At 75.9% G+C, this 50,322-nt stretch carries 9 protein-coding genes and 1 pseudogene; 6 read left to right on the top strand and 4 right to left on the bottom strand.

The genetic code is table 11. From position 1 onward, the window contains the following. The 4 genes from ABD385_RS41475 to ABD385_RS35810 all read left to right on the top strand — a co-directional run. On the top strand, positions 1 to 16,153 hold a 16,153-nt coding region (locus tag ABD385_RS41475; protein ID WP_425585556.1), incomplete at its 5' end, for a type I polyketide synthase. An 8-nt stretch (positions 16,154 to 16,161) separates the two neighbouring features. After that, positions 16,162 to 32,457, top strand: a complete 16,296-nt coding sequence (locus tag ABD385_RS35820) for a type I polyketide synthase (RefSeq protein WP_425585555.1) — start codon at positions 16,162 to 16,164, stop codon at positions 32,455 to 32,457. A 55-nt stretch (positions 32,458 to 32,512) separates the two neighbouring features. Continuing rightward, a complete protein-coding gene (locus ABD385_RS35815) occupies positions 32,513 to 38,683 on the top strand; it encodes an SDR family NAD(P)-dependent oxidoreductase (RefSeq protein WP_344583780.1) in 6,171 nt (2,056 codons plus the stop codon). A 142-nt stretch (positions 38,684 to 38,825) separates the two neighbouring features. After that, positions 38,826 to 40,010: a cytochrome P450 gene (locus tag ABD385_RS35810; protein WP_344583778.1), complete on the top strand. Its 1,185-nt coding sequence runs from the start codon at positions 38,826 to 38,828 to the stop codon at positions 40,008 to 40,010. Positions 40,011 to 40,093: 83 nt separating this feature from the next. Here ABD385_RS35810 and ABD385_RS35805 read toward each other — a convergent pair whose 3' ends face one another. The 4 genes from ABD385_RS35805 to ABD385_RS35790 are packed head-to-tail and all read right to left on the bottom strand — an operon-like array spanning position 40,094 to position 43,996. Further along, entirely contained in the window at positions 40,094 to 40,285 is a 192-nt protein-coding gene (locus ABD385_RS35805; RefSeq protein WP_344583777.1) for a ferredoxin, read from the bottom strand. Positions 40,286 to 40,334: 49 nt separating this feature from the next. After that, positions 40,335 to 41,531, bottom strand: coding sequence for a cytochrome P450 (locus ABD385_RS35800; RefSeq protein WP_344583775.1), 1,197 nt, complete (start codon positions 41,529 to 41,531; stop codon positions 40,335 to 40,337). Continuing rightward, positions 41,528 to 42,586: a DegT/DnrJ/EryC1/StrS family aminotransferase gene (locus ABD385_RS35795; RefSeq protein WP_344583773.1), complete on the bottom strand. Its 1,059-nt coding sequence runs from the start codon at positions 42,584 to 42,586 to the stop codon at positions 41,528 to 41,530. Before ABD385_RS35795 ends, ABD385_RS35800 begins: the two co-directional genes overlap by 4 nt. An 18-nt stretch (positions 42,587 to 42,604) precedes the next feature. Beyond that, entirely contained in the window at positions 42,605 to 43,996 is a 1,392-nt protein-coding gene (locus ABD385_RS35790) for a glycosyltransferase (RefSeq protein WP_344583772.1), read from the bottom strand. Positions 43,997 to 44,366: 370 nt separating this feature from the next. Between ABD385_RS35790 and ABD385_RS35785 the strand changes: the two are divergent. Both ABD385_RS35785 and ABD385_RS35780 read left to right on the top strand, forming a co-directional pair. Continuing rightward, positions 44,367 to 48,455: pseudogene (locus ABD385_RS35785) on the top strand (type I polyketide synthase); the annotation flags it as partial. A gap of 45 nt (positions 48,456 to 48,500) precedes the next feature. After that, a partial coding sequence (locus ABD385_RS35780) for a type I polyketide synthase (protein ID WP_344583769.1) occupies positions 48,501 to 50,322 on the top strand: 1,822 nt, incomplete at its 3' end.

Here is a 50,322-nt window from a genome sequence, read left to right as displayed (position 1 = left end):
CACGGAGCTGGACGCCGGCTACTGGTTCCGCAACCTGCGCGGACGGGTCCGGTTCGCGGACGCGGTGCGGACGCTGCTGGCGGCGGAGCACCGGGCGTTCGTCGAGGTCAGCTCGCACCCGGTGCTGTCGATGGCGGTGCAGGAAGCGATCGACGAGGCCGGCGTGCCGGCCGTGGCCGCCGGCACGCTGCGCCGGGACCAGGGCGGCACGGACCGCTTCCTGCTGTCGGCCGCCGAGGTCTTCGTACGCGGTGTGGACGTCGACTGGGCAGGACTGTTCGAGGGGACCGGGGCGGCCCGGGTCGACCTGCCCACCTACGCCTTCCAGCGCGAACACCTCTGGGCCGTACCGCCCGTCCCGGCAGGCGACGCCGCCGCGGACCCGGACGACGCGGCCTTCTGGACCGCCGTCGAGGACGGTGACGTCACCGCACTGACCACCACCCTCGGCACCGACGAGGGCTCCGTCGCCGCCGTCCTGCCGGCCCTGTCCTCCTGGCGCCGGGCGCGCCGCGACCGCTCCACCGTGGACGCCTGGCGCTACCGCGTCGCCTGGCAGCCGCTCACCGGCACGCTGCGGCCCCCGGCCCTGACCGGCAGCTGGCTGCTGGTGAGCGTCGACGGTGTCGACGACGCCGACGTCGCCGGGGCGTTGGCGTCGCACGGTGCGCAGGTGTGCCGGCTGGTCCTGGACGAGGAGTGCACCGACCGGGCCGTCCTGCGGGAGCGGCTGGCCGGTGCGGTGGCGGCGGCCGGCGGCTGCACCGGCATCGTCTCCGTCCTCGCCGCGGCCGAGCGGACCGGCGCCGTCCCGGGCACCTCCCTGGCGCTCGGCACGGCCCTGACCGTGACCCTGATCCAGGCCCTCGGCGACGCCGAAATCGACGCCCCGCTCTGGGCGTTGACCCGCGGCGCGGTCTCCACCGGCCGGGCCGACGCACTGACCGCACCGGTCCAGGCACAGGTCCTCGGCGTCGGCTGGACCGCGGCGCTGGAGCACCCGCAGCGCTGGGGCGGCACCGTCGACCTGCCCGCCGCCCTCGACGACCGGACCGCCCGCCGACTCGCCGCCGCACTCTCCGGCGCCCTCGGCACCGAAGACCAACTCGCCGTCCGGCCCACGGGCATCTTCACCCGCCGCATCGTCCGCGCCGAGCCCGCCCCCGGACGCTCCGCCCGGACCTGGACGCCGCGCGGCACGACCCTGATCACCGGCGGGTCCGGCACCCTCGCCCCGCACCTCGCCCGGTGGCTCGCCGCACGCGGCGCGGAACACGTCGTGTTGGTCAGCCGGCGCGGCGCGGAAGCCCCCGGCGCCACCGAACTCGCCGCGGAACTCGCGGAGTCGGGCACCGAAACGACCCTGGCCGCCTGCGACGTCACCGACCGGGACGCGGTCGCAGCACTCCTCGCCGACCTCAAGGCCGACGGCCGCACCGTGCGCACCGTCGTCCACACCGCCGCCACCATCGAGCTGCACACTCTGGACGCCACCACGCTGGCCGACTTCGACCGGGTGCTGCACGCCAAGGTCACCGGCGCCCAGGTCCTCGCGGAACTCCTCGACGACGACACGCTCGACGACTTCGTCCTGTACTCCTCCACCGCCGGCATGTGGGGCAGCGGCGCGCACGCCGCCTACGTCGCCGGCAACGCCCACCTCGCGGCGCTCGCCGAGCACCGGCGGGCCCGCGGACTGCCCGCCCTGGCACTGTCCTGGGGCATCTGGGCCGACGACCTCGAACTGGGCCGGGTCGACCCGCAGACGATCCGCCGCAGCGGCCTGGAGTTCATGGACCCGCAGCTCGCCCTGAGCGGCCTGAAGCGGGCGCTGGACGACGACGAGCGGGTCCTCGCCGTCGCCGACGTGGACTGGGAGACCTACCACCCCGTCTACACCTCGGGCCGCCCCACCCCGCTCTTCGACGAGGTGCCGGACGTCCAGCGGCTCACCGCGGCCGCCGAGCGGGACGCCGGGGCCGGTGTCGAGGGCGAGTTCGCCGCCGCCCTGCACGCCCTGTCCGACGCCGAGCGGCGGCGCAAGCTCCTGGAGACCGTCCGCACCGAGGCCGCGGCCGTCCTCGGCCTGTCCTCCGCCGAGGACCTCACCGACCAGCGGGCCTTCCGCGACGTCGGCTTCGACTCGCTGACCGCGGTGGCGCTGCGCAACCGGCTGGCGTCCGTCACCGGCCTGACACTGCCGTCGACGATGGTCTTCGACCACCCCAACCCGGCCGCGCTGGCCGCCTTCCTGCACGGCGAACTGGCCGGCGCCCGGTCCGCCGGCGCCGAAGCCGTCCCGACGGGCCCGCCCGCCGCCGACGACCCGATCGCCGTCATCGGCATGAGCTGCCGCTACCCCGGCGGCGTCAGCTCCGCCGAGGACCTGTGGCGGATCGCCCTGGACGAGGTCGACGCGATCTCCGGCTTCCCCGCCGACCGCGGCTGGGACGCCGACGGGCTCTACGACCCCGACCCCGACCGGGCCGGCCGCACCTATTCCGTGCAGGGCGGGTTCCTGCGCGACGTCGCCGAGTTCGACCCGGGCTTCTTCGGGATCTCGCCGCGCGAGGCGCTCGCCATGGACCCGCAGCAGCGCCTGCTGCTGGAAACCGCCTGGGAGGCGTTCGAGCACGCCGGCCTCGACCCGGTCGCCCAGCGCGGCAGCCGCACCGGCACCTTCGTCGGCGCCAGCTACCAGGACTACGCCTCCGGCGTGCCCAGCGGCGAGGGCTCCGAAGGCCACATGATCACCGGCACGCTCTCCAGCGTGCTGTCCGGCCGGGTCTCCTACCTCTTCGGGTTCGAGGGCCCCGCCGTCACGCTCGACACCGCCTGCTCCTCCTCCCTGGTCGCCCTGCACCTGGCCTGCCAGTCGCTGCGCAACGGGGAGAGCTCCCTCGCCCTGGCCGGCGGCGTCAGCATCATGTCCACGCCGATGTCGTTCGTCGGCTTCAGCCGGCAGCGCGCCCTCGCCGAGGACGGCCGCTGCAAGGCGTACGCGGACGGCGCCGACGGCATGACCCTCGCCGAGGGCGTCGGCCTGGTCCTGCTGGAGCGGCTGTCCGTCGCCCGCGCCAACGGACACCAGGTGCTCGCCGTCATCCGCGGCTCCGCCGTCAACCAGGACGGCGCCTCCAACGGCCTGACCGCGCCCAACGGCCCGTCCCAACAACGCGTCATCCGCCAGGCGCTGGCCAACTCCGGTGTCGAGCCCGGCGACATCGACGTCCTGGAGGGCCACGGCACCGGCACCGCCCTCGGCGACCCCATCGAGGCCCAGGCGCTGCTGGCCACCTACGGCCCCGACCGGGACCCCGAACGGCCGCTGCTGCTCGGCTCGGTGAAGTCCAACATCGGCCACACCCAGATGGCGTCCGGCGTCGCCAGCGTCATCAAGCTCGTCCGCGCCCTCCAGGAAGGGGTGGCGCCCAAGTCCCTGCACATCGACCGGCCCTCCACCCACGTCGACTGGTCCTCCGGCGCCATCGGACTGCTCACCGCCCGCACGCCGTGGCCCGACACCGGCCGACCGCGCCGCGCCGCCGTCTCCTCCTTCGGCATCAGCGGCACCAACGTCCACACCATCCTCGAACAGGCCCCTGCCGACGACGGGGCCGCGCCCGCCGACCCGCCGCACGACGGCCTGGTGCCGGTGCTCGTCTCCGGCCGCGGCGAGGCCGCGCTGCGCGCCCAGGCCGCCCGCCTGCTCGCCTTCGTCGAGCAGCGCCCGGACGCCCACCTCACCGACCTCGCACACGCCCTCGCCACCTCGCGCGCCGCGTTGGAGCACCGGGCCGCGGTCCTCGCCACCGACCGCGCCGAACTGGTCCGCGGGCTGCACGCACTGCGCGACGGACTGCCCGACCCCGGCCTCGTCCAGGGCATCGCAGGGCGTGGCCGGACCGCCTTCCTCTTCACCGGCCAGGGCAGCCAGCGGGCCGGCACCGGACGCGAACTGCACGCCCGCCACCCGGTGTTCGCCGATGCGCTGGACGCCGTCCTGGCCCGGCTCGACGGCGTCCTGGAGCGGCCGCTGCGCGAGGTGCTGTTCGCCGAACCGGGCTCCGCCGAGGCCGCGCTGCTGGACCTGACCGGCTACGCCCAACCCGCCCTGTTCGCCGTCGAGGTCGCCCTGTTCCGCCTCCTGGAGTCCTGGGGCGTCACCCCCGACTACCTGGCCGGCCACTCCGTCGGCGAACTCGCCGCCGCGCACGTCGCCGGCGTGCTGTCGCTGGACGACGCCTGCACCCTGGTCGCCGCCCGCGGCCGCCTCATGCAGGCACTGCCCGAGGGCGGCGCCATGGTCGCCCTGGAGGCGGCCGAGGACGAGGTCCTCCCGCACCTCGCGGACCGCGCCGACCGGGTGTCGGTGGCCGCCGTCAACGGGCCCCGGTCGGTGGTCGTCGCCGGGAACGAGGAGGACGTGCTCGCCCTCGCCGCCGCCTTCGCCGCCGACGGACGGCGCACCAAGCGGCTGCGGGTGAGCCACGCCTTCCACTCGCCGCTGATGGACGCCATGCTCGACGACTTCGCCGCCGTCGCCCGCGGACTCACCTACCACCCGCCGACCATCCCCCTGGTGTCGAACGTCAGCGGCGGCCCGGCCACCGCCGACCAGATCGGCACGCCCGACTACTGGGTCCGGCACGTCCGCGCCGCCGTCCGCTTCGCCGACGGCATCGACTGGCTGGCCACCCAGGGCGACGTCCGCACCTTCCTGGAACTCGGCCCGGACGGCGTCCTCACCGCGATGGCCCGGGAGAGCCTCACCGACCCGTCCCGCACGGTACTGCTGCCGACCCTGCGCGCCGACCGGCCCGAGCAGCGCACCCTGCTCACCGCCGTCGCCGCGGCCCACGCCCACGGCACCGCCGTCGACTGGACCGGCCACTTCGCCGCACACGGCGCGCGCCGCCTGGCCCTGCCGACCTACGCGTTCCAACGCGAGCGCTACTGGCCCGACACCACCGCCGCCACACCGGCCGGCTCGGCCGGTTCCGCCCTCGACGCCGAGTTCTGGGCCGCCGTGGAGCGCGACGACGTCGCCGCCCTCACCGCCTCCCTGGACCTCGACGACGCGACCGTCACCGCCATGGTGCCCGCGCTCACCGCCTGGCGCCGCCGCCGCGGCGAGCAGACCGCACTGGACTCCTGGCGCTACCGCGTCACCTGGAAGCCGCGCGGCGCCACCGCACCCGCCGCCCCCACCGGCCGCTGGCTCGTCCTCGTCCCGCACGACCACCAGGACGAAGCCACCGCCGCCTGGGCCGCCGACGTCGAGGACGCCCTCGGCACCGCCACCGTCCGGCTCGCCGTCGCCACCGCCGACCGGGCCGCGCTGGCCGCCCGGATCACCGCAGCCGCCGACGACGAGGGCCCCTTCGGCGGCGTGCTGTCCCTGCTGCCCCTCGCCCCCGGCGACGCCGGCCACCCCGGCGCGCCCGCCGCCCTCACCCTCACCACCACCGCCGTACAGGCCCTCGGCGACGCGGGGATCGACGCGCCGCTGTGGAACGTCACCCGCGGCGCCGTCGCCGTCGGCCGCACCGAGCGGCTCACCGCCCCCGAACAGGCCGCCGTCTGGGGCCTCGGGCGCACCGTCGCCCTGGAACTGCCCGCCCGGTTCGGCGGCACCGTCGACCTGCCCGCCACCGTGGACGCAACGGCCGCCCGCCGGCTGCGCACGGTGCTCGCGGCGCACGACGGCGAGGACGCGGTGGCCGTCCGCCCGTCCGGCGTCTTCCTGCGCCGCCTCGCGCACGCCCCCGCCGGCCCCGAAGCGCCCCGCAGCGCCTTCGACCCGGCGGCCGGCACCGTCCTGATCACCGGCGGCACCGGCGGCATCGGCGGCCACCTCGCCCGCCGACTGGCCCGCGACGGCGCCGCCCACCTGCTGCTCACCAGCCGCCGCGGGCCCGACGCGCCCGGCGCGACGGAACTCCGCGCCGAACTGGAGGCACTGGGCGCCCGCGTCACCCTCGCCGCCTGCGACGCCGCCGACCGCGACGCGCTGGCCGCCCTCCTTGCCGAGGTGCCCGCCGACGCCCCGCTGTGCGCGGTGTTCCACACCGCCGGCGTCGTCGAGGACCACGTGGTGGACGCGCTCACCCCGGAGCACTTCGCGGCCGTGCTGCGCGCCAAGACCGTCGCCGCCCAGCACCTGGACGCGCTCACCGCCGACCTGGACCTCACCGCGTTCGTGCTGTTCTCCTCGACCGCCGGCGTGCTCGGCGCCGCCGGCCAGGGCAACTACGCCGCGGCCAACGCCCACTTGGACGCGCTCGCCGCGGACCGCCGCGCCCGCGGCCGGACCGCGCTGTCCGTGGCCTGGGGCCCGTGGGCCGGTTCCGGCATGGTCGCCGACGACCCCGAACTGACCGACCGGGTGCGGCGCGGCGGCTTCGAACCGCTCGCCCCCGAACGCGCCGTGCACGCCCTCCTGCGCGCCGTCGCCCACGACGACACCACCGTCACCGTCGTCGACCTCGACTGGGAGCGGTACCTGCGCGCGTTCGCCGCGCTCCGCCCGCTGCCGTTCGTCGCCGACCTCCCCCAGGCCGCCCTGGCCCTCCCGGCGGCCACCACCAAAACCGCCGGCGACCTGCGGCAACGGCTGGCCGAACTGCCCGAACCCGAACGGCCGGCAGCCCTTCTGGACCTGCTCCGCGCCCAGGTCGCCGCCGTCCTCGGCCACGCCGACCCGCGCACCGTCGACGACGACCGGGCCTTCCGCGACCTGGGCTTCGACTCGCTGACCATCCTGGAGCTGCGCAACGCCCTCGACGCCGCCACCGGCCTGAGCCTGCCCGCCACCCTGGTCTACGACCTGCCCACACCGCGCGAGATGGCGGACTTCCTGCTCGCCGAACTCCTCGGCACCCTGCCCGCGGACATCACCACCGCCGTCCCCACCGCCGCCACCGACGACGACCCGGTCGCCGTCATCGGCGTCGGCTGCCGCTTCCCCGGCGGCGTCACCACCCCCGAGGAACTCTGGCAGCTCCTCGACGAGGGCAGGGACGGCATCAGCCGCTTCCCCGACGACCGCGGCTGGGACCTCGCCGCCCTCGGCGCCGGCGCCTCCGCCACCCTGGACGGCGGATTCCTCTCCGGCGTCGCCGACTTCGACGCCCGGTTCTTCGGCATCTCGCCCCGCGAGGCGCTGGCCATGGACCCCCAGCAGCGCCTGCTGCTGGAAACCACCTGGGAGGCACTGGAGCGGGCCGGCATCGACCCGACCGCGCTGCGTGGCTCCACCACAGGCGTCTTCGTCGGCACCAACGGCCAGGACTACCCGACGCTGCTGCGCCGCTCCACCTCGGACGTGGCCGGTTACGTCGCCACCGGCAACACCGCCAGCGTGATGTCCGGCCGGCTCTCCTACGCGCTCGGCCTCGAAGGCCCGGCCGTCACCGTCGACACCGCCTGCTCCTCCTCGCTCGTCGCCCTGCACTGGGCCGGCCGGGCGCTGCGCACCGGCGAGTGCGACCTCGTCGTCGCCGGCGGCGTCTCGGTGATGGCCGGCCCCGACTCGTTCGTGGAGTTCTCCACCCAGGGCGGGTTGGCGCCCGACGGCCGCTGCAAGGCGTTCTCCGACGCCGCCGACGGCACCGCCTGGTCCGAGGGCGTCGGCATCCTCGTCCTGGAACGCCTCTCGGACGCCCGCCGCAACGGCCACCCGGTCCTCGGCCTGATCCGCGGCACCGCCGTCAACCAGGACGGCGCCTCCAACGGCCTGACCGCCCCCAACGGCCTGTCCCAACAGCGCGTCATCGCCCAGGCCCTGGCCGACGCCCGGCTCACCCCCGCCGACGTCGACGCGGTCGAGGCGCACGGCACCGGCACCACCCTGGGCGATCCGATCGAGGCCCGGGCCCTGATCGCCGCCTACGGCCGCAACCGGGACGCCGCACGGCCGCTGCTGCTCGGCACCGTCAAGTCCAACCTCGGGCACACCCAGGCCGCCGCCGGTGCCGCCGGCATCATCAAGATGCTGTTGGCGATGGGACACGGCACCCTGCCGAAGTCCCTGCACGTGGGCACCCCGTCCAGCCACGTCGACTGGAGCGGCGGCACCGTCGCGCTCCTCGACGACGCCCGGCCCTGGCCGGCGACCGGACGACCCCGGCGCGCCGGCGTCTCCGCCTTCGGCGTCAGCGGCACCAACGCCCACGTCGTCGTCGAACAGGCCCCCGCCGCCGACGCCCCGACCACCGACCCCGTGCCGCAGCCGGCCCCCGCCGTCGTGCCGTGGATCCTCTCCGGCCGCAGCCGCGAGGCGCTCCAGGCACAGCTCGACCGGCTCACCGCCCACCGCGCCGCCCACCCCGACCCCACCCCGCTGGACCTCGGCCGCTCGCTCGCCACCGACCGCACGCTCTTCGCGCACCGCGCGGTGCTGCTCGCCGGCCCCGACGGCGTGCGCGAGACCGCCCGCGCCACCGCACCCCGCAGCCCCGGCCGCACCGCGTTCCTGTTCTCCGGACAGGGCGCCCAGCACGCCCTGATGGGCCACGACCTGTACCGGCACTTCCCGGCCTACGCCGAGGCGCTGGACGCCGTCCTCGCCCAGTTCGACACCGTGCTGGACGTCCCGCTGCGCGAGGCGCTGTTCGCCGAACCGGGCTCCGCAGGGGCCGCGCTGCTGGACGAGACCGGCCACACCCAACCCGCACTGTTCGCCGTCGAGGTCGCCCTCTACCGGCTCGTCGAGTCCTGGCACCTGACCCCCGACCACGTCGCCGGCCACTCGATCGGCGAGATCGCCGCCGCGCACGTCGCCGGGGTGCTGTCCCTGGAGGACGCCTGCCGCCTGGTCGCCGCCCGCGCCGCGCTCATGCAGCAACTGCCGCCCGGCGGCGCCATGGTGGCCGTCGAGGCCACCGAGGACGAGGTGGTGCCGCTGCTCGCCGACGGCGTCGCGATCGCCGCGGTCAACGGGCCCCGGTCCGTGGTCGTCGCGGGCGCCGACGACGCCGTCCGCGCCGTCGTCGACCGGCTCGCCGCCGACGGCCGCCGCACCCGGCGCCTCACGGTCAGCCACGCCTTCCACTCGCCGCTGATGGACCCGATGCTGACGGAGTTCGCCCGGGTCGCCGAGTCCCTCACCTACCACGCGCCGCGCATCCCGTTCGTCTCCTGCCTCCGCGGCGCCCCGGCCGACACCGGACCGGGCACTCCGGAACACTGGGTGCGGCACGTCCGCGAGACCGTCCGGTTCGCCGACGGCGTGCGCGCCCTGCACGACGCCGGCGCCACCACCTACGTGGAGATCGGCCCCGACGGCGTGCTGTCCGCCCTGGCCGAGCAGACCCTCGACACCCTCGGGGCCACCGCGCCGGCCGTGGTCGTGCCGCTCCAACGCCGCGACCGCGCCGGGGACCTGGCCCTCCTGGAGGGCCTGGCCACCCTGCACGCCCACGGCGCCGGCCCGTCCTGGGCCGCCTACTTCGAGACCGCCGGCGGCCACCGCACCGCCCTGCCCACCTACGCCTTCCAACGGGAGCGGTTCTGGCCCGAACCTGGCGCCCCCGCGGACACCCCGCGGGACCCGGCCGACGCCGCCTTCTGGACCGCCGTCGAACGCGCCGACCTGGCGGGCCTGGCCGCCTCCCTCGACCTGGACGACGGCACCGTCACCGCGATGGTGCCGGCGCTGTCCGCCTGGCGCCGTCGCCACGGCGCCGCCTCCGCCGCCGCCCAGTGGCGCTACCACGAGACCTGGTCCGCGCTGCCGACGCCGGAGCCGGCGGCTCCCGCCGGCCGCGCGCTGGTCCTCGTCCCGACCGGACACACCGGCGCCGCCTGGGTGCGGGCCGTCGTCGACGCCCTCGGTGCCGACGCGGTCGCGGTCGAACCCGCCGCCCTGGAAGAGCAGTTGACGCGGCCCGGCAGCGGCGGCTGGCGCACCGTCGTCTCCCTCCTCGCCGCCGCCTGCGACGCCCTGCCCGACGAGGCGGCGCACCCCGCCACCCTCCTCGCCACGTTGGACGCGGCCGGCATCGACGCGCCCCTGTGGTGCGTCACCCGCGACGCGGTCCAGGTCGCGGGGGAGACCCCGACCGCCGTCGGCCAGGCCGCCCTGTGGGGCCTGGGCCGGGTCGCCGCACTGGAACACCCGGACCGTTTCGGGGGCCTGGCCGACCTGCCGGCCGACCCCGACGACGGCACCGCCGCCCGGCTCGCCGCGCACCTCGCCGCGCCGGGCGCCGAACGCGAGGTCGCGGTCCGCGCCACCGGCGTCCACGGCCGCCGGCTGGTCCGCACCCCGGCCGCGCCCGACGCCGCCGCCTGGCGGCCCACCGGCACCGTCCTGGTCGTCGGCGGCACCGGCACCATGGGCGGCCTGGCCGCCCGCTGGCTGGCCCGCGAAGGCGCCCGCCACCTCGTCCTCACCACCCCCGACCCCACCCCGCACCCCGCCGCCACCGAGGCCCTGGCGGCCGAACTGGCCGCGCTCGGCGCCCAACTCACCGTCCTGGCCCACGACCCCACCGACACCGACACCGACGGCTACGCCGCCCTCCTCGACGGGCTCACCACCGACACCCCGCTCACCGCGGTCGTCCACGCACCGGAGGCCGACACCGCCCCCGACGCCGCGGCCGACCTCGCCGCCACGCTCGCCCCCGTCACCGCTCTTGCTGCCGCCCTCACCGGACGCCCCCTGGACGCCTTCGTCCTCTTCGGCTCCCTCGCCGGAGTCTGGGGGGTGCGCGGCCGGGCCGCCGAAGCCGCGGCCGGCGCCTACCTCGACGCCCTCGCCCGCGCCTGCCGCCACCGCGGCACTCCGGCCCTGGCCGTCGCCTGGGGCGCCTGGTCCGAACTGGCCGACCCCTCCCTCGCCGCCCACCTGCGCGTGAACGGCCTGCCAGTGCTGGACGCGGACACCGCCCTGGCCGCCCTCGGCCGGGCCGTCGCCGACGGCACCACCGCCGAGGCCGTCGTCGACGTCCGCTGGGAGACCTTCGCGCCCCGCCACCACGAGGCCCGCCCCACCGCCCTGTTCGACGCGCTGCCCGAGGCCCGCACCGCGCTCGCCGAGGCCGCCCGGGACCACGCCGACCGACGGGCCGCGGCCGGCGACTACGGCCGCTGGCTCGCCGCCCGGCCCGCCGCGGACCACGGCCGCATCCTGCTGGACCTCGTCACCGACAAGGCCGCCACCGTCCTCGGCCACGCCGACCCCGACCTGCTCGAACCCGACCTGCCCTTCCGGGACCTGGGCTTCGACTCGCTGACCGCGGTGGACCTGCGCAACCAACTCGCCACGGCCACCGGCCTGACCCTGCCCGCCACCCTCGTCTTCGACCACCCCAACCCCACCGCCCTCGCCGCCCACCTGCGCACCCGGCTCCTCGGCGCCGACGCCGTCGACGCCGCCGCGCCGGTGGCCGCCCCGGCCGTCACCGGCGACGACCCGATCGTCATCGTCGGCATGGCCTGCCGCTACCCCGGCGGCGTCACCTCGCCCGAGGACCTGTGGCAGCTGATGAGCGACGGCGTCGACGCGGTCGGCGACTTCCCCACCGACCGCGGCTGGGACCTCACCGCCCTCGCCGGCGACGGGCCCGGCCGCAGCGCCACCCTCCAGGGCGGATTCCTCCACGACGCCACCGACTTCGACCCCGGCCTGTTCGGCATCTCGCCGCGCGAGGCCCTGGTGATGGACCCGCAGCAGCGGATCCTGCTCGAAACGTCCTGGGAAGCCCTGGAGCGCTCCGGCATCGACCCGACGACGCTGCGCGGCAGCGGCACCACCGGCGTCTTCGTCGGCGGCGGCTCGGGCGACTACCGGCCACCGGAGGAGGCCGGGCAGTGGCAGACCGCGCAGTCCGCCAGCCTGCTCTCCGGCCGCCTCGCCTACACCTTCGGCATCCAGGGCCCCACGGTGTCCGTCGACACCGCCTGCTCGTCGTCGCTGGTCGCCCTGCACCTGGCCGCCCAGGCCCTGCGCGCCGGCGAATGCACGATCGCGCTGGCCGGCGGCGTCACCGTGATGGCCACCCCGGTGGGCTTCGTCGAGTTCAGCGCCCAGGGCGCCCTGTCGCCCGACGGCCGCTGCCGCGCCTTCTCCGACGACGCCAACGGCACCGGCTGGTCCGAGGGCGTGGGCATGCTCGTCGTCGAACGGCTCTCCGACGCCCGCCGCAACGGCCACCGCGTCCTCGCCGTCCTCCGCGGCTCCGCCATCAACCAGGACGGCGCCTCCAACGGCCTGACCGCCCCCAGCGGCCCCGCCCAGCAGCGCGTCATCCGCCAAGCCCTCGCCAACGCCGGCCTGCGGTCCGCGGACGTCGACGCCGTCGAGGCACACGGCACCGGCACCACGCTCGGCGACCCCATCGAGGCCCAGGCCCTGCTCGCCACCTACGGACAGGACCGCGCCACACCCGTACTCCTCGGCTCGCTGAAGGCCAACATCGGCCACACCCAGGCCGCCTCCGGCGTCGGCGGGGTCATCAAGATGGTCCTCGCCATGCAGCACGGCCAACTGCCGCGCTCCCTGTACGCCGAGAACCCCTCGTCGCACGTCGACTGGACCGCCGGCACCGCCCGCCTGCTCACCGACCACACCGCCTGGCCCGACACCGACCGGCCGCGCCGCGCCGCGGTCTCCTCCTTCGGCGCCAGCGGCACCAACGCCCACGCGATCCTGGAACAGCCCCCGCACGACGAGGCCCCCGCCCGCCCCGCGGACGACGGCGCGCCGCTGCCGTTCCTGCTCTCCGCCCGCTCCCAGAACGCCCTGCGCGACCAGGCCCGCCACCTCCTGGCCCACCTCGCCGCGCACCCCGACGCCCGCCCCACCGACCTGGCCTACTCGCTGGCGACCACCCGGGCCGCCTTCGAACACCGCGCCGCCGTCACCGCCACCGACCACGACGCCCTGCGCACCGCCCTCACAGCCGTCGCGGAGGGCAGCACCGCCACCGCCCGGCACCCCGGCGCCGCACACACCGCCGTGCACCACCTCCAACGCACCGGCAAGCGCGCCGTGCTCTTCTCCGGCCAGGGCTCCCAACGGCTCGGCATGGGCCGCGAACTCCACGAGCGGCACCCGGCGTTCGCCGCGGCCTTCGACGCGGTCCTGGCCCGACTGGACGGCCTGCTCGACGCCCCCCTGCGGGACGTCGTCTGGGGCACCGACGAGGCGGCGCTGCACGCCACCGGCCACGCCCAGCCCGCCCTGTTCGCCGTCGAGGTCGCGCTGTACCGCCTGCTCGAATCCTGGGGCGTCACCCCGGACTTCGTCGCCGGCCACTCCGTCGGGGAGATCGCCGCGGCCCACGTCGCCGGGGTCCTCTCACTGGACGACGCCTGCCGCCTGGTCGCCGCCCGCGCCACGCTGATGCAGGAACTGCCGACCGGCGGCGCCATGATCGCCGTCGAGGCCGCCGAGGACGAGGTCACCGGGCTGCTCACCGACGGCGTCAGCCTCGCCGCGGTCAACGGCCCCACCTCCGTCGTCCTCTCCGGCACCGACGACGCGGTGGCCGCCCTCGCCGCCGACCTGGCGGCACGGGGCCGGCGCACCACCCGGCTGCGGGTCAGCCACGCCTTCCACTCCTCCCTCATGGACCCGATGCTGGACCGCTTCCGGACCGTCGCCGAGGCCCTGGAGTACCACCCGCCGCACCTCCCGGTGGTGTCCAACCTCACCGGCGACGTGGCCGACGCCGCGGAGCTGTGCACCGCCGACTACTGGGTGCGTCACGTCCGCGGCACCGTACGGTTCGCCGACGGCGTGCGCACCCTGGCCGACCGCGGCGTCCGCCTCTTCCTCGAAGTCGGCCCGGACGCCGTGCTGTCCGCGATGGCCGGCCGGTGCGCACCGGACGCGGTGGTCGTGCCGACCCTGCGCCGCACCCGCGGCGAGGACGAGACGCTGGTCAACGCCCTGGCGCAGCTGCACGTCCACGGCGCGGGCCCGCACTGGGACGCCGTCTTCGCCGACCGCGCCGCCCAGTGGCTGGACCTGCCGACGTACCCCTTCCAACGCGGCCGCTTCTGGCCGGAGGCCCTCCCCGGGACGGCAGCGCCCGCCCCGGCGGCCGGCGGGTCGAGTGCCACCGACACGGCCTTCTGGGACGCCGTCGCGCAGGAGGACTTCACCGCACTGGAATCCGTACTCGACGTCGAGAGCGACGCGCTCTCCAAGGTGCTGCCGGCCCTCATGGACTGGCGCAGCCGCCAGGCCGACGAGTCCCAACTGGCCCGCTGGCGGCACCGGATCGTCTGGCAGCGGCTCACCGGCGCCGCCCTGGCGCACCGCAGGGCGCTCAGCGGCAGCTGGCTCGCCGTGGTCCCCGAGGGCCTCGCCGACGACCCCTGGGTGACCACCGCCCTCGACGGCCTCGGCACCCACCTCGTGCACGTCGAGGTCGCCACCGCCGACCGGACCGCGCTGGCCGACGTCCTGCGCACGCACACCGCCGACGGCACCCGCTTCGGCGGCGTGGTCTCCCTGCTGGCCCTGCGCGACGCACCCGCCGGAGCGGTACCCGAAGGCACCGCCCTGACCACCGCGCTCCTCCAGGCCCTCGGCGACGCCGGCATCGACGCACCGCTGTGGTGCGTCACCCGCAGCGCCGTCTCCGCCGGCCGCAGCGACCGGCCGCACCGACCGCTGCAGGCCGCCGTCTGGGGCCTGGGCCGGGTCGCCGCCCTGGAGCACCCGCAGCGCTGGGGCGGCCTGGTGGACCTGCCCGAGGACCCCGACGCACGGTCCGCGGCCGGCCTCGCCGCCGTCCTGGCCGGACTGGACGGCGAGGACCAGGTGGCCGTCCGCGGCACCGCGGTGCTCGCCCGCCGCCTGGTCCCCGCGCCCGGCCGCACGTCCGCCGAGCCCTGGCACCCGACCGGCACCGTCCTGGTCACCGGCGGCACCGGCGCCCTCGGCGCGCACGTCGCCCGCCGCCTGGCCAAGGACGGCGTCCCGCACCTCGTCCTGCTCAGCCGACGCGGCCCCGACGCCCCCGGCGCCGCCGAACTGCGCGCGGAACTCGACGGGTTGGGTACCGACGTCACCGTCACCGCCTGCGACGTCGCCGACCGCGACCAGCTCGCCGCCGTCCTCGCCGCCGTCCCCGCCGACCGGCCGCTGACCGGGGTGGTGCACGCCGCCGGCGTCCTCGACGACGGAATCCTGGACCGGCTCACCCCCGAACGGTTCCAGGAGGTGTTCCGCGCCAAGGTCACCTCGGCCCTGCTGCTGGACGAGCTGACCCGCGGGAACGACCTGGCCGCGTTCGTCCTGTTCTCCTCCGCCTCCTCCGCGGTCGGCAACCCCGGCCAGGCCAACTACGCCGCGGCCAACGCCGTCCTGGACGCCCTCGCCGAACGGCGCCGGACGCTCCGCCTGCCGGCCACCTCGGTCTCGTGGGGCGCCTGGGGAGGCGGCGGCATGGCCGGCGCCGGCGGCGCCGATGAGGCCGCCCGGCGGGCCGGCGTCGGTGCGATGGACCCGGACCTCGCCGTCGAGGCCCTGCTGCGCCTGGTCACCGAGAAGGAGCCCACCGCGGTCGTCGCCGACGTGGCCCTCGACCGGTTCGCCGGGGCCTTCGCGGGGACCCGACCCAGCGCGCTGCTGCGGGAGTTCCCCGGCTACCGCGAGGCGGTCGCCGCGCAGGCGGAGGCGGAGACCGCGGACGCCGGCGGCCTGGCCGCCCGGCTCGCCGCGCTGCCGCCCGCCCGCCGCCCGGACACCGTCGTCGACCTGGTGCGCACCCGCACCGCGCAGGTGCTCGGCTACCCCGACGTCGACGCCGTCGCCGCCGAACGGTCCTTCCGCGACCTCGGCGTCGACTCCCTCGGCGCCGTCGAACTGCGCAACCAACTGGGCGCGGCGACCGGCCTGAACCTGCCGGCGACGCTGGTCTTCGACCACCCGACCCCCCTGGCCCTGGGGGAGCACCTGCTCGCCGGGCTCTTCCCGGACGAGCCGGCCGGAACCGACGACGAGACGGAGATCCGAGCCCTGCTGGCCGCCGTCCCCCTGGACCAACTGCGGGAGATCGGGGTCCTGGAGCCCCTGCTCCAACTCGCCGGGCGCGACGGCCGGCCCGCGGACGACGACGGCGAATCCGTCGACTCGATGACAGTGGCAGACCTCGTGCGGGCCGCGCTCAACGGCCAGTCCGACCTGTAGCGCGATTGGTGGAGCAGACGATGAACGCGCCCGACACCCCAGACAACAACGTAGTCACCGCCCTGCGCGCCGCGGTCAAGGAGACCGACCGGCTCCGGCGGCAGAACCGGATGCTGGTCGCGGCGGCCAAGGAACCGATCGCCGTGATCGGCATGGCCTGCCGCTTCCCCGGCGCCGTCAACTCCCCCGAAGCGCTCTGGGAGACGGTCGCCGCCGGCACCGACGTGATCTCCGGCTTCCCCGAGGACCGCGGCTGGGACCTGGCGGCCCTGCGCAACAGCAGCACCGACGCCCGCGACACCGAGGTCAGTCAGCGCGGCGGGTTCCTGGACTGCGTCGCCGACTTCGATCCCGGGTTCTTCGGGATCTCCCCGCGCGAAGCGGTCACCATGGACCCCCAGCAGCGGCTGCTGCTGACCACCGCCTGGGAAGCCGTCGAGCGGGCCGGCCTCGACGCCACCACCCTGCGCGCCACCCGCACCGGCGCGTTCATCGGCACCAACGGGCAGGACTACGCCTACCTGCTCGTCCGCTCCCTGGACGACGCCACCGGCGACGTCGGCACCGGCATCGCCGCCAGTGCCGCCTCCGGACGCCTCTCCTACACCCTCGGTCTCGAAGGCCCCGCGCTGACCGTCGACACCGCCTGCTCCTCGTCGCTGGTCGCGCTGCACCTCGCCGTGCAGGCGCTGCGCGGCGGCGAGTGCACCATGGCCCTGGCCGGTGGCGTCAACGTGATGGCCACCCCGGGCTCGCTCGTCGAGTTCAGCCGCCAGGGCGGACTGGCCAGGGACGGCCGCTGCAAGGCGTTCGCCGACGCCGCCGACGGCACCGGCTGGTCCGAGGGCGCCGGCGTGCTGCTGCTGGAACGGCTCTCCGACGCGCAGCGCAACGGCCACCCGGTGCTCGCCGTCGTCCGCGGCTCCGCCGTCAACCAGGACGGCGCCTCCAACGGCTTCACCGCGCCCAACGGCCCCTCGCAGCAACGGGTTATCCGCCAGGCGCTCGGCAACGCCGGCCTGGCCCCGTCCGACGTGGACGCCGTCGAGGCGCACGGCACCGGCACCCCGCTCGGCGACCCCATCGAGGCGCAGAGCATCCTGGCCACCTACGGCCAGGACCGCACGCACCCCCTGCTGCTCGGCTCGATCAAGTCGAACCTGGGCCACACCCAGGCCGCGTCCGGCGTCGCCGGCGTGATCAAAATGATCATGGCGATGCGGCACGGGGTCCTCCCGGAGACCCTGCACGTCGACCGGCCCTCCACGCACGTCGACTGGACCGCCGGCAACGTCGAACTCCTCACCGACGCCCGCCCCTGGCCCACCACCGGCCGCCCCCGCCGCACCGGCGTCTCCTCCTTCGGCGTCAGCGGCACCAACGCCCACGTCGTCCTCGAACAGGCCCCCGACGCCGATGCCCCGGCCGCCCCCGACGCCCCCGCCCGCACCGCGCGGGCCCTGCCGTGGCTGCTCTCCGCCCGCACCGGGCCCGCCCTGCGCGACCAGGCCGCCGCCCTCCTCGACCACCTCGACGCCGACCGCGCGCCCAGCGCGCTGGACACCGCCTTCTCCCTCGCCACCACCCGCGCCGCCCTGGAGCACCGGCTCGCCGTCGTCACCGGCCCGGACGGCGCGGCCGGCCGCGCCGCCCTCACCGCCTGGCTGGCGCACGACACGGCCGCCGACAGTCACGAGGGACACGTCGCCGGACGCACCCGCCGGGCCTTCCTCTTCTCCGGCCAGGGATCCCAACGCCCGGGCATGGGGCGCGAGTTGTCCGCACGCTTCCCGGTGTTCGCGCAGGCCCTCGACGCCACCGTGGACCTCCTCGACGCCGAACTGGGCGGCGACCTGCGCACGGTCATCTGGAGCACCGACGACGCCGCCCTGAACGAGACCGGCTTCGCCCAGCCGGCGCTGTTCGCCGTCGAGGTCGCGCTGTACCGCCTGCTCGAATCCTGGGGCCTCACCCCGGACTTCGTCGCCGGCCACTCCATCGGCGAGATCGCCGCCGCACACGTCGCCGGGGTGCTCTCCCTGGCCGACGCCTGCACCCTGGTGGCCGCCCGCGCCGGCCTCATGCAGGCGCTGCCCCGCGGCGGCGCGATGATCGCCGTCGAGGCCACCGAGGACGAGGTGACGCCGCTGCTCACCGACGGCGTCGCGATCGCCACGGTCAACGGCCCGACCGCGCTGGTGGTCTCCGGCGACGAGGCCGCCACCCTCGCCGTCGCCGCCCGCCTGGCCGAATCGGGCCGCCGCACCACCCGGCTCCGCGTCAGCCACGCCTTCCACTCGCCGCTGATGGACCCGATGCTGGCCGCGTTCCGCACCGTCGCCGAGGGCCTGACCTACCACGAGCCGCAGATCCCGGTGGTCTCCCACCTCACCGGCACGCTCGCCGCCGCTGGCCAGCTCGAAACCGCCGACTACTGGGTCCGGCACGTCCGCGAGCCCGTCCGGTTCGCCGACGGCGTCCGCGCCCTCACCGCCGCCGGCGTCGGCCTCCTCCTCGAACTCGGCCCGGACGGCACGCTCGCCGCACTCGCCCAACAGTCCGCCCCCAACGCCGTCACCGTGCCCCTGCTGCGCAAGGACCGCGACGAGGAGCGGTCCGCGGTCACCGCGCTGGCCCGGCTCCACACCGCCGGCGCACCGGTCGACTGGACGGCGTTCTACGCCGGCACCGGCGCCCGCCGCACCGACCTGCCCACCTACGCCTTCCAGTACGAGCGCTACTGGCCCAAGACCACCTACCGGCCGGCCGACGCCACCGGCCTCGGACTGACCGCCGCCGACCACCCGCTGCTCGGCGCCGCCATGTCCGTCGCCGGCTCCGACGAACTCCTGCTGACCGGCACCCTGTCACTCGCCACCCACCCCTGGCTCGCCGACCACGCCGTCGGCGGCATGGTCCTCTTCCCCGGCACCGGCTTCCTCGAACTGGCCGTCCGTGCCGCCGACCAGGTCGGTTGCGACCGCGTCGAGGAACTCATGCTCGCCGCCCCGCTGGTCCTGCCCGCCACCGGCTCCGTCCAGATGCAGATCGCGGTGGGCACCGCCGACCCGGACGACGGCAGCCGCGACCTGCGGTTCTTCACCCGGCCCGGGGACGACCCGGACGCCGCCTGGACCCAGCACGCCACCGGCCGGATCGCCGAGGGCGCCCACGTCCTGCCCTTCGACACCACCATCTGGCCGCCCCGCGACGCGCAGGCCCTCGACCTCGACGGCCTCTACGACCGCTACCGCGCCAACGGACTCGCCTACGGCCCCGTCTTCCGCGGCCTGCGCGCCGTGTGGCGCCGGGACACCGACATCTACGCCGAGGTGGCACTGCCGGACGGCGTCACCGACGCCGACGCGTTCGGCCTGCACCCGGCCCTCTTCGACGCCGTCCTGCACGGCACCCTCTTCGCCTCCGCCGACGGCGACGACCGCAGCCTGCTGCCATTCGCCTGGAACGGCGCCTGCCTGCACGCCTCCGGCGCGAGCGCCCTGCGCGTGCGGATCACCGCCTGCGGCACCGACGCCGTGGAGATCACCGCCGTCGACCCGCAGGGCCGCCCGGTCATCTCCGTCGAATCCCTCACGCTGCGCGCCGCCGGCCCCGACGCCGGCACCGAGGACCGGTCCGACGTCAACTCCCTCTTCCGCATGGACTGGACGCCCCGCACCGTCCACGCCCCCGCCACCCCCGCCACCTGGGCCGTCCTCGGCGCCGACCCGCTCGGCCTGACCGCGGCCCTCACCGCCGCCGGCCCCGACACCGTCGCGGACCTCCGCGCGCCGGTCACCACCCTCACCGCGCTCACCGCCGCCGACGACCGGCCGGTGCCCGACGTCGTCGCGGTGGCGCTGCGCGGCGCCACCGACCGCGGACCGGGAGCCGCCCACGACCTGGCCCGCACGGTCCTGGCCCTGCTCCAGGAATGGCTCGCCGAGGACCGGTTCGCCGGGTCCCGGCTGCTGCTCGTCACCCGCGGCGCCGTTGCGGACGGCGAGAGCGGCCCGGACGACCTGGCCGCCGCCCCGCTCTGGGGCCTGGTGCGCGCAGCCCAGTCCGAGCATCCCGGCCGGCTGCTGCTCGTCGACCTCGACGACGCCCCGGAGTCCGCCGCCCGGCTCCCGCTCCTGCCGGCCCTCTTCGACACCGACGAACCCCAGGCCGTGGTCCGCGCCGGCACGGTCCGCGTCGGCCGGCTGGCCCGCCTGGAGTCGGGCCGCGGCCTCGTCCCGCCGGCCGGCACGCCGTGGCGCCTGGGCAGCCGCGCCAAGGGCAGCCTCGACGGCCTGGCGCTGCAACCCCACCCCGAGGCCCGGCGCCCCCTCACCGGCCATGAGGTGCGCGTCGGCGTCCGCGCGGCCGGCCTGAACTTCCGGGACGTGCTCAACGCGCTCGGCATGTACCCCGGTGATGCGGGGCTGTTCGGGTCGGAGGCGGCCGGTGTGGTCGTCGAGGTCGGGCCGGACGTCACCGGCCTCGCCCCAGGCGACCGCGTCATGGGCATGCTCTTCGGCGGCTTCGGGCCGCTCGGCATCACCGACGCACGCCTGCTCACCCCCGTTCCCGACGGCTGGTCCTGGGAGACCGCTGCCTCCGTGCCGCTGGTGTTCCTGACGGCCTATCACGCGCTGGTGGAGTTGGGCGGGTTGCGGGCGGGGGAGAAGGTGCTGGTGCATGCCGGTGCCGGTGGTGTGGGCATGGCGGCGATCCAGATCGCCCGTCATTTCGGTGCCGAGGTGTTCGCGACGGCGAGCGAAGGCAAGTGGGGGGTGTTGCGGGAACTCGGCGTGGCCGAGGACCACCTCGCCTCGTCCCGGACCCTGGACTTCGCGACCACCTTCGCCCGGACCGCCGGGGACGGCGGCCTCGACCTCGTGCTGAACGCGCTGTCGGGCGAGTTCGTCGACGCCTCGATGGGGCTGCTCGGTCCCGGCGGCCGCTTCCTGGAGATGGGCAAGACCGACATCCGCGAAGCCGACACCCTCCCGGACGGCCTCTCCTACCAGTCCTTCGACGTCGGCACGGTCGACCCCGCCCGCATCCAGGAGATGCTGCGCGACCTCGTCGACCTCTTCGAGTGCCGCGCCCTCACCCCGCTGCCGGTGCGCAGTTGGGACGTGCGTCGCGCCGGCGAGGCGTTCCGCCACATGAGCCTGGCCCAGCACGTCGGCAAGCTCGTGCTCACCGTGCCCCGCCCGCCCGACCCCGACGGCACCGTCCTGATCACCGGCGGCACCGGCGGCCTGGCCGGCCTGCTCGCCCGCCACCTGGTCACCGAGCACGGCGCCCGCCACCTGCTGCTCGCCGGCCGCCGCGGACCCGACGCGCCCGGCGCCACCGCACTCCACGCCGAACTCACCGCGCTCGGCGCCGACGTCACCGTCGCCGCCTGCGACGTCGCCGACCGCCCCGCCCTCGCCGCGCTGCTGGCCACCGTCCCCGACGCGCACCCGCTGACCGCCGTCGTGCACACCGCCGGCGTCCTCGACGACGGCATCCTGACCTCCCTCACGCCCGACCGCCTCAGCTCCGTCCTGCGGCCCAAGGTCGACGCCGCCTGGCACCTGCACGACCTCACCCGCGAGCACGACCTGACCGCGTTCGTGCTGTACTCCTCCACCGCCGGCGTCTTCGGCGGCCCGGGCCAGGCCAACTACGCCGCCGGCAACGCCTACCTCGACGCGCTCGCCGCCCACCGCCACGCACGCGGCCTGCCCGCCACCTCGCTCGCCTGGGGCGCCTGGGAGCAGGGCGCCGGCATGACCGGCCGACTCGGCGACCAGGACCTGCACCGGGTCAGCGACGCCGGCGGCCAGCCGCTGCTCTCCGCGGCCCGCGGCCTCGCCCTGTACGACGCCGCCACCGCCGCCGACGCACCGCTGATCGTCCCCCTCGGCCCGACCGGCGGCACACCGCCCGCCGGAGCCGCCGTCCCCGCGGTGCTGCGCGGCCTGGTCCGTACCGGCGGCCGCCGCGCCCGGGCCGGCTCCGCCGGCGTGCTCCGCGCCGGCCTGGCCGAACGCCTGGCCACCCTCGGGGAGGACGCCCGCCGCCCGTTCCTCGTGGACCTGGTGCGCGCCGAAGCCGCCACCGTCCTCGGCCACGGCTCCGCCGAAGCGGTCGACGCCCGCCGGGAGTTCCGGCAGCTCGGCTTCGACTCGCTGACCGCCATCGAACTGCGCAACCGCCTCGGCAAGGCCACCGGCCTCACCCTGCCGGCCACGCTGATCTTCGACTACCCGACCCCCGAACGGCTCGTCGACCACCTCCACGAGGCCCTCCTCGGCGCGGACGCCCCGGTGCCCGTCACCGCCACCGCACCGGCCGACGCGAGCGACCGCGACCCGATCGTCATCGTCGGCATGAGCTGCCGCTTCCCCGGCGGCGTCGGCTCGCCGGAAGACCTGTGGGACCTGGTGGCCGCCGGCACCGACGCGATCACCGGCTTCCCCGCCGACCGCGAGTGGGACCGCCACCCGCCGCTCGGCCAGGCCGCGGGCGCGCTGGCCGGCCGGGGCGGCTTCCTCCGCGACGTCGCCGACTTCGACGCCGCGTTCTTCGGCATCTCGCCGCGCGAGGCCCTCGCCATGGACCCGCAACAGCGCATCCTCCTGGAGGTCGCCTGGGAGGCCGCCGAACGCGCCGGCATCGACCCGCAGACCCTGCGCGGCAGCCACACCGGCGTCTTCATGGGCGTCAGCGGCCAGGACTACGCCGGCCTGGTCATGCGCTCCCGCGACGACATCGCCGGCCACGCCACCACCGGCCTCGCCGTCAGCGTCGTCTCCGGCCGCCTCGCCTACGCCCTCGGCCTGGAGGGCCCGGCCCTCTCCGTGGACACCGCCTGCTCCTCCTCCCTGGTCTCCCTGCACCTGGCCGCCCAGGCACTGCGCGCCGGCGAGTGCACCATGGCCCTGGCCGGCGGCGTCACCGTCATGACCACGGCCGCCAACTTCACCGGCTTCTCCCGGATGGGCGGCCTCGCCCAGGACGGCCGCTGCAAGGCGTTCTCCGACTCCGCCGACGGCACCGGCTGGTCCGAAGGCGCCGCGGTACTCGTCCTGGAACGCCTCTCCGACGCCCGGCGCGCCGGCCACCGCGTCCTCGCCGTGGTCCGCGGTTCCGCCGTCAACCAGGACGGCGCCTCCAACGGCCTGACCGCGCCCAACGGCCCGGCCCAACAGCGGGTCATCCGCCAGGCACTCGCCAACGCCGGCCTGTCCCCGACCGACGTGGACGCCGTCGAGGCGCACGGCACCGGCACCCCGCTCGGCGACCCCATCGAGGCCCAGGCACTGATCGCCACCTACGGCACCGACCGCGACCCCGAACTGCCGCTGCTGCTGGGGTCGGTGAAGTCCAACATCGGCCACACCCAGTCCGCCGCCGGCGCGGCCGGCCTGGTCAAGATGGTCATGGCCATGCGGCACGGCACGCTGCCGCAGACCCTGCACGTCACCGCACCGTCCTCGCACGTGGACTGGTCGGACGGCACGGTGCGGCTGCTCACCGAAGCGACCCCGTGGCCGCAGACCGACCGGCCCCGCCGGGCCGGGGTCTCCTCGTTCGGCATCAGCGGCACCAACGCCCACGTCGTCCTGGAACAGCCACCGGCCGAGCCCGCCCCGGCGGAGCGCTCGGCACCGGCCGTGGTGGCCTGGCCCGTCTCCGCGCGGACCCCCGCCGCCCTCGAAGCGCAGGTGGACCGGCTGCGCACGGCCGCCACCACCCTCCCGCCCCTGGACGTCGCGCACGCCCTGGCCACCGGCCGCACCCGCTTCGAACACCGCGCCGTCCTGCTCGCCCCCGGCGCCGCACCGACGACCGACGGCGCCGACCTGACCGAGGTCGCCCGGGGCACCGCGACCCCGCACCGCACCGCGTTCCTGTTCTCGGGCCAGGGGGCCCAGCGGCTCGGCATGGGACGGGAACTGCACGCCGCGTTCCCGGCGTTCGCGTCGGCGTTCGACGAGGTCGTCGCGTTGCTGGACGCGGAGCTGGCCGCGGGGCCGGGCGCCGACGGGTCCCTGCGCGCGGTGATGTGGGGCGATGACGACGGGGCCTTGGACCGGACGCTCTTCACCCAGCCGGCGTTGTTCGCGGTGGAGGTGGCGCTCTTCGGGTTGGTGTCGTCGTGGGGGATCCGGCCGGAGTACGTGGCGGGCCATTCGGTGGGCGAGGTCGCCGCCGCGCAGGTGGCCGGCGTGCTGTCGTTGGCGGATGCCTGTCGGCTGGTGGTGGCGCGGGCCCGACTGATGGCCGCGTTGCCGGCGGGCGGGGTGATGGTGGCGGTGGACGCCGCCGAGCCGGACGTGGTGCCGTTGCTGGTGGACGGCGTGGCGATCGCCGCGGTCAACGGGCCGGCGTCGGTGGTGGTTTCCGGCGCCCAGGCGACTGTCGCGGGAGTGGTCGATCGGCTGGTGGAGCGTGGCCATCGGGCCCGCCGCCTGCCGGTCAGCCACGCGTTCCACTCGCCGTTGATGGATCCGATGCTGGACGCCTTCCGGTCCGCGGTGGCGGGCCTCGACTTCGCGGAGCCGCGGATTCCCGTGGTGTCCAACGTGACCGGTGCGGTGGCCGCGCCGGGCGAGTTGTCGCAGGCCGAGTACTGGGTGCGGCACGTGCGGGCCGGCGTCCGGTTCCACGACGGCGTGCGGACCCTCGCCGAACGGGGTGTCACGGCGTTCTTGGAGGTCGGCCCGGACGGGGTGCTGTCCGCACTGACCGCGGCTGCGTTGCCGGACGGGGACGCCGTGGTGGTACCCGTCCTGCGCAAGGGCCGGGACGAGCCGACCGCCCTGCTCGCCGGCCTCGCCCGGCTGCACGTGGCCGGCGTCGACGTCGACTGGAGCGCCGCGCTGGCCGGCACCGGGGCGCACCCCACCGACCTGCCGACCTACCCGTTCCAGCGCGAGCGGTTCTGGCCGGAGCTGGCCGCCGAGCCCGGCACCGCGGACGCCGCCGACACGCGGTTCTGGGCCGCGGTGGAACGCGCGGACGTGTCCGAGCTGGCCGCCCGCCTGGCCGTCGACGACGAGCAGCTCCGCACCGTCCTGCCCGCACTGTCCGCCTGGCGCACCCGGCACCGCGCCGACGCTGCCGCCAACGCCCTGCGATACCGCGCCGGTTGGGAGCCGCTGGCCCTCAACGGCCCGCGGCACCCCGGCGGCACCCTGGTGCTGGTGCCCGCGGCCCTGGCCGACGACCCGTGGAGCACCGCGGTCGTCGCCGCCCTCGGCCCGGACACCCACCGGGTGGACGTGCCGACCGACGGCACCGACCGGGCCGGGCTCGGCGCCCTCCTCACCGCGGCGGCGCAGGACGCCGCCCCGACCGCGGTGGTCTCGCTCCTCGCGCTCGACGAGACGGCCGGCGACGACGCGTTGCCGGCCGGCACGACCGCCACCGCCGCACTGGTGCAGGCCGTCGCCGACACCGACTGCCCGGCCCCGCTGTGGGTCGTCACCCGCGGTGCCGTCGCGGTGCTCCCGGCCGACCTGCCGACCGTCCCCGCCCAGGCCGCCGTCTGGGGCCTGGGCCGGGTCGCCGCCCTCGAACTCCCGGACCACTGGGGCGGGTTGATCGACCTGCCCGCGGAACTCGACGAGCGCACCGCACGGCGCCTGCCCGCCGCCTTGGCCGGCGCAGGCGACGAGGACCAGATCGCGCTGCGCGCCACCGGCGCCCACGGCCGTCGCCTCACCCCGGCGCCCGCCCCCGAGGGCGCGCCCGACGCCGCCTGGCAGCCGACCGGCACCGTCCTGATCACCGGCGGCACCGGGGCGCTCGGCCGGCACGTGGCCCGCTGGCTCGCCGCCCGCGGCGCCGACCACCTGCTGCTGCTCGGCCGCCGAGGCCCCGACGCACCCGGCGCCGCCGAGCTGACCGCCGAACTCACCGCCCTCGGCGCCCGCGTCACCCTCGTGGCCTGCGACGCCGCCGACCGGCAACAACTGACCCGGGTCCTCGCGGACATCCCGCAGGACTGCCCGCTGACCGCCGTGGTGCACGCCGCCGGCGTCCTCGACGACGGCGTGCTGACCGGCCTCACCCCGGACCGCTTCGCCCCCGTCTTCCGCGCCAAGGTCGCCTCCGCCGTCCTCCTCGACGAGCTGACCCGGGACACCGACCTGGCGGTCTTCGCCCTGTTCTCGTCCGTCGCCGGTACGGTCGGCAACCCCGGCCAGGCCAGCTACGCCGCCGCCAACGCGGTCCTCGACGCACTCGCCGAACGCCGCCGCGCCCAGGGCCGGCCCGCCACCTCGCTCGCCTGGGGCGCCTGGGCCGGCGACGGCATGGCCGCCCGGCACACCCGCCCCGGCGCCGACCCGGTCGGCCTGCTCGACCCGGACGTCGCCGTCCCGGCCCTGGCCCGTGCGGTGACCGAACCGCAGCCCACCCTCGTCCTCGCCGACCTGGACCAACCCCGCCTGTGGGAATCGCTGCTGGCCCGGCGCCCCAGCCCGCTCCTGAGCCGGCTGCCGGCAGCCCGCACCGCGGCCCGCGCCGTCCAGGAGGCGCACCGCCGACACACCGGTGCCGCGGCCGACCTGCGCGACCAACTGGCCGGCACGGCCGCCGCCGACCGCCCGGCCGCCCTCCTGCGCGTCGTCCGCAGCACGGCCGCCGCGGTCCTCGGCCACACCGGCGCCGACGCCATCCGGGCCGACAAGCCCTTCCGCGACCTCGGCTTCGACTCGCTGACCGCGGTGGAGCTGAGCAGCACCCTGGCGGCGACCACCGGTCTGGCCCTCCCGCCCAGCCTCGTCTTCGACCACCCCACACCGCGGGCGCTCACCGACCACCTCCTGGCCGAACTCACCGGCGCCCGGCCCGAAGCGGCCGCCGCGACACCGCCGGCCCCGGCCACCGCGCCGCACGACGACCCGATCGTCGTCGTCGGCATGGCGTGCCGCTTCCCCGGCGGCGTCACCTCGCCCGAGGACCTCTGGCAGCTGCTCATCGAGGGCCGCGACGGCATCGACGCGTTCCCCACCGACCGCGGCTGGGACCTCGACGTGCTCGCCGGCGACGGCCACGGCCACAGCGCCACCCGGGTGGGCGGATTCCTCCACGACGCCGCGGACTTCGACGCCGGCTTCTTCGACATCTCCCCGCGCGAAGCCCTCGCGATGGACCCCCAACAGCGGCTCCTGTTGGAAACCGCCTGGGAGGCCGTCGAACGCACCGGTACCGACCCGGCCCGACTGCGCGGCACCCGCACCGGCGTCTTCGTCGGCACCAACGGCCAGGACTACGCCGGCCTCGTGCTGCGCGCCCAGGAGGACGTCGAGGGGCACGCCGGGACCGGACTGGCGGCCAGCGTCCTGTCCGGCCGGCTCGCCTACGCCTTCGGCTTCGAGGGCCCCGCGGTCACCGTCGACACCGCCTGTTCCTCGTCGCTCGTCGCCCTGCACTGGGCCGTCCAGGCACTGCACGCCGGCGAGTGCACCATGGCCCTGGCCGGCGGCGTCACCGTCATGACGACCGCCACCGGCTTCGCCGGCTTCACCCGCCAGGGCGGTCTGGCACCCGACGGCCACTGCAAGGCGTTCGCCGACACGGCCGACGGCACCGGCTGGTCCGAGGGCGTGGGCGTCCTCGTCGTCGAACGCCGCTCGGACGCGCTCCGCAACGGTCACGAGATCCTGGCGGTGGTGCGCGGCTCGGCGGTCAACCAGGACGGTGCGTCGAACGGTCTGACGGCGCCCAACGGTCCGTCCCAGCAACGGGTCATCCGCCAGGCACTGGCCGGCGCCGGCCTGTCCCCGTCCGACGTGGACGCCGTCGAGGCGCACGGCACCGGGACCACCCTCGGCGACCCGATCGAGGCCCAGGCACTCCTGGCCACCTACGGCCAGGACCGCGACCACGACCGCCCACTGTTCCTCGGCTCGGTGAAGTCCAACCTCGGCCACACCCAGGCCGCCGCCGGCGCCGCCGGCCTGATGAAGATGGTGCTGGCCCTCCGACACGGCACGCTGCCACGCACCCTGCACGTCACCGAGCCCTCGACCCGGGTCGACTGGTCGGCGGGCGCGGTGCGGCTGCTCACCGAGCCCGTCGCCTGGCCCGAGGGCGAGCGGGTGCGCCGGGCCGGGGTCTCCTCGTTCGGCATCAGCGGCACCAACGCCCACGTCATCCTGGAACAGCCGCCGGCCGAACCCGCCCCCGCGGCCCCCGCCGACCACCCCACCCGGACGCCCGCCGTCCTCCCGTGGGTCGTCTCGGCCCGCTCGGCGACCGCGCTCGACGCGCAGCTCGCACGGCTGCGGGCGTTCGCCGCCGAGCGCCCGGGCCTGCCGCCCGCCGACGTCGCCCACTCGCTCGTCACCGGCCGCGCCACCTTCGAGCACCGGGCGGTCCTGCTGGCCGGGCCCGACGGCTTCGCCGAGGTCGCCCGCGCCGAGGCCCGGGAACGCAGCACCGCCTTCCTCTTCTCGGGGCAGGGCGCTCAGCGGCCGGGGATGGGGCGGGAACTGCACGCCACCTTCCCGGTGTTCGCGGCGGCCTTCGACGAGGTCGTGGCCCTGCTGGACGCGGAGCTGGGCGCCGCCGACGGCGAGCGGGCGTCCCTGCGGGAGGTGATGTGGGGCGAGGCGACGCAGCTGTTGGACCGGACGCGCTGCACTCAGCCGGCGTTGTTCGCGGTGGAGGTGGCGCTGTTCCGGTTGGTGTCCTCGTGGGGGGTCCGGCCGGAGTACGTGGCCGGGCATTCGATCGGCGAGATCGCGGCGGCCCACGTGGCCGGGGTGTTCTCGTTGGTGGACGCGTGCCGCCTGGTGGTGGCGCGGGCCCGGCTGATGGACGCCTTGCCGGCGGGCGGGGTGATGGTCGCGGTGGAGGCGGCCGAGGCGGAGGTGGCGCCGCTGCTCGTCGAGGGGACCGCGATCGCCGCGGTCAACGGGCCGGTGTCGGTGGTGGTCTCCGGTGCGGAGGCGCCCGTGGGGCAGGTCGTGGAGCAGTTGGTGGAACGAGGCCGGCGGACCCGTCGACTGACGGTCAGTCACGCCTTCCACTCGCCGCTGATGGACCCGATGCTGGACGACTTCCGGGCCGTCGCCGAGAGCCTGGAGTACCACCCGCCGCGCATCCCCGTGGTGTCCAACGTGACGGGCGAGGTGGCCGCGGCGGAGGAGCTGTGCGCGGCCGACTACTGGGTGCGGCACGTCCGGGCGACCGTGCGGTTCGCCGACGGCGTCCGGACCCTGGCCGGGCACGGCGCCACCGCGTTCCTGGAGATCGGCCCGGACGGCGTACTGTCCGCCCTGGCCGCGGCCTGCCTGTCCGACCCGGACGTCGACGTGGTGCCCGCCCTGCGCAAGGGCCGCCCCGAGGAGCACACCGTCCTCACCGCCGCCGCCCGACTCCACGTCGCCGGCGTGGACGTCGACTGGACCGCGGTCCTGACCGGTACCGGCGGGCGGCGCACCGCCCTGCCCACCTACGCCTTCCAACGCGAGCGGTACTGGCCCTCGCTCGCCGCCCAGGCGCCCGGCGACGCCGGCGGGCTCGGCCTCGAAGCCGGCCGGCACCCGCTGCTCGGGGCCGCGACCACGGTCGCCGGATCCGCGGAGATCCTGCTCACCGGCCGCCTGTCGACCGCCGCCCAACCGTGGCTCGCGGCCTACGAGGAGGACGGCCGCACCGTCCTGCCGGCCGCGGTCCTCGCTGAACTCGCCGTCCGCGCCGGCGACCAGGCCGACTGCCCGACGGTGGCGGAACTGACCGTCGCCGCACCGCTCGTCCTCACCGGCGCCGGGGCCCAGCGCCTCCAGGTCCGGGTGGCCGCCCCCGACGTCACCGGCCGGCGCGCGCTGTCCGTGCACGCCCGACCCGACGACGCCCCCGACGGCCCCTGGACGCTGCACGCCACCGCGGTCCTCACCCACGACACCCCGCAGCCCCCGACGCCGGACCCCGTCTGGCCGCCGGAGCGCGCCGTGCCGCTCGACGCCCCGCCCACCGCCACCGGCCCGGCCGCGATCGCGGCTGCCTGGCAGTGGGGCGACGCACTCTGCGCCGAGATCGAACTGCCCGAACCCGGCCCGGCGGAGCGGGCGTTCGCACTGCACCCGGCGCTCCTGGACACCGCGGTCCGCGCCGGCGGCCTGCTGGGCGGCGACCGGACCCTGGACGCCCTCGGCTGGCGGGGCCTCGCCCTGCACGCCGCGTCCGCCACCGCCCTGCGGGTCCGCCTCACCCCGGACGGCGCGGACGCCTGGGCCCTGGAAGCCACCGACCCGCAGGGCGCTCCGGTCGTCTCCGTCACCGGGCTCACCCTGGGTACGCCCCCCGCCGACCGGTCGGGGGCGGGGACGGCCGACGACGGCGCGACCCTGCTCGACCTGGACTGGGTGCCCGCCCCGCAGGCCGCGCACACCGGCGGCGCCCCCCTCCGGCACGCCGTACTCGGCGACCAATTCACCGATGCAGTAGGGGAGTTGTGGGCAGCCGGCGACGGGTCCGAGCGCTTCTCGTCACTGGCCGCGCTGCTGGACGGCGCTGCACCACTGCCCCCGCTCGTCCTCGTGCCGGTGCTCGGCGCGCCGACCGCGGACGGCGACCTGCCCGCCGCGATGCGCGCCACCACCACGGCGGTGCTGGAACTTCTGCAACGCTGGACCGCCGACGCCCGCACCGCGGACGCCCGCCTGGTCGTCGTCACCCGCGGCGCCGTGGCAGCCGGCGCGGAGGAGGTGGCCGACCTGGCGGTGGCCCCGGTCTGGGGCCTGGTCCGCTCGGCCCAGTCCGAACACCCGGGCGGTTTCCTCCTCCTCGACCTCGACCCCGCCGACCCCGCGGGCGCCGTCCGCGCCGCCGCACCGGGCGCCCTGGCGGCCCTCCTCGACGCGGGCGAGACACAGGCCGCGGTGCGCGGCGGTGCGCTGAGTGTCGCCCGACTGGTCCGCGCCGTCGACGGGCCGGACGCCACCGCCCCGCACCCGGTGCGGGCCTGGGACCGGGACGGCACCGTCCTGCTCACCGGCGGCACCGGCGGACTGGCCGGCGTCCTGGCCCGCCACCTGGTCACCGGACACGGCGTCAAGCACCTGCTGCTCGCCGGCCGCCGCGGCCCGGACGCGCCCGGAGCGACCGCGCTGCGCGACGAACTGGCCGGACTCGGTGCCGAAGTCACCGTCGCCGCCTGCGACGTCGCCGACCGCACCGCGCTGGACGCGCTCCTCGCCCAGCTGCCGCCGGAGCACCCGCTGACCGCCGTCGTGCACACCGCCGGTGTGCTGGACGACGCCACCGTGGCCGCGCTGACGCCCCAGCGGATGGACGGCGTGCTGCGCGCCAAGGCCGACGCCGCCTGGCACCTGCACCAGGCGACCCGCGACCTCGACCTGGCCGGCTTCGTCCTGTACTCCTCGGTCGCGGGCGTCACCGGCGGCCCCGGCCAGGGCAACTACGCCGCCGCCAACGCCTTCCTCGACGCGCTCGCCGCCCACCGCGCAGCGCGGGGCCTGCCCGGCCTCTCGCTGGCGTGGGGGCCGTGGGGGCCGGACGCCGGCATGACCAGCACCCTCGGCGCCGCCGACCTGGCCCGCCTGGAGCGCTCCGGCATGCCGCCGCTCACCCCCGCCCAGGGCCTCGCCCTCTTCGACGCCGCCGGCGCCCGGAGCGCGGCGCTCACCGTGGCGGCACGCCTCGCCCAGGGCCCCGCCGCACCGGGCGACGGCCAGGTCCCCGCGCTGCTGCGGGCCCTGGTGCGCGGCCGGCGCCGCACGGCCGCCGCGGCCGGAAACGGCGGGGGACTGGCCCGACGCCTGGCCGCCCTGGACCCCGACCAGCGCAACCAGGCACTGCTCGACCTGGTCCGCACCGAGACGGCCGCGGTCCTCGGCCACACCGGGCCGGACGCCGTACCGGCCGAACGGGACTTCAACCGGTTGGGCTTCGATTCGCTGATGGCGGTCGAACTGCGGACCCGGCTGGCCGCGGCCACCGGGACCCGACTGCCGGCCGCGCTCGTCTTCGACCACCCGACGCCGGTCGCCCTCGCCCGGCACCTGAACTCGACGCTGCCCGGCGCCCCGACCGCCACCACCGGCCCCCAGCGGTCCCCGCTGGCCGAACTCGACCGCATCACGGCCGAGTCGACGCCGGACGCCGTGGACGACACCACCCGCCAAGGCGTCGTCGGACGGCTACGGCACCTGCTGGCCCAATGGGACGGCAGCCGGCGGGACGACGACGGGCCGACCGTCGACGCCCGCCTCGAAGCGGCGAGCGCCGACGAGGTCCTCGCCTTCATCGACCACGAACTCGGCCGGCAGGCGGACTCCTGACCCGCTCGACCCCCGCCGCTCGCGCGCACCACATCTGAGGAAGGTTTCACGGACGATGCCGGACGAAAAGAAGCTCGTCGACTATCTGAAGTGGGTCACGAAGGACCTCCACCAGACCCGCCAACGTCTTGAGGAGGCGGAGGCGGGACGCCATGAACCCGTGGCGATCGTCGGCATGGCCTGCCGGTTCCCCGGCGGCGTGCGTTCCCCCGAAGACCTGTGGGAGCTGCTCAGCGCCGGCCGGGACGGCATCGGACCGTTCCCCGCCGACCGCGGCTGGGACCTGACCGCCCTGGCCGGCGACGGGCCCGGCGGCAGCGCCACCCAGCGCGGCGGGTTCCTGCCCGACGCGGCCGCCTTCGACCCGGGCTTCTTCGACGTCTCCCCACGCGAGGCGCTCGCCATGGACCCGCAGCAGCGGCTCCTGCTGGAGACCGCCTGGGAGGCCGTCGAACGCGCCGGCATCGACCCGGCCGGGCTGCGGGGCACCCGCACCGGCGTGTTCGTCGGCACCAACGGCCAGGACTACGCGCACCTGGTCCTCGCCGCCGAGGACGACATGGGCGGCTACGCGGGCAACGGCCTGGCCGCCAGCGTCCTCTCCGGCCGCCTGTCCTTCGCGCTCGGCCTCGAAGGCCCGGCCGTCACCCTCGACACCGCCTGCTCGTCGTCCCTGGTGACCCTGCACCTCGCCGCGCAGGCGGTGCGTGCCGGCGAGTGCGCCCTCGCCCTGGCCGGCGGCGTGACGGTGATGGCCACCTCGTCGAGCTTCGCCGGCTTCAGCCTCCAGGGGGGCCTGGCGCCCGACGGCCGCTGCAAGGCGTTCGCCGAGGCGGCCGACGGCACCGGCTGGTCCGAAGGCGTCGGGCTGCTCCTCGTCGAACGGCTCTCCGACGCCCAGCGCAACGGCCACCCGGTCCTCGCCGTGCTGCGGGGCTCGGCGGTCAACCAGGACGGCGCCTCCAACGGCCTGTCCGCCCCCAACGGCCCCGCCCAGCAGCGGGCGATCTGCCAGGCACTGGCCGGCGCCGGCCTGGCCCCCGGCGACGTGGACGCGGTCGAGGCGCACGGCACCGGGACCCGGCTCGGCGACCCCATCGAAGCCGGCGCGCTGCTCGCCACCTACGGGCAGGACCGGCCCGCCGACCGCCCGTTGTGGCTCGGCTCCGTGAAGTCCAACCTGGGCCACACCCAGGCGGCCGCCGGCGTCGCCGGCGTCCTCAAGATGGTGCTGGCCCTGCGGCACGGCGTCCTCCCGCGGACCCTGCACGTCGACGCGCCGTCCTCGCACGTCGACTGGGACACCGGCGCCGTGCGGCTGCTCACCGAGCCCGTCGCCTGGCCCGAGGGCGAGCGGGTGCGGCGGGCCGGCGTCTCGTCGTTCGGCATCAGCGGCACCAACGCCCACGTCATCCTCGAACAGGCCCCCGGGCCACAGGAGTCGGCCGACGAGGCGGGCGCCGGCGCGGCGCCAGAGCCCGCCGCCGAGCGATCCGCCAAGACCGCCACCGGCCCGCGCGCCGTGCCGTGGCCGGTCGCGGCCCGCACCGTCGGCGCCCTCGACGCCCAACTGGCCCGAGTGCGCGCCCTGACCACCGCACCCGGCCGCAGCGCCGCCGACCTCGGCCACGCGCTCGCCACCACCCGCACCGCGTTCGCCCACCGGGCCCTGCTCGTCCACGAGGACGACGCCGTCACCGAGGTGGCCCGCGGGGCCGTCCCCACCGCCGGCCGTGGCCAACTGGCCGTGCTGTTCTCCGGCCAGGGCTCCCAGCGCCTGGGCATGGGGCGCGAACTGCACGCCCGCCACCCGGTGTTCGCCGCCGCCTTCGACGAGACCGTGGCACTGCTCGACGCCCGGCTCGGCACCTCGCTGCGCGACGTCGTCTGGGGCACGGACCGCACCCGCCTGGACGACACCCGGCACACCCAACCGGCACTGTTCGCCGTCGAGGTCGCGCTGTACCGCCTGCTGGCCTCCTGGGGCGTCCGCCCCGACCACGTCACCGGACACTCCATCGGGGAGGTCACCGCGGCGCACGTCGCCGGCGTGCTCACCCTCGCCGACGCCTGCACCCTGGTGGCGGCCCGCGCCACCGCCATGTCCGCACTGGCGCCGGGCGGCGCCATGGTGGCACTGGAGGCCACCGAGGACGAGGTGCGTGCCCTGCTCACCGACGACCTGGCGATCGCCGCGGTCAACGCCCCCCGGTCCGTCGTCGTCTCCGGCGCCGAGGACGCGGCCGTCGCCGTCCGCCGGCACTTCGACGACCTGGGGCGCCGCACCACCCGCCTCCCGGTCAGCCACGCCTTCCACTCGCCGCTGATGGACCCCATGCTCGACGCCTTCCACGAGGCCGTCGCCCCGCTGACCTTCGCCCCGCCCACGATCCCCCTCGTCTCCAACCTCACCGGGCTGCCCGCCACCGCCGAGGAACTCGCCGCCCCGCACTACTGGGTCCGCCACGTCCGGCAGGCCGTCCGCTTCGGCGACGGAGTGCGCGCCCTGGCCGACCGCGGCGTACGGACCTTCCTCGAACTCGGCCCGGACGGCGTGCTGTCCGCCCTGGTTCGGGAGAACCTCCCCGAGCCGGGCCCCGTCGTGGTGCCCGCACTGCGCAAGGACCGCCCGGAGGAGACCACCGTGCTGGCCGCCCTGGGCACCCTGTGGGCGCACGGCGCGGACGTCGACTGGGACGCGGTGTTCGCCGGCACCCGCACGCCCGGAGCCGAACCCGTCGCCCTGCCCACGTACGCCTTCCAACGCGAGCGCTACTGGCCGACCGTCCGGGCCCGCACCGGCGACCCGGCCGCACTGGGCCTGACCGCCGCCGCCCACCCGCTGCTGGGCGCGGCCGTCGCCCTCGCCGACGCCGACGAGACCGTCCTGACCGGCCGGCTCGCGCCCGCCACCCACCCCTGGCTCGGCGACCACCGCACCGACGGCCGGATCACCGTCCCCGGCACCGCCTTCGTCGAACTCGCGGTCCGCGCCGGGGACCTGACCGGCACCCCGCACGTGGCACGGCTCGACCTGCCGGCGCCGCTCGTCCTCGGCGCCGACGACGCCGTCGCCCTCCAGGTCCGGGTCGGCGCCGCCGACGCCGACGGGCACCGGTCGGTCGCGGTCCACGCCCGGCCGGCGGCGGCCGACGACGCGCCGTGGACCACCTGCGCGACCGGCGTGCTCGCCCCCGACGGCACCGCCGATCCGGCCGGCCCGGACACCGCCGAGTGGCCGCCGCGCGACGCCCGCCCGGTGCCCGTCGCCGCCTTCGAACCCGCCGCCGACCACGGCGCCGCGGCCCTGACCGGGCTCTGGCGGCGCGACGGCGAGGTCTTCGCCGAGGCGGCACTGCGCGCCGGCACCGCCGCCGACCGGGCCTTCGGCCTGCACCCCGCGCTGCTGGCCGCCGCGGTCCGCGCCGCCGGGGCGCTGGACGCCGCGTCGCCGCAGGCCGACGGCCCGCGCGAACCGACCGGCTTCGGCGGGCTCGCCCTGCACGCCACCGGAGCCACCGCGCTGCGCCTGCGGCTCACCGCGACCGGGCCCGACACCGTGGCCCTCGCCGCCGTGGACGCCGCGGGCGGCGCGGTGCTGACCGCCGACCGCATCACCCTCGGCGCCCCACAGGACCACCCGGAGCCCGCACCCGCCGACCACACCCGCCAGGGCGGCCTGTTCCACCTGGAGTGGGTGTCGGTCGACCCGGGCGCCCGCGCCACCGGCACCCGTTGGGCCGTCGTCGGCAACGACGAACTGGACCTCGGTTACGCCCTGCACCGCGCCGACGAGACCGTCAGCGCCTACGCCGCCTCGCTCGGCGGAGCCGTCGGCGACGGCGGCCTGGCCCCCGACGTCTTCCTCGTCCCGGTCGTCGGCGGCCCCGACGCCGGCCCGGCCGCCGTGCACGCCGTCACCGCCCGGGTGCTGGAACTGCTCCAGGAGTGGCTGGCCGAACCGCGGCTCGCCGGGGCCCGGCTGGTCTTCGTCACCCGCGGCGCCGTCGCGGTGGCCGGCGAGACCGTCACCGACCCGGCCGGCGCCGCCGCCTGGGGCCTGGTGCGCTCCGCCCAGACCGAGCACCCCGGCAGCCTGCTGCTGCTCGACCTCGACGACGCGTTCCGCTCCGTCGGGATGCTGCCGCACGTCCTCACCCTCGACGAGCAGCAACTCGTCGTCCGCGACCACGCGGTCCGCGCCGCCCGCCTGGCCCGACTGCCGGAACCGGCCGCCGGCACCGCGCCCGCCCCCGCCTGGGACCCGGACGGCACCGTCCTGCTCACCGGCGGCACCGGCGGCCTGGGCGCCGCGCTCGCCCGCCACCTGGTCGGCGTCCACGGCGTCCGCCACCTGCTGCTCGCCGGCCGCCGCGGACCCGACGCGCCCGGTGCCCGCGCACTGCTGGCGGAGCTCACCGAACGCGGCGCCGACGTGCGGATCGCCGCCTGCGACGTCGGCGACCGCCCCGCCCTCGACGCGCTCCTCGCCTCCGTGCCCGGGGCGCATCCGCTGACCGCCGTCGTCCACACCGCCGGCATCCTGGACGACGCCCTGATCGGGTCGCTCACCCCCGACCAACTGGCCGCGGTGCTGCGGCCCAAGGCCGATGCCGCCTGGCACCTGCACGACGCCACCCGCGACCTCGACCTGGCCGGCTTCGTCCTGTACTCGTCGGTCTCCGGCGTCCTCGGCAGCCCCGGCCAGGGCAACTACGCCGCCGCCAACGCCTACCTCGACGCCCTCGCCCGGCACCGCGCCGACCAGCAACTGCCCGCGCTCTCCCTCGCCTGGGGGCCGTGGGGCCGGGGCAGCGGCATGACCGCCTCGGTCAGCGACGCCGACCTGGCACGCATGGCGCGCGGCGGCCTGCCACCGCTGACCGTCGAGGACGGCCTGGCCCTTTTCGACGCCGCCGTGGCCCGCCCCGAGCCGACCGTGGTGCCCAGCCGCCTCAACGTCGCCGGCCTGCGGGAGCAGCAGGCCCTGCCGGCGCTCTGGCGCGACCTGGTGCCGCGGTCCCGCCGCACCGCGGCCGCCGCCGACCGCTCCCCGGTCACGGTGCGCGAACGCCTCCGCCACCTCGACGAGGCCGGCCGCCAACACCTGCTCACCGACCTGGTCGTCGGCCACACCGCCGGACTGCTCGGCCACCCCGACCCCACCGCCGTCGACGCCGAACGCGGCTTCCTGGAGCTGGGCTTCGACTCCCTGGTCGCGGTCGGCCTGCGCAACCAGCTCGGTGAGGTCCTGGGCCTGCGGCTGCCCTCCTCGGTCGTCTTCGACACCAAGACACCGGTGAAGCTGGCACGTTGGCTGCACCAAGAGATCGGCGCCGCCCCCGAACCGGGCACCACCGGCCCGGCCACCGCGGACACCCGGCCGGCACCGCGCTCCGACGACACCCTGGAGGGCCTCTTCCACCAGGCGGTGCGCGGCGGCAAGCTGGTCGAGGCGATGCGGATGCTCAAGGCCGTCGCCAACACCCGACCGATGTTCGACACGCCCGCCGAACTGGAGGCGCTCTCCGAACCGGTGACGCTCGCCGACGGCCCGGGCCGCCCCCGGCTCCTGTTCGTCAGCGCGCCGGGCGCCACCGGCGGCGTCCACCAGTACGCCCGCATCGCCGCCCACTTCCGCGGCACGCGGCACGTCTTGGCGCTGCCCCTGATGGGTTTCGCACCCGGCGAGCTGCTCCCCGCCACCAGTGAGGCCGCGGCCCGCATCGTCGCCGAGAGCGTCCTGATGGCCAGCGACGGCGAACCGTTCGTCATGGTCGGCCACTCCACCGGCGGTTCGCTCGCCTACCTCGCCGCCGGCGTCCTGGAGGACGTCTGGGGCGTACGGCCTGAAGGGGTGGTCCTCCTCGACACCGCGTCGATCCGCTACGACCCCGGCGAGGGCAACGACCTGGACCGCACCACGCGGTTCTACCTGGCCGACATCGACTCGCCCTCGGTGACGCTGAACAGCGCCCGGATGTCGGCGATGGCGCACTGGTTCATGGCCATGACCGCCATCGAAGCGCCCGCACCCACCGCACCCACCCTGCTCGTCCGCGCCGCCCGGGACCTCGCCGGCTTCCGGCTGGACACCTCCTCCGTCCCCGCCGACGCGGTCCGCGACATCGACGCCGACCACCTGTCCCTCGCCAAGGAGCACTCGGCGCTGACCGCGCGGGCCATCGAGGAATGGCTCGCGGGACTGGAGGAGTCCGCCGGGTGAGCGACGACCGAGCCGCGTGACCGGCCAAGCCGGCACCCGTCCCACCGAGGTGCGGGGGTGGTGCCACCCCCCCCGCACCTCGCCCCGCACAGACAGCCGGATGCCGGCGTCCCGCACCGCACCACCCTCCCGAGGAGCCCCCATGAGCACGCCCACCGCGCCGCCCTCCCTCGCGGCGGAGGCGCGCACCGTCCTGCGCCTGAGCCCCCTGCTGCGCGACCTGCAATCGAGGGCCCCCGTCTGCAAGGTCCGCACCCCGGCCGGCGACGAGGGCTGGCTCGTCACCCGGCACTTCGAACTCAAGCAGCTGCTGCACGACGAGCGGCTGGCCCGCGCCCACGCCGACCCGGCCAACGCACCGCGCTACGTACGCAACCCGCTCCTGGACCTCCTCGTCACCGACGACATCGACGGGGCGCGCGCCGTGCACGCGGAGATGCGCTCGCTGCTCACCCCGCAGTTCTCCGCCCGCCGGGTCCTGGACCTGGTGCCGAAGGTCGAGGCCCTCGCCGAACAGGCGCTCGCGCACCTCACCGCCCAGGGCCCGCCCGCCGACCTGCACGACGACTTCTCCCTGCCGTTCTCCCTGTCGGTGCTGTGCGCCCTCATCGGCGTCCCCGCCGCAGATCAGGGCCGGTTGGTCGGCGCGCTCGCCAAGCTCGGCGAGATCGACGACCCGACCCGGGTCCAGGAAGCCCAGGACGAGCTGTTCGGCCTGCTGTCCGCACTGGCCCGCCGCAAGCGCACCGCACCCGAGGACGACGTCATCTCCCGACTGTGCCGGAAGGTGCCGTCCGACGACCGCATCGGACCGATCGTCGCCGGACTGCTCTTCGCCGGCCTGGACAGCGTCGCCAGTCACATCGACCTGGGCACGGTGCTGTTCACCCAGTACCCGGACCAGCTCGCCGCGGCGCTCGCCGACGAGCAGCTGATGCGCAGCGGCGTCGAGGAGATCCTGCGGTCCGCGAAGGCCGGCGGCTCGGTGCTCCCGCGGTACGCCACCGCCGACGTGCCGGTGGGCGACGCGACCATCAAGACCGGCGACCTGGTGCTGTTGGACTTCACGCTGGTGAACTTCGACCGCACGGTCTTCGACGAGCCCGAGCTGTTCGACGTCCGACGGGCCCCCAACCCGCACCTGACGTTCGGCCACGGCATGTGGCACTGCATCGGTGCGCCGCTGGCCCGGGTCCAACTGCGCACCGCCTACACCCTGCTCTTCACCCGCCTGCCCGGCCTGCGGCTGGTTCGTCCGGTCGAGGAACTGGGCTTCTCCGGAGGTCAGTTGTCCGCCGGCCTGGCGGAACTGCCCGTCACCTGGTGATCCGTCAGCCCGGCTCCGGGCGGACGCACGGTGAGGGCCCCCGTCCCGCTCGGACGGGGGCCCTCACGCAAGGGGGAGCGGGCTCAGTCCGCCGCGACGCTGATCGCGCCGGACGGGCACAGCGCCGCCGCCTCGCGGGCGGCGCCGGCCGGTGCGTCCGACGCCGGGTCGAGGACGGTCACCAGGCCGTCGTCGTCCTGGTCGAACAGGTCCGGTGCGGTCAGGACGCACTGGCCGGCGCCGACGCAACGGCCGGTGTCCACGGTGATGCGCACGGGGTTCCTCCGGGGATCGGGTCCTGGCGGCCGGGCGTCCCGGCCGCCCTCACTTCCAGGTGACGGGCAGCTCGTGCAGGCCGAACAGCACCCCGTCGTACTTCAGCGACAGTTCCTCGACGGGCACGGCGAGCGCGAGGGAGGGCAGCCGCGCGAACAGCGTGCGGTAGGCGATCTCCATCTCGACGCGCACCAGGTTCTGGCCCAGGCACTGGTGGACGCCGTAGCCGAACGCCACGTGCGAGCGCGCCGAGCGTTCCGGGTCGAACTCCCGGGGCGCGGCGAACACCGTCTCGTCGTGGTTGGCCGCGGCGAGCAGCGGGACGATGCCCTCACCGGCGCGGATCAGCCGACCGCCGACCTGCACGTCCTCGACGGCCACCCGGAACGCCACCAGATCCGCCACCGAGTAGTAGCGCAGCAGCTCCTCGACGATCCGGTCGTCGCCGATCCACTGCGGGTTGGCGAGCAACTGCACGACGCCCAGGCCGATGTTGTTGGCCGTCGTCTCGTGCCCCGCGATCAGCAGCAGCATCGACACCCCGGACAGTTCCTGCCGGGACAGCGTGCCCGTGGCGATCAGCCGGCTGATCAGGTCGTCGCCCGGCCGCCGCTGCTTGATCTGGATCAACCGGCCCAGGTACCGCAGCAGTGCCTGGGTCGCCTTGTCGCGCTCCTCGTCGGTCGAGCTGAGCCGGACCAGGACCCGGGTCCGGTCCTCGAAGAAGTCACGGTCGGCCCTGGGCACCCCGAGCAGACTGGAGATCACCAGGGACGGCACCGGCAGCGCGAAGGACTCGACGAGGTCCGCGGAGGTGCCCGCGGCCAGCATCGCGTCGATCCGCTCGTCGACGATCTGCTGGATCGCCGGCCGCAGCTCCCGCACCTTGCGGACGGTGAACTCGGGGATCAGCGTCTTGCGGAACCGCCCGTGCTCGGGCGGGTCCATCGCCACGAACCACCCCGGGACCTCGTACTGCGACGGCGCACCGCCGGTCCGGGACGCCTTCGGGAAGCCGGGCCGCGACGGGTCGGCGCTGATCCGCGGATCGGTCAGCACCGCCCGGACGTCCTCGTGCCGGGTCACCAACCACACTGTTCCGCTGGGGAGTTCGGACCGCACCGGGCCCGGACCGGCGCGGTACTGCGCGTACTCCGGCGGCGGGAACGGCCGCCCAGGCTGCCGCAGGGGAAAGGCCACCGGACACTGCGGCGCGGGCGTCCGCGCCTGGGCTCCGGTGCTCATGCCGCTCCGTAGAACGCGCGGATCCGGCCGGTGATGAACTCCTGGTCCTGCGCGCTCAGCCCGGTGTGCGTCGGCAGGTAGAAGCCGTCCGCGCTGAACCGGGCCGCGTTCAACTCCGGCCAGTCGGGGGAGTAGTAGCCGGGCTGGCGGCTCATCGGCTTGAAGAACACCCGGGTCTCGATGCCCTCGTCGGCCAGGTGCGCACGCAGCTCCTCGGACCGCTCGGCCCGCACGTCGTACATCCACAGCACGTCGCGCGGCGGCATCAGCGTGATTCCGGGGACGTCGCGCAGCGCCTCGTCGTAGCGCTTCTCGATGTCCCGGCGCAGGCCCAGGATCACGTCCAACTGCTCGGTCTGGGCGAGGGCCACCGCGGCCTGCATGTTGGTCATGCGGTAGTTGTAGGCCAGTTTCTTGTGCAGGAAGCTGTGGTCCTTGGTGAACGCCATGGCGCGCAGGTGCGCCATCTGCTCGGCCAGGTGCGGGTCGCGGGTCAGGCACACGCCGCCCTCACCGGCCGAGATGATCTTGTTGGCGAAGAGCGAGAAGCACGCGATGTCGCCCCGTGGTCGCACCCCGTGCGCCTCGGCGGAGTCCTCCACCACGCGCAGGTTGTACTCGTGCGCCAGGTCCAGCACCGCGTCCATGGCGCACTGCCGGCCGTAGATGTGCACCGGCATGAGCACCTTGGTGCGCGGGGTGATCTTCTCCTCGATGCGGGACACGTCGATGTTCAGGTCGTCGCCGCAGTCCACGAACACCGGCGTCGCCCCGGTGTAGGTGACCGCCCACGCCGACGCGATCATCGTGAACTCCGGGACGATCACCTCGTCCCCGGGGCCGACCCCGAGCGCCCGCAGCGCCAGCGTCAGCGCCGTGGTGCCCGAGGAACAGGCAACCCCGTACGGCACGTCGTTGTACGCGGCGAACGCCGCCTCGAACTGCTTCACGAAGGGGCCTTGTGAGGAGATCCAGCCGCCGCTGACGGCCTCCGTCACGTAGTCGAGCTCGCGGCCTTGCAGCCACGGCATGGACACCGGATGGGTGTAGGGCATGAGTGAAGTGCTCCTCGGTCAGTCGGTTGCCAGGACGGGGAGGGCGAGCAGCAGGTCCGCCGCCGCGGCCCGGCCGCCGGCGGCCCGCAGCAGCCCGGCGAAGTGCTCGGCGCGCTCGGTGAAGGACGGCTGATCGAGCACGCGGGTGATCTTGTCCAGGACGTCTTCGGGGTCCACCGTCTCCGGCCGGTCCAGCGTCAGGCTCACCCCGAAGTCCTGGCCCCGGATCGCCTGGTCGTCGCAGTCCACCCACAACGGCCGCACCACCAGCGGCTTCCCGAAGTACAGACCCTCGTGGTAGCCGTTGCCGCCGGCGTGCGTGAAGAACACCTTCACGTTCGGATGGGCCAACACGTCCAGCTGCGACGGCACCCACCCCTCGATCCGCAGGTTGTCCGGCAGCTGCTCGGCGGGCGGCAGCAACTCCTGCTGTGCGCGCGGGAGTTTCCACAACACCTGGTGGCCGGCGCCGTCCAGCCGCCGGGCGACCTCGACCAACGACGCCACCTGTGCGCGGGTGAGCCGGGTGATCGTGCCGAAACCCATGTAGACCACGGACTTCTGCGCCGACAGCCAGTCGCCGAGACCGTCGTCGTCCGGTGCCTGGGGCAGCGGCGGCACCATCGTGCCCACCAGCCGCAACTTCGGATGCATCGGGAACGGGTAGTCCAACTCCGGTACGGAGTAGCACAACACCTGCTCCGCGTGGTCGATCCGCGCCATCATCTGCCGCGCCTGCGGCGCGATGCCCAGCTCGGTGCGGATCCGGTCGTCCTCCTCGACGACCTTGCGGACCTGTGACGTCAGGAACATCCCGAGCGTGCGCACCCGGAACAACTGGTTCTCGATCCGCTGGGCGAACGTCATCTCCGCCGGCAGCCCCGAATGCGGCACCGGGAACCCCGACGGGGTGTAGGACTTGGCGAACGGCACGTGCGACGTCAGCACGTTGCTCGGCACGAACGGCACCCCGAGCACGAACGGAATGCCCTTGGTGATCGCCAGTTCATGCCCGAACTGACACATGCTCTCGATCACCATCAGCGCCGGCCGGACCTCGTCGACGACCTCCTCCAGACGGCGGTACTTCGCGATCCGCGATTCCGGCGCGAACGAATGCCGGATCACCGCCGCGTGCGCCTTGAACCGCGACCGCTGCGTCACCTCGGCATAGGTCGCGTCGTCCCACGTGACCGCCGACATCTGCGAAACGGTGTCACCCAGCGACGCGAAGCGCACCGGGCTGCCGTCCACCACGGACGCCACCTCGTCCCGCGCCTTCTCGTCCGTCGCGAACCACAGGTCCGCCACCCCGCGCCGCGACAATTCCCCGGCCAGCACGAGCAGCGGATTCAGCAGACCGCTTTCGGCATAACTCACGAACAGGATCGGCCGCCGATTCGCGCCCATGACCACACCCTTCGGAAAAGTGACGGGCCCCGGGCCCGCACGTCACACGTCCCCACGGCCCGGTCGCCGAGTGACGGCATTCGCCGACGCCGCCGCCCGGGGCGCACGCTCACGGAAACGATCAGCGATCGGCCCCCGGAACGCACCGCGGAGAAAACGGGTCGCTTACTTGGTCTCATGCCACGGACCGGGGGATTCACTAGTCTTCGCGCCGCGGCGGCACTTTCTGCCCCGGCCGGCCAATGCCCGTACGGCCGCCGGCCATTCCTTAGGGAAAAGTACAGCGTTCGCGCCCGTACGATCCGGCACGCAGAGGTGAGCCGAGGCCAACTTTCTTCGTAGGGGTGAGCACCACATGACGATCGGAGCCGACGAGGACCCGGTGGTGGTCGTCGGAATGGCCTGCCGCTATCCGGGCGGCGTGAGCGGCCCGGACGACCTGTGGGAACTGGTCCGCGGCGACCGCGACGCGATCACCGCCTTCCCGGACGACCGCGGCTGGGACCTGGCCGCCCTGGCCGGCGACGGCCCCGGCCGCAGCGCCACGCGCACCGGCGGATTCCTCACCGGGGCCGCCGACTTCGACGCCGCCTTCTTCGGCATGTCACCCCGCGAGGCGGTCTCCACCGACCCGCAGCAGCGCCTGGTCCTGGAAACCGCCTGGGAGGCCCTGGAACGCGCCGGCATCGACCCGCACGCCCTGCGCGGCAGCCGCACCGGCGTCTTCGTCGGCGCCAGCGGCCAGGACTACGCCGCCGTCACCCACGCCTCACCCGACGACCTGGCCGGCCACGCCCTCACCGGCCTGGCCCCCGGCGTCGTCTCCGGCCGGCTGGCCCACCTCCTCGGGCTCGAAGGCCCGGCCGTCACCCTCGACACCACATCCTCCTCCTCGCTGGTCGCCCTGCACGCGGCACTGCGCGCCCTGCGCGCGGGGGAGTGCAGCACCGCCCTGGCCGGCGGCGTCAGCGTGATGTCCACCCCGCTCGCCTTCATCGGCCACACCCGCCAGGGCGGCCTCGCCACCGACGGCCGCTGCAAGCCCTTCTCCGACGACGCGGACGGCACCGCCTGGGCGGAGGGCGTCGGCATCGTCGTCCTGGAGCACCTGTCCACCGCCCGCGCCGCCGGCAACCCCGTCCTCGCCGTGCTGCGCGGCTCGGCCGTCAACCAGGACGGCGCCTCCGACGGCCTGACCGCCCCCAGCGGACCCGCCCAGGAACGCGTCATCCACGCCGCCCTCGCCGACGCCCGACTCACCCCCGCCGACATCGACCTCGTCGAGGCGCACGGCACCGGCACCCGCCTCGGCGACCCGATCGAGGCCCGAGCCCTGCTCGCCACCTACGGACGGCACCGCGCCGCGGACCGGCCAGTGCGCCTGGCCTCCCTGAAGTCGCACCTCGGCCACGCCCAGGCCGCCGCCGGCGTCGGGGGAGTCATCGCCACCGTCCTGGCCCTGCACCACGACCTGATGCCGGCCATCCGCCACCTCACCACCCCCACCCGACAGGTCGACTGGACCCGGGGCGCCGTCGCCCCCCTCGCCGAGCCCGCCGCCTGGCCCCGGGGCGCGCAGCCGCGCCGCGCCGGCGTCTCCTCCTTCGGCATCAGCGGCACCAACGCCCACGTGATCCTGGAGGAGGCCCCGCCCGCCGAGGCCCCCGCTCCCCGGCCCGAGGCCCGCCCCACCACCGGCCCCTGGCCGGTCTCCGCCGCCACCCCCGAAGCCCTCGACGACCAACTCGCCCGCCTGCGCGAGCACCTCCGCGCGCGGCCCGCCCCGGACCCCCTGGACGTCGGCCACTCGCTCGCCACCGGACGCGCAGCGCTGCGCCACCGGGCGGTCCTGCTGCCGACCGACGGGGGCGCCGTCGAACACGCCCGCGGCGAGGCCCGCGCGCGCCGCACCGCCGTCCTCTTCTCCGGCCAGGGCAGCCAGCGCCTCGCCATGGGACGCGAACTCGCCGTCCGATTCCCGCTGTTCGCCGCCGCCCTGGACGACGTCGCGCACGCCCTGGACCCGCACCTGGACCGCCCCCTGCACACGGTGATGTGGGGCACCGACCCGGCGCTCCTGGACCGCACCGGCTGGACCCAACCCGCCCTGTTCGCCGTCGAGGTCGCCCTGTACCGGCTGGTCACGGCGCTCGGCCTGCGCCCCGACACCGTCGGCGGGCACTCCGTCGGGGAGATCGCCGCGGCACACGTCGCCGGCGTGCTGACGCTGACGGACGCCTGCCGCCTGGTGGCCGCCCGCGCCACGCTGATGCAGGCGCTGCCGGCCGGCGGCGCGATGGCCGCGCTGGAGGCCACCGAGGACGAGGTGGCGCCGTTGCTCGACGAGCGCACCGCCCTGGCCGCCGTCAACGGGCCCACCGCGGTCGTCGTCTCCGGCACCGAGGACGCCGTACTGCGCCTCGCCGCCCACTTCGCCCGCGAGGGCCGCCGCACCAGCCGGCTCGCCGTCTCGCACGCCTTCCACTCGCCGCTGATGGACCCCATGCTCGACGCCTTCCGGGACATCGTCGAGCGCCTCGCCTTCCACCAGCCGTCGATCCCCCTCGTCTCCAACCTCACCGGCGCATGCGCCGGCAGCGAGATCACCACCCCCGACTACTGGGTGCGGCACGTCCGCGGCACCGTCCGCTTCGCCGACGGCATCGCCACCCTGGGCGGGGCCGGCACCGACCTCCTGGTCGAACTCGGCCCCGGCAGCGTGCTGTCCGCCCTCGCCCGCGACACCCTGGGGCCCGGCAGCCCCGTCGACGTGGTGCCGGTCCTGGCCAAGAACCGGCCGGAAGAGACGGCGTTCGCCGGTGCGCTGGGCCGCCTGCACACCCTCGGCGTCCCCGTCGACTGGTCCGCCTACTACGCCGGCACCGGCGCCCGCCGCGTCGACCTGCCCACCTACGCCTTCCAGCACGTCCGGCACTGGCCCACCCCGCCGCGCCCGGCCGCGCCCGGAGCCGGCGCGCTCGGCCACCCGCTGCTCGACTCCGCCGTCGAACTCGCCGACGGCGACGGCACCGTCTGCTCCGGAACCCTCGCGCCGCACACCCACCCCTGGCTCGCCGACCACGCGGTGGCCGGGCGGCTGCTGCTGCCGACCACCGCACTGGTGGAACTGGCCGTCCGCGCCGGCGACGAGGCGGGCTGCGACGTCCTGCACGAACTCGCCGTCACCGCCGCACCGTTCCCGTCCGACGGCGACGGCCTGCACGTCCAGGTCCGCATCGGCCCCGGCGACCCCGCGGGGCTCCGCACCGTCACCGTCCACGCCCGGCCCGCCGACCGCCCGGCCGCCCCCTGGCAACAGTGCGCCACCGGCGTCCTCGGCGGCCCGCCCCGCACCACCACCGGCCCCGCGCCCGCGCCCGCCGACACCACCGCACTCACGGGCCCCAACTGGCCGCCGGCCGACGCCGAACCCGTCGACCTCACCGACCACTACGAACGCCTCGCCGACCGCGGCTTCGACTACGGTCCGGCCTTCCGCGGCCTGCGGGCCGCCTGGCGCCGCGGCACGGAGGTCTTCGCCGACGTGACGCTCCCGCCCGGCGCCGCCGACGACGCCGCCGACTTCGGACTGCACCCGGCCCTGCTCGACGCCGCCCGGCACGCCGCCATGGCGACGGACGGCGCGCTGCCCGTCGCCTGGCACGGCGTCCGGCTGCACGCCGTCGGAGCCACCGCGCTCCGCGTCCACCTGACGCCCACCACGACCGGCGCCCTGTCGCTGACCGCGTCCGACGCGCACGGCGCCCCCGTCGTCACCGTCGACGCCGTCACCGTCCGCCCCTTGAGCGACGACGAGCGCGCCGCGCCCCGGTCCCCGCGGCGCCCGCGCGACGACGGGCCCACCGACGCCCGCCCGCCCCGGCCCGCCGCGGCCCGCCCCGGAACGGCCGCCGAGTCGGCGGCGGACCCCGGCGCGCCCCGCTCGGCCGCCACCCGCCTCGCGTCGCTCGCGCCGGCCGACCGGGACCGCCAGCTCCTGGACCTGGTACGGACCCAGGCCGCCGCCGTCCTCGGCCACCCCGGACCGGGCGCGGTCGGCGCCCGCAGCGTCTTCAAGGAACTCGGCTTCGACTCGCTCGCCGGCGTCGAACTCGCCGACCGGCTCGCCGGCCACACCGGACTGCGACTCCCGGCCACCCTGGTCTTCAACTTCCCCACCCCCGAACGCGCGGCCCGCCGGCTGGCCGAACTCCTCGCTGCGACCGTCCCCCGGCAGCCCGGCGCCCACGGCGAGGAACTGACCAGGTTCGAGGCGATCGTCACCAGCCTGCCGCCGGACGACCCCGAACGCCGGGCCGTCGCCGACCGGTTGGACGCCCTCGCCGCCGTACTCCGCCAGAACTCGCCCACAGAGGTGCCCTCCTCGGACGAGGACATCGACACGGTGTCGGTCGACAGACTGCTCGACATCATCGATGAAGAGTTCGAAACCACATAGAGAAATTGTTGCTTTCGTTCGCGACCCGATGATGAGGACGGACCGATGTCGGAATCCCCGCAAGGCCAGCCGGACCAGCAGGAGAAAATCGTCGACTATCTGCGGCGAGTCACCTCCGACCTCCGACGCGCCCGCCGCCGCATAGGAGAACTGGAATCCAAGGACAACGAGCCCATTGCCATCGTCGGAATGGGTTGCCGGCTGCCCGGCGGTGTGAATTCACCGGAATCCCTCTGGGACCTGGTCTGGGCCGGGACTGACGCCGTTTCCGGATTCCCCACCGACCGCGGCTGGGACCTGGCGACCCTCACCGGAAACGGCGACGGCAGCAGCAGTACGCACGAAGGCGGATTCCTCTACGACGCCGCCGAATTCGACGCCGCGTTCTTCGGCATCTCGCCGCGCGAGGCGACCGCCATGGACCCCCAACAGCGCCTCCTCCTCGAAGTGTCCTGGGAGGCACTGGAACGCGCCGGCATCGCCCCCACCGCGCTGCGCGGCAGCCGCTCCGGCGTGTTCGTCGGGTCCTACCACTGGGGCGCCCCCTCGGCCGGCACCGCCGCCGAACTCCACGGCCACGCACTGACCGGCACCGCCGCCAGCGTGCTGTCCGGCCGCCTCGCCTACACCCTCGGCCTCGAAGGCCCCGCCGTCACCGTCGACACCGCCTGCTCCTCCTCCCTCGTCGCCCTGCACCTGGCGACCCAGTCACTGCGCTCCGGCGAATCCGCCCTCGCCCTGATCGGCGGCGTGACGCTGCTCACCGAACCCTCCCTCTTCGTCGAGTTCAGCGCCCAGGGCGGCCTGGCCCCGAACGGCCGCTGCAAGGCGTTCTCCGACGCCGCCGACGGCACCGGCTGGGCCGAGGGCGTCGGCGTCCTCGTCGCCGAGCGGCTCTCCGACGCCCAGCGCAACGGCCACCCGGTCCTCGCCGTGCTGCGCGGCTCGGCGGTCAACCAGGACGGCGCCTCCAACGGCCTGTCCGCCCCCAACGGCCCGTCCCAGGAACGCGTCATCGAACAGGCCCTCACCCGCACCGGCCTGACCGCCGCGGACATCGACGCCGTCGAGGCGCACGGCACCGGCACCAGACTCGGCGACCCCATCGAGGCCCAGGCACTGCTCGCCACCTACGGCCAGGCACACACCGCCGACCAGCCGCTGTGGTTGGGGTCCCTGAAGTCCAACATCGGCCACGCCCAGGCCGCCGCCGGCGTCGCCGGCGTCATCAAGATGGTGATGGCGCTGCGGCACGGGCGACTCCCGCGGACCCTGCACGCCGACGAGCCGACCTCGCACGTGGACTGGTCCGCCGGCGGGGTGCGGCTGCTGGCCCAGGCGCGGGAGTGGCCGGTGACCGGCCGGCCGCGCCGGGCCGCGGTCTCCTCGTTCGGCATCAGCGGAACCAACGCGCACGCCCTCCTGGAACAGGCCCCCGAGCCCACCCCCGCCCCGGACACCACGCCGGACGAGCCGGCCGCCGCGCTGCCCTGGATCGTCTCCGGCCACTCCGAACGGGCCCTGCGCGACCAGGCCACGGCCCTGGTCGCCCGGGTCGCGACCGACCCCGCACTCCGCCCCCAGGACGTCGGGCACACCCTGCTCTCCGCCCGCGCCCTCCTCGAACGCCGGGCCGTGGTCCTCGCCCCCGACCGCACCGAACTCCTCGCCGGAACCCAGGCACTGGCCGCCGGCCACTCCGCGCACACCCTCGTCGAGGGCGTGGCGGACGTCGCCGGCCGCACGGTGTTCGTGTTTCCCGGTCAGGGGTCGCAGTGGGTCGGTATGGGGTCCCAACTGCTGGACGAGTCACCGGTGTTCGCGGGGCGGATCGCGGAGTGTGGGGTGGCGTTGGCGGAGTTCGTCG

The organism is Streptomyces lunalinharesii (assembly GCF_039532155.1).
Taxonomy (GTDB): Bacteria; Actinomycetota; Actinomycetes; order Streptomycetales; family Streptomycetaceae; genus Streptomyces; species Streptomyces lunalinharesii.
This window is presented reverse-complemented; position numbering and strand designations above follow the sequence as displayed.

Coding starts and splice junctions, on each gene's coding strand:
- ABD385_RS35815 (WP_344583780.1), top strand. CDS start 32,513: ATGCCGGACGAAAAGAAGCTCGTCGACTATCTGAAGTGGGTCACGAAG.
- ABD385_RS35810 (WP_344583778.1), top strand. CDS start 38,826: ATGAGCACGCCCACCGCGCCGCCCTCCCTCGCGGCGGAGGCGCGCACC.
- ABD385_RS35800 (WP_344583775.1), bottom strand. CDS start 41,531: ATGAGCACCGGAGCCCAGGCGCGGACGCCCGCGCCGCAGTGTCCGGTG.
- ABD385_RS35795 (WP_344583773.1), bottom strand. CDS start 42,586: ATGCCCTACACCCATCCGGTGTCCATGCCGTGGCTGCAAGGCCGCGAG.
- ABD385_RS35790 (WP_344583772.1), bottom strand. CDS start 43,996: ATGGGCGCGAATCGGCGGCCGATCCTGTTCGTGAGTTATGCCGAAAGC.